At 65.9% G+C, this 57,671-nt stretch carries 48 protein-coding genes (1 of these 48 running past the window's edge); 25 read left to right on the plus strand and 23 right to left on the minus strand.

From position 1 onward, the window contains the following. Window positions 1-2,805 (plus strand): cadherin-like domain-containing protein (locus P1K30_RS21125; RefSeq protein WP_275634774.1); only part of this gene is annotated, 2,805 nt, incomplete at its 5' end. A gap of 92 nt (window positions 2,806-2,897) precedes the next feature. Here P1K30_RS21125 and P1K30_RS21130 read toward each other — a convergent pair. Further along, window positions 2,898-3,593 carry a sugar transferase gene (locus P1K30_RS21130; RefSeq protein ID WP_275634775.1) on the minus strand — a complete coding sequence of 232 codons (696 nt, stop codon included), beginning with the start codon at window positions 3,591-3,593 and terminating at the stop codon, window positions 2,898-2,900. 227 nt (window positions 3,594-3,820) lie between these two features. Between P1K30_RS21130 and P1K30_RS21135 the strand changes: the two genes are divergently transcribed. The 4 genes from P1K30_RS21135 (at window position 3,821) to P1K30_RS21150 (ending at window position 7,172) form a co-directional block, all read left to right on the plus strand. Next, window positions 3,821-4,774, plus strand: coding sequence for a glycosyltransferase family 2 protein (locus P1K30_RS21135; RefSeq protein WP_275634776.1), 954 nt, complete (start codon window positions 3,821-3,823; stop codon window positions 4,772-4,774). A 4-nt stretch (window positions 4,775-4,778) separates the two neighbouring features. Continuing rightward, entirely contained in the window at window positions 4,779-5,771 is a 993-nt protein-coding gene (locus P1K30_RS21140; protein WP_275634777.1) for a glycosyltransferase family 2 protein, read from the plus strand. Window positions 5,772-5,997: 226 nt separating this feature from the next. Next, window positions 5,998-6,405 (plus strand): hypothetical protein, encoded by a 408-nt coding sequence (locus P1K30_RS21145; protein ID WP_275634778.1) that lies wholly within the window; start codon window positions 5,998-6,000, stop codon window positions 6,403-6,405. Between the two features lie 86 nt (window positions 6,406-6,491). Further along, window positions 6,492-7,172 (plus strand): rhomboid family intramembrane serine protease, encoded by a 681-nt coding sequence (locus tag P1K30_RS21150; RefSeq protein WP_275634779.1) that lies wholly within the window; start codon window positions 6,492-6,494, stop codon window positions 7,170-7,172. 37 nt (window positions 7,173-7,209) lie between these two features. On the opposite strand, the gene P1K30_RS21155 is transcribed toward P1K30_RS21150, so the two are convergent. Genes P1K30_RS21155 through P1K30_RS21165 form a run of 3 tightly spaced genes read right to left on the minus strand, consistent with a single transcriptional unit; the run spans window position 7,210 to window position 10,519 of the window. Further along, a complete protein-coding gene (locus P1K30_RS21155; protein WP_275634780.1) occupies window positions 7,210-8,031 on the minus strand; it encodes a CpsD/CapB family tyrosine-protein kinase in 822 nt (273 codons plus the stop codon). Window positions 8,032-8,061: 30 nt separating this feature from the next. Next, window positions 8,062-9,624 (minus strand): GumC family protein, encoded by a 1,563-nt coding sequence (locus P1K30_RS21160; protein ID WP_275634781.1) that lies wholly within the window; start codon window positions 9,622-9,624, stop codon window positions 8,062-8,064. Beyond that, window positions 9,617-10,519, minus strand: coding sequence for an ExeA family protein (locus tag P1K30_RS21165; protein ID WP_275634782.1), 903 nt, complete (start codon window positions 10,517-10,519; stop codon window positions 9,617-9,619). Before P1K30_RS21165 ends, P1K30_RS21160 begins: the two co-directional genes overlap by 8 nt. A 922-nt stretch (window positions 10,520-11,441) precedes the next feature. Between P1K30_RS21165 and P1K30_RS21170 the strand changes: the two genes are divergently transcribed. The 4 genes from P1K30_RS21170 (at window position 11,442) to P1K30_RS21185 (ending at window position 16,400) form a co-directional block, all read left to right on the plus strand. After that, a complete protein-coding gene (locus P1K30_RS21170; RefSeq protein WP_275634783.1) occupies window positions 11,442-13,802 on the plus strand; it encodes a tetratricopeptide repeat protein in 2,361 nt (786 codons plus the stop codon). Between the two features lie 165 nt (window positions 13,803-13,967). Next, window positions 13,968-14,558: a polysaccharide biosynthesis/export family protein gene (locus P1K30_RS21175; protein WP_275634784.1), complete on the plus strand. Its 591-nt coding sequence runs from the start codon at window positions 13,968-13,970 to the stop codon at window positions 14,556-14,558. 12 nt (window positions 14,559-14,570) lie between these two features. Then, window positions 14,571-15,986: a hypothetical protein gene (locus P1K30_RS21180; RefSeq protein WP_275634785.1), complete on the plus strand. Its 1,416-nt coding sequence runs from the start codon at window positions 14,571-14,573 to the stop codon at window positions 15,984-15,986. Between the two features lie 204 nt (window positions 15,987-16,190). Continuing rightward, the gene (locus P1K30_RS21185) at window positions 16,191-16,400 is read left to right on the plus strand and encodes a hypothetical protein (protein ID WP_275634786.1); all 210 of its coding nucleotides are present in this window, start codon (window positions 16,191-16,193) and stop codon (window positions 16,398-16,400) included. 112 nt (window positions 16,401-16,512) lie between these two features. Here P1K30_RS21185 and P1K30_RS21190 read toward each other — a convergent pair whose 3' ends face one another. After that, the gene (locus P1K30_RS21190; protein WP_275634787.1) at window positions 16,513-18,801 is read right to left on the minus strand and encodes an adenosylcobalamin-dependent ribonucleoside-diphosphate reductase; all 2,289 of its coding nucleotides are present in this window, start codon (window positions 18,799-18,801) and stop codon (window positions 16,513-16,515) included. Window positions 18,802-18,909: 108 nt separating this feature from the next. Here P1K30_RS21190 and P1K30_RS21195 point away from each other — a divergent pair, with 108 nt between their 5' ends. Further along, window positions 18,910-19,341, plus strand: a complete 432-nt coding sequence (locus P1K30_RS21195; RefSeq protein WP_275634788.1) for a DUF1489 family protein — start codon at window positions 18,910-18,912, stop codon at window positions 19,339-19,341. A 30-nt stretch (window positions 19,342-19,371) separates the two neighbouring features. Here P1K30_RS21195 and P1K30_RS21200 read toward each other — a convergent pair whose 3' ends face one another. The 4 genes from P1K30_RS21200 to hisS all read right to left on the minus strand — a co-directional run bounded on the left by P1K30_RS21200 (window position 19,372) and on the right by hisS (window position 23,779). Next, window positions 19,372-20,310: an outer membrane beta-barrel protein gene (locus P1K30_RS21200; protein ID WP_275634789.1), complete on the minus strand. Its 939-nt coding sequence runs from the start codon at window positions 20,308-20,310 to the stop codon at window positions 19,372-19,374. Window positions 20,311-20,445: 135 nt separating this feature from the next. Beyond that, complete coding sequence (gene hisG / locus P1K30_RS21205) at window positions 20,446-21,144, minus strand: ATP phosphoribosyltransferase (protein WP_275634790.1); 699 nt, start codon at window positions 21,142-21,144, stop codon at window positions 20,446-20,448. After that, complete coding sequence (locus P1K30_RS21210; RefSeq protein ID WP_275634791.1) at window positions 21,141-22,241, minus strand: ATP phosphoribosyltransferase regulatory subunit; 1,101 nt, start codon at window positions 22,239-22,241, stop codon at window positions 21,141-21,143. The genes hisG and P1K30_RS21210 overlap by 4 nt, the downstream gene beginning before the upstream one ends. Continuing rightward, window positions 22,241-23,779 (minus strand): histidine--tRNA ligase, encoded by a 1,539-nt coding sequence (gene hisS, locus P1K30_RS21215; RefSeq protein ID WP_275634792.1) that lies wholly within the window; start codon window positions 23,777-23,779, stop codon window positions 22,241-22,243. Before hisS ends, P1K30_RS21210 begins: the two co-directional genes overlap by 1 nt. Before the next feature lie 112 nt (window positions 23,780-23,891). On the opposite strand from hisS, the gene P1K30_RS21220 reads away from it, so the two are divergent. Next, window positions 23,892-24,101, plus strand: coding sequence for a SlyX family protein (locus P1K30_RS21220; RefSeq protein WP_275634793.1), 210 nt, complete (start codon window positions 23,892-23,894; stop codon window positions 24,099-24,101). A gap of 114 nt (window positions 24,102-24,215) precedes the next feature. On the opposite strand, the gene dnaE is transcribed toward P1K30_RS21220, so the two are convergent. Both dnaE and P1K30_RS21230 read right to left on the minus strand, forming a co-directional pair. Beyond that, on the minus strand, window positions 24,216-27,746 hold the full coding sequence (gene dnaE / locus P1K30_RS21225) for a DNA polymerase III subunit alpha (protein WP_275634794.1): 3,531 nt from the start codon (window positions 27,744-27,746) through the stop codon (window positions 24,216-24,218). A gap of 238 nt (window positions 27,747-27,984) precedes the next feature. After that, window positions 27,985-28,800, minus strand: a complete 816-nt coding sequence (locus tag P1K30_RS21230; protein ID WP_275634795.1) for a DUF6544 family protein — start codon at window positions 28,798-28,800, stop codon at window positions 27,985-27,987. A 348-nt stretch (window positions 28,801-29,148) separates the two neighbouring features. On the opposite strand from P1K30_RS21230, the gene xdhA reads away from it, so the two are divergent. From xdhA to P1K30_RS21275, 9 genes are all read left to right on the plus strand, one after another. Beyond that, window positions 29,149-30,543 (plus strand): xanthine dehydrogenase small subunit, encoded by a 1,395-nt coding sequence (gene xdhA, locus P1K30_RS21235; protein ID WP_275634796.1) that lies wholly within the window; start codon window positions 29,149-29,151, stop codon window positions 30,541-30,543. Continuing rightward, entirely contained in the window at window positions 30,540-32,987 is a 2,448-nt protein-coding gene (gene xdhB / locus P1K30_RS21240) for a xanthine dehydrogenase molybdopterin binding subunit (RefSeq protein WP_275634797.1), read from the plus strand. Before xdhA ends, xdhB begins: the two co-directional genes overlap by 4 nt. Continuing rightward, complete coding sequence (xdhC, locus tag P1K30_RS21245; protein WP_275634798.1) at window positions 32,984-33,937, plus strand: xanthine dehydrogenase accessory protein XdhC; 954 nt, start codon at window positions 32,984-32,986, stop codon at window positions 33,935-33,937. Before xdhB ends, xdhC begins: the two co-directional genes overlap by 4 nt. Next, window positions 33,934-35,457, plus strand: coding sequence for an ABC transporter ATP-binding protein (locus P1K30_RS21250; RefSeq protein WP_275634799.1), 1,524 nt, complete (start codon window positions 33,934-33,936; stop codon window positions 35,455-35,457). The genes xdhC and P1K30_RS21250 overlap by 4 nt, the downstream gene beginning before the upstream one ends. 69 nt (window positions 35,458-35,526) lie before the next feature. Then, a complete protein-coding gene (locus P1K30_RS21255) occupies window positions 35,527-36,612 on the plus strand; it encodes an ABC transporter permease (RefSeq protein ID WP_275634864.1) in 1,086 nt (361 codons plus the stop codon). A gap of 43 nt (window positions 36,613-36,655) precedes the next feature. Beyond that, window positions 36,656-37,588, plus strand: coding sequence for an ABC transporter permease (locus P1K30_RS21260; protein ID WP_275634800.1), 933 nt, complete (start codon window positions 36,656-36,658; stop codon window positions 37,586-37,588). 52 nt (window positions 37,589-37,640) lie between these two features. Further along, on the plus strand, window positions 37,641-38,720 hold the full coding sequence (locus P1K30_RS21265) for a BMP family ABC transporter substrate-binding protein (protein ID WP_275634801.1): 1,080 nt from the start codon (window positions 37,641-37,643) through the stop codon (window positions 38,718-38,720). 181 nt (window positions 38,721-38,901) lie between these two features. Then, complete coding sequence (locus P1K30_RS21270; protein WP_275634802.1) at window positions 38,902-39,834, plus strand: aldo/keto reductase; 933 nt, start codon at window positions 38,902-38,904, stop codon at window positions 39,832-39,834. A 166-nt stretch (window positions 39,835-40,000) separates the two neighbouring features. Further along, entirely contained in the window at window positions 40,001-41,017 is a 1,017-nt protein-coding gene (locus P1K30_RS21275; protein ID WP_275634803.1) for an SH3 domain-containing protein, read from the plus strand. Window positions 41,018-41,020: 3 nt separating this feature from the next. On the opposite strand, the gene P1K30_RS21280 is transcribed toward P1K30_RS21275, so the two are convergent. The 3 genes from P1K30_RS21280 to P1K30_RS21290 form a co-directional block, all read right to left on the minus strand. Further along, window positions 41,021-41,941, minus strand: a complete 921-nt coding sequence (locus tag P1K30_RS21280) for a cation diffusion facilitator family transporter (protein ID WP_275634804.1) — start codon at window positions 41,939-41,941, stop codon at window positions 41,021-41,023. 87 nt (window positions 41,942-42,028) lie between these two features. Further along, a complete protein-coding gene (locus tag P1K30_RS21285) occupies window positions 42,029-43,015 on the minus strand; it encodes a capsular polysaccharide export protein, LipB/KpsS family (RefSeq protein WP_275634805.1) in 987 nt (328 codons plus the stop codon). A 2-nt stretch (window positions 43,016-43,017) separates the two neighbouring features. Next, window positions 43,018-43,539, minus strand: coding sequence for an SH3 domain-containing protein (locus P1K30_RS21290; RefSeq protein ID WP_379561930.1), 522 nt, complete (start codon window positions 43,537-43,539; stop codon window positions 43,018-43,020). 148 nt (window positions 43,540-43,687) lie between these two features. On the opposite strand from P1K30_RS21290, the gene P1K30_RS21295 reads away from it, so the two are divergent. The 4 genes from P1K30_RS21295 to P1K30_RS21310 all read left to right on the plus strand — a co-directional run bounded on the left by P1K30_RS21295 (window position 43,688) and on the right by P1K30_RS21310 (window position 48,942). Further along, window positions 43,688-44,674 carry a 2-hydroxyacid dehydrogenase gene (locus tag P1K30_RS21295; RefSeq protein ID WP_275634806.1) on the plus strand — a complete coding sequence of 329 codons (987 nt, stop codon included), beginning with the start codon at window positions 43,688-43,690 and terminating at the stop codon, window positions 44,672-44,674. Window positions 44,675-44,680: 6 nt separating this feature from the next. After that, window positions 44,681-45,502 carry a hypothetical protein gene (locus tag P1K30_RS21300; protein ID WP_275634807.1) on the plus strand — a complete coding sequence of 274 codons (822 nt, stop codon included), beginning with the start codon at window positions 44,681-44,683 and terminating at the stop codon, window positions 45,500-45,502. Window positions 45,503-45,680: 178 nt separating this feature from the next. Continuing rightward, window positions 45,681-46,301, plus strand: coding sequence for a hypothetical protein (locus P1K30_RS21305; protein ID WP_275634808.1), 621 nt, complete (start codon window positions 45,681-45,683; stop codon window positions 46,299-46,301). Window positions 46,302-46,443: 142 nt separating this feature from the next. Further along, window positions 46,444-48,942, plus strand: a complete 2,499-nt coding sequence (locus tag P1K30_RS21310) for a GcvT family protein (RefSeq protein ID WP_275634809.1) — start codon at window positions 46,444-46,446, stop codon at window positions 48,940-48,942. A 73-nt stretch (window positions 48,943-49,015) separates the two neighbouring features. Here the strand turns inward: P1K30_RS21310 and P1K30_RS21315 are convergent, their stop codons facing one another. The 6 genes from P1K30_RS21315 to def (P1K30_RS21340) form a co-directional block, all read right to left on the minus strand. After that, complete coding sequence (locus P1K30_RS21315; RefSeq protein WP_275634810.1) at window positions 49,016-50,293, minus strand: type IV secretory system conjugative DNA transfer family protein; 1,278 nt, start codon at window positions 50,291-50,293, stop codon at window positions 49,016-49,018. 269 nt (window positions 50,294-50,562) lie between these two features. Continuing rightward, on the minus strand, window positions 50,563-51,462 hold the full coding sequence (gene fmt / locus P1K30_RS21320) for a methionyl-tRNA formyltransferase (protein WP_275634811.1): 900 nt from the start codon (window positions 51,460-51,462) through the stop codon (window positions 50,563-50,565). Window positions 51,463-51,465: 3 nt separating this feature from the next. Further along, window positions 51,466-51,798: an ArsR/SmtB family transcription factor gene (locus tag P1K30_RS21325; RefSeq protein ID WP_275634812.1), complete on the minus strand. Its 333-nt coding sequence runs from the start codon at window positions 51,796-51,798 to the stop codon at window positions 51,466-51,468. A gap of 99 nt (window positions 51,799-51,897) precedes the next feature. Next, on the minus strand, window positions 51,898-52,392 hold the full coding sequence (gene def, locus P1K30_RS21330; RefSeq protein WP_275634813.1) for a peptide deformylase: 495 nt from the start codon (window positions 52,390-52,392) through the stop codon (window positions 51,898-51,900). Then, window positions 52,389-52,919, minus strand: a complete 531-nt coding sequence (gene def, locus P1K30_RS21335) for a peptide deformylase (RefSeq protein WP_275634814.1) — start codon at window positions 52,917-52,919, stop codon at window positions 52,389-52,391. The genes def (P1K30_RS21330) and def (P1K30_RS21335) overlap by 4 nt, the downstream gene beginning before the upstream one ends. After that, window positions 52,916-53,437, minus strand: a complete 522-nt coding sequence (def, locus tag P1K30_RS21340; RefSeq protein WP_275634815.1) for a peptide deformylase — start codon at window positions 53,435-53,437, stop codon at window positions 52,916-52,918. The genes def (P1K30_RS21335) and def (P1K30_RS21340) overlap by 4 nt, the downstream gene beginning before the upstream one ends. Window positions 53,438-53,536: 99 nt before the next feature. Here def (P1K30_RS21340) and P1K30_RS21345 point away from each other — a divergent pair, with 99 nt between their 5' ends. After that, the gene (locus P1K30_RS21345) at window positions 53,537-54,706 is read left to right on the plus strand and encodes a MalY/PatB family protein (protein WP_275634816.1); all 1,170 of its coding nucleotides are present in this window, start codon (window positions 53,537-53,539) and stop codon (window positions 54,704-54,706) included. Window positions 54,707-54,732: 26 nt separating this feature from the next. Here the strand turns inward: P1K30_RS21345 and P1K30_RS21350 are convergent, their stop codons facing one another. The 3 genes from P1K30_RS21350 to cobJ all read right to left on the minus strand — a co-directional run. Further along, the gene (locus P1K30_RS21350) at window positions 54,733-55,089 is read right to left on the minus strand and encodes a hypothetical protein (RefSeq protein WP_275634817.1); all 357 of its coding nucleotides are present in this window, start codon (window positions 55,087-55,089) and stop codon (window positions 54,733-54,735) included. Window positions 55,090-55,179: 90 nt separating this feature from the next. Then, window positions 55,180-55,950 (minus strand): precorrin-4 C(11)-methyltransferase, encoded by a 771-nt coding sequence (gene cobM, locus P1K30_RS21355; protein ID WP_275634818.1) that lies wholly within the window; start codon window positions 55,948-55,950, stop codon window positions 55,180-55,182. Window positions 55,951-56,052: 102 nt separating this feature from the next. Beyond that, on the minus strand, window positions 56,053-57,671 hold the 3' portion of the coding sequence (gene cobJ, locus P1K30_RS21360) for a precorrin-3B C(17)-methyltransferase (protein WP_275634819.1). The gene runs 199 nt beyond the window's last position; only the last 1,619 of its 1,818 coding nucleotides appear in the window; the start codon falls outside the window, past its right edge — the gene reads right to left on this strand; the stop codon is at window positions 56,053-56,055.

The following is a 57,671-nucleotide window of genomic DNA, read 5'->3' on the forward strand; positions in this document are numbered from 1 at the left end:
GCGCCCTACCTGCGCGTGACCCGCACCGGCGACAGCTGGACGTTCGAATACTCGACCAACGGCACCACTTGGACCACGGCGGGCACCGTGACCCATGCCATGACCGTGGACGCAGCCGGCCTGTTCTCGGGCAACCTTGGCCAGTCCAACGGCTTCGAGGCGCGCGTCGATTACTTCGAGGTGTCGCACGACCCGATCCTCGACGAAGACGGCACCCCGGTCGACCCGCCCGCCAATCAGGCGCCGGTCGCGGTTGATGACACCTTCGCGACCGGGTCGGACACTGCGCTGGACTTCTCGGAAGACCAGCTTTTGTCGAACGACAGCGACCCGGACGGCGACTCGCTGACCGTCACCGATGTCAGCCAGCCCGCCAACGGGACGGTGACCGACAACGAGAACGGCGACTGGACCTACACGCCGAACCCCGGATTCAGCGGATCCGACAGCTTTGAATACACCGTCAGCGACGGCGTCGATTCTGAGAACGCGACTGTTACGGTGATTGTCACCGACCCGGCCGAGAACCCGATGACGTCGGACGACTTCGCTTCGGGCGCGCTGGGATCGACCTGGCGGTATGAAGGCCCGGCGCAGGGCACCGTCGGCTTTGGCAGCAACGCCACCGACGCCTACCTGACGCTGGCGACCCCGGACGGCACGTTCGATGCGTGGCAGACCAACGGCACCGCCCGCATCATGCAGGACGCCGTCGATGAGGACTTCCAGATCGAAACGCGGTTCCTGTCGACGCCGCAAGGCAGCTACCAGATGCAGGGCATTCTGGTGGAACAGGACGCGCAGAACTGGATGCGGTTCGACACCTATTCCGCCGGCAACACCCTTTACGCCTATATCGGCCGCACCGTGAACGGGCAGACGTCCAGGCTGCTTGAGGTCGCGATCCCCGGCGGTACCGCGCCCTACGTTCGCGTGACGCGGGACGGTGACAACTGGACCTTCGAATACTCGACCGATGGCAACACTTGGACCTCGGCGGGAACCGTGACCCACGCCCTGACCGTGGACTCGGTCGGCCTGTTCTCGGGCAACCTTGGCCAATCCAACGGGTTCGAGGCGCGCGTGGACTACTTCGAAGTCTCGAACGATCCGCTGACCGATGAAGACGGAAACTTCGTTCCCCAGAACCAGGGTCCGACCGCCGTGGCCGACAGCTTCTCGACCGCGGACGGCACACCGGTCACCTTCTCTGCGGCTGACCTTCTCGCGAACGACAGCGATCCCGAGAACGACACCCTGACCGTCGCGTCGATCGGTCAGCCGTCCAACGGGTCGCTGGTCGACAATGGTAACGGCACCTGGACCTACACGCCCTTCTCGGGCTTTGGTGGTCTGGATACCTTCACCTACACCGTGACCGACGGCGACAAATCAAGCGTCGGCAACGTATCCGTCACCGTCGGCGACCCGATCGACGTTTGGTACGGCGACACGCAGACGTTCGGGGCGCAGGGCGAAACGCAGGTCTGGATCAACATCCTTGGCAACGTGTCCGGCGAGGTCGCATCGATGAGCTATTCGCTCAATGGCGGCCCGGCGCAGTACCTGTCTGTAGGCGCGGACACACGGCGTCTTCAGGATGCCGGCGACTTCAACGTCGAGATCGCCTATTCCGATCTGGATGGCTCTGCGACGGATGACGTTGTGACCATCACCGCAGTGATGACCAACGGCCAGACCTACACGCAGGATGTCATCGTCGATTACGAGGACGGCAGCGTCTGGGATGCGAACTACAGCATCGACTGGTCAAGCGTGAGCGACATCACCGATGTCGTGCAGGTCGTCGATGGCACATGGACCATCGGTCAGGACGGCGTGCGGCCCGTTGACCTTGGCTATGACCGGCTGCTGACGCTGGGCGACGAAAGCTGGGACAACTACCAGGTTTCGATGCAGATCACACCGCACGACCTGACCAACGTCGACCCGCGCGGCCGCGACGGCGGCGGGTTCGCGCTTGGCATGCTGTGGAACGGTCACACCGATACGCCCATCGCGAACGCCCAGCCGCATGTCGGCTGGGAGCCCGGCGCGGCATTCTTCTTCCATGACGAGAACGGCGACGGCAACGGCACGATCAAGCTGCACCCCTCGCTGAACTTCTTCAACACGCTGGGCACCACGGCGATCACGATCAACCAAGGCACGACCTACAACGTCGAAATGCAGGTCGAGATGGTCGGTCTGTACGACCGCCTGTACAGCCTGAAGATCTGGGAAGACGGCACCGCCGAGCCGCAGAACTGGACGCTGCAGGGGGTTCAGACCTTCAGCATCGACCAAGCGCCGTCGACCGGCAGCCTGTACCTGAACGCGCACTACAATGACGTGTCGTTCGGCGACCTCACGGTCACCGAGATCGAGGGTCGCGACATCGTTCAGGGCACCGATGGCGATGACGTGCAGGTTGCCGTGATCAACGGGTCGACCGACCCGGGCATGGGCGAAATCGACGTCTTCGTCGGTGGCGGCGGCGCGGACACCTTCGTGTTCGGCGATCAGTACGGCACCTACTATGACGACAACAACGCGTCGTCGGCGGGCACGGAAGACTATGGCTTCGTGTGGGACTTCACCTCTGGCACCGACAAGGTCCAGCTATGGGGCAGCGAGTCGGACTACGTCCTGACGCAAAACACGGCGGGCCTGCCGGCAGGCACGGCGATCTGGCTTAGCATCGACGGCGAAGAGGACGAACTGATCGGCGTGCTGAACCAGTCCTACAACCTGTCGCTTGCCAGCGACGACTTCGTCTTCACGGATCCGGGCCTGTTCGCCTGATCATGATGGACACAGAAAGGGCCGGAGCGCGGACTGCGCTTCGGCCCTCTTCATTTCAGGATCGCGGTGAAAGCAGACCGATGGCCCGCTTGTCAGTACCCGGTACCACGCAGAACCACGGCGACGGTCCGCGCCAGAATCGACAGGTCGCTGCGCAGCGACAGCCCGGCGTGGTAATCCCGGTCGTACTGGGCGCGCTCGGCGAACGACGTCTCGTTCCGGTCGGACACCTGCCACGACCCGGTGATGCCGGGGCGCAGGATGAAATAGGCACGGCCAGGATACATGTGCCGCTGCTGAACCATCATCGGGCGCGGCCCGATCAGCGACATGTCGCCCCGCAGCACGTTCCACAGCTGGGGCAACTCGTCCAGCGAGGTCTTGCGCAGGAACCGGCCCAGCGGGGTGATCCGGGGATCGTGCTTCAGCTTCTGCGTCCGGTCCCATTCTGCGCGGGCGTCGGCGTTTTCGGCCAGATGGGCCGCCAGAAGGTCGTCGGCATTCGGCACCATCGTGCGAATCTTCATCATGCGGAACGTATGCCCCGCGCGGCCGATCCGCTGTTGACCGTAGAACGGCGACTTGCCGTCCAGCGCCACCAGCGCAGCAAGAACCAGCACAATTGGAACAGTGAACGGAAGCGTCACCAAAACGACAAGGACGTCCAGAAGGCGCTTGAACAGCCTTTCGTAGGGGCGTTTCCGGGATCTCGGCCCATAGTATCTGCCAACCGTGGGGCGCGCGCCATACGAGGCCGAATTCGGCACGCTTTCCAAGGGAAACGTCATAAAATCACCCCAAGCCAAGACTAGGCAGCATTGCGACAAGAATTCTTCCGATGGCTCGGATATGTCAGAGGTTATTAGACACGGTCAACCATTTGTAGCGCGGTGCGGGCAGCAACTCACCGTGATGCAACTATAAGATGCTGAATTACACATATCGAACACCCTAAACAAGAAAAGCCGCCTCGAAGACTTGCAGACATGGCGGTGACGACGACAAGAAAGTGCACATGACCTTGGCATCCGAAAAACCGGGCACCCCAGATCTTGCCAGCCGACCAAGCGTCAAGGTCGTCATTCCGCATCTGAACGGACACGACGCGCTGGACCGATGTCTGGCGTCGCTAGAGGCCGACAGCCGAAGGTCGGGCGTCCCGATTTCCGTGATCGTCGTCGACAACGGGTCCACCCATTTGCCGTCCGAGACGTGCGCCCCCTATCCCTTCGTGCGGCTGGTCGAGGAACGCGAACCCGGCCCGGGTCCGGCCCGCAGCCACGGCGCGCGGCTGGCCGACACGCCACTGTTGGCGTTCATCGACGCGGACTGCACCGCGCAGCCCGGCTGGCTGGCGGCCATCCTTGCGCATTTCGAAAGCCACCCGGACACGGCGGTCATCGGCGGCGACGTCCGCATCGCGCGGGCCGATCCCGCACGCCCCACGGCGATCGAGGCCTACGAAAGCGTCTACGGATACCGCATGAAGCTGTATGTCGAGCGCGATCACTATACGGCCACCTGCAACATGGCGGTGCGGCGCGAGGTTTTTCTGCGTGTCGGCGACTTCGCCGGAATTCAACTGGCGGAAGATGTCGATTGGGGCCGGCGCGCCACCGCGATGGGGTATCGGATCGACTACGTGCCAGAGATGCGGATAGAAACCCCGGCGCGCGAAAGCTTTGCCGAACTGGCCCGCAAATGGGATCGGCATATCGGACACGACTTTTCCGAGGTCCGGTCGGGCAAGGACCGGCTGAAGTGGGTGGCGCGCGCCGTTGCGCTTGCCGCCTCACCGCTGGCCGAAACCGGGCGGATCATGCGCTCGGACAGACTGAACGGGCTGAACGAGCGATGGCTCGGATTGACCTGCCTGACCCGCATCCGGCTATATCGCTGCCGAAAGATGCTGGGGCTACTGGCGGGCTTCGGGCGCAGCAGCGCCTCGGCCTGGCGAAACGAAGGATGATGGAATGACGACGGACGCAACCGCGACGGCCCCCGAGATCGCGACCAAGACCGAAACCGGGCGCATGTCCGACCCGGCCACGCCGCCGACGGTTTCGATCATCGTGGTCAGCTACAACACGCGCGAGATGACGCTGGAATGCCTTCGGTCCGTCGTGGCGGAAACTCGAACGCCCTATGAGGTCATCGTGCTGGACAACGCGTCGTCCGACGGGTCCGCCGAAGCCATCGCAGCCGAGTTCCCGGACATGATGCTGATGGCCGAAACCGACAACCACGGCTTTGCAAAGGGCAACAACATCGCCATCCGCCACGCGCGGGGCGAGTACGTGCTGTTGCTGAACCCGGACACGATCGTCCTTGATGGCGCGATCGACCGGCTGATGGAATTCGCGGCAGCTCGTCCCGAAGCCGGGATCTGGGGCGGCCGGACGCTGTACGGCGACCGCAGCCTCAACCCGACCAGCTGCTATCGCAAGATGTCCCTGTGGAACGTCACCAGCCAAGCCTTGGGCCTAAGCAGCCTGTTCCGGCAAAGCCCGATCTTCAATTCGGAACGCTACGGCGGCTGGAAGCGCGACACGGAGCGCGAGGTAGACGTCATCACGGGCTGCTTCCTGCTGATCAAGCGGGCGTTCTGGGACGAGCTTGGCGGCTTCGATACGACCTATGTCATGTACGGCGAGGAAACCGACCTGTGCCTGCGGGCGCACGCGCTTGGCGCGAGGCCACGCATGACGCCGGACGCCACGATCGTTCACTACGCCGGTGCGTCCGAGAAGGTGCGGTCCGACAAGATGGTCCGCCTGCTTCGGGCGAAGGTCCTTCTGATCAAGCGCCACTTCCCCGCGTGGAAGCGGCCGCTTGGGCTGGCGATGTTCCGATTGTGGCCCTGGAGCCGCGCGTGGGGCACGCGTCTGCTGCGCAGAGGTGGCGCGGAAACATGGGCCGAAATCTGGGCGCGCCGCAGCGAGTGGAAGGACGGCTGGCCAGAGTGATGCCAGTATGATGCCGGAGTGAGTCCCGGCTGATCGGGCCATTCCGCGCTTATTTCCCACACCCCTAGGCGGACTTCTGCTGCTTGCCGCGACGGCGGTCTGCGGTTTCCGCACAGATCCTGCAGCGCCCGATTCGGCGCGCCTTGTTTCCGTTAAATTGACAAAATACCAAACTACACAAATCGAACCGAATTGGTGAACAACCGCGGAACGAGGCTGTGAGCAGATGAACGTCCGGTCAGATCTTGAGAACGCGCCGATAACGCCGGTCGAAATGCCCGAGGCGATTCGCGGCACGCGCGACGCGATCTTCTATCTTCTGCGTCAGCACCAAGGCGGCTTGGACGAGGACCAGCACAATCAGACGGTCCCCATCCCGGATCGCCCCCAGCCGTCCCCAGCGCCGCAAAGCACGACGCCACGTCCGATCCCCGAGGCAGTGCGAGAGACGTCGCCGCATGTCCGCGTGCAAGAGCAGGTGACGCAGTACCGGTTCCGGCTGGGCCGCATCCGCATCCCGGCCACTGCGCCGCGATCCGAAAACCACCTTCCGATGGACGAGTTCGTGTCCGACGACGACGACGGCTCTCCCGGCCACTTTCCCGGCACACCGGACCGCTGGACCTTCGGCTGAGGCCGCGACACCCAGCGCGCGCCCGAAAGCCCGACCTCGCACAGAGTTCTCTTGCCTTTCCGCCCGGCTGGCGGCACGCCAAACCAATGACCGATCCCGTAACGCGCGACATCTCCGGACCTACACCGTCCGCGTCCGGCACGACCGGCGGCGTCAGCCCGGTTCTGCTGATGATCGCAGCCGTCTGCATCCTGATCGAACTGGTCCTGCAAGGTGCCGACCTGAAGCTTTTCGGCTCGCCCGTGTGGCGCAGCCGTACCTACCAGTATGGCGCGTTCTGGCCCGGGCTGCTGCACGGGTGGCGGCCCAACTACGCGGCGCAGCCCTATGCGATGTTCCTGACCTACGCGATGCTGCACGGCGGCCTCGGCCACCTTGCGGGCAACATGTTCACCCTGTTGGCACTGGGCGAGACTGTGGTCCGCCGCGTTGGGCAGCGCGGCTTCGTGCTGATCTACTCGACCGCGGCCCTTGGCGGCGCGGCGCTGTTCGGCCTGACCGCAGATGGCCCCCGCCCGATGGTCGGCGCCTCGGGCGCGTTGTTCGGCTTGGCGGCGGCGCTGATCTACTGGAACTTCGTCATCCCCGAGCACACGGCCGGACGGATGCGGCGACTTGCGGCCGCCATCGGGTCGCTGATCGTGCTGAATGCGCTGCTATGGGTGCTTCTGGATGGGCTTCTGGCGTGGGAAACCCATCTTGGCGGGTTCCTCGCCGGGTGGCTTGCCGCTTGGCTGCTGGACCGCTGGGCCCGGCGGCGGGGTTAGGCCTGCGGCGCGCGAAGACCAGCGCGCCGCCTCGATCCTAGTAGTAGCCGTCTTCGTAGCCGTAGGCGCCGTTCACGTACCGGCACTTGTTCAGCACGACACCGGCAACGTTGGTCAGCTCGGCGACCTGCCGTTCGGCCACGTCGATCTGGGTCATGGTGGTCTGCTCGGCCTCGGCCACGATGATGGCCGCGTCGATCCGGTTCAGGAACCCGAAGTTGTCGTCGCTCGCCGACATCGGCGGCAGGTCGATCAGCATAAGGTCCGGCTGATACTCGGCCTCGATTTCTTCCAGAACCCGGCGGGTCTGGTCGCTTTGCAGGGTTTCGGCAGACCTATGCGACGTTCCGAAGCCAAGCCCGAACGCCAAGTTCGGGCCGTGGCGCATGGCGACATCTTTGAACGGCACCCGGCCGGACAGAACGTCTTCCATCGGGATCTCGCCCTTCTGACCAAGGATGCGGCCAAGGCCACTGCGGCGCAGGTCGAAGTCCAGCACGACGCTGCGCATCCCGGTCTGACGGCCAAGCCCGAAGGCAAGGTTGGCACAGGTCGTCGTCTTGCCGCACGCGCTGTGCGGCGACGTGATCGCGATCCGGCGCCAGCCGTTTGCCTGCGCCTGTTGGACCAGCCGCGTGCGCAGGATGTCGTAAGGCGTAGAGTCCTTGCTGCTGCGGAAGGTCATGATCCGGTTCTTCAGCATCTGCCGACGCTGCAGCTTGATCTCGGGCAGAGCGGCCCACGCCTCGTCGGCGGCGGACTTGTCCTGCACGGTGCCACGCGGCTGGGGCCGGGCTGTGGCCCCCCGCGTGTCACGCTGTTCGCGCGCGCGTTCGATCGCTGCCTGTAGACGTTCCATCAGACCAACTCTCTCATTGTCACAAACATCCTACCACCTGACTCCAAGCCGGTTCATCACCTTCTCGGCCAACAGGTCGATCGGCAGATAGAACACGTGAACCGCATAGATCGCGGCGGGCACCCCGATCAGGATGCCGACGATGATAAGAACCTTGAACCCGCGCTGGAAGAACAGCTGCCGGCGCGACCGGACATAGGGCACGGTCGCCAGCGGCGAGATACCGAACCGCTTCACAAGGTCCTCGGGGCGACGCACAGAACTGTTCAGCATTTCAAGCAGGACGATCAAAGCAATCCCCGCAGCGATCCCCAGCGCACCGCCGCCGCCGGCGATCAGGACGCGGTTGGGCTTGGTCGGCGCGTTTGGAGTGTTCGGCTGTTCGATGACCGAGATGCGCTGCCCCCGGGACCGGCTTTCGATCATGTCGCCCGTCTGGGCCTGCGAGAGCCGGGATTCCGCAAGATTGTACTGCGTCTCGATGATCGCGTAGCTGCGTTCCAGTTCGTCGAGCGAGATCGACACTTCGGGCGTCCGTTCGATCGTGTCGTTCAGCTTTTCAAGCTCGGCCAGAATCCGGGCTTTCTGTTCTTCCATGCCCGCGATCTCGCCGTCGATCTCCGCGATCTGCAGATCCATGATCGTCGGCGGCGCGTTTGCAGCGTCCTCGGCCGTGTCGTCGTTCTCTTCGACTCGCGTTGCGGCGGCCTCTTCGATCTCGACCTCAAGCCGATCGATACGGCGTTGCAGCAGGCGAACCTTTGGGTTCTGATCAGAGAACACCAGTCGCGCTTCAGCCAACTCGCCGCGCAGCTCGCGTAGCTGCTGTTCGGCCAGCGTGGGTGCGCTGTTCTCCGGGTCAAGCTCGGTCCGGCCGGTCGTCTCGTACAACTCGCGCAGGCGAAGACGCTGACGTTCCAGCCGCTCGATATCGCGGTCAAGCCCGGCGATGCTTTCCTGAAAATCGGCCCGCTTCGACATGCGGAAGTCCAGCGTGTCAGGCAGCGCGTCGCTGTTCTGCTGCTTGAACGAGATGATCCGGGCGCTTTGCGCGCTCAGCTCGCCGTCCAGGCGTTCGACTTCCTGTTCGAAGAACTCCAGCGTGTCGCCGGCCCGGCCACGGCGGAACTCGGCGTCCGCCTCTTGGATGATGTTCAGGTACTCGTTCAGGACACCCGAGGCCTTGTTGGGATCTCCGGCTTCGAACGACACCACCATCATGGTCGCGGCGTCACGGCCCGACTGGGTGTAGATCTGCGTGCGTGCGCGCATCGCGCGGACGATGTCGTCCGGGCTCATCTGGTCGAGGTCCGGCAGCACGTCCAGCCGACGCGAGATGTCCAGCAGGTTGGCACGGGTCAGCAGACGCTGTTCGATAATCTGCAGCTGTTCCAGCGCGGGCGTCCGCACGGTCGAGGCCGCCATTTCGTCGGGGATCTGCGGCGATTCCACGACAAGACGCATCTGGCTGACATAGGCCGGCGGCAACGAAATTGCGACGGACACCGCCACAGCGGTAATCACCGTTGCCAGGACAACGAACCAAGGCAGGCGTCGCAGGAAAATCGAGAAATAGAACTTCAGCTCATCCATCTCGGCCACCATTCTTCTTGAACTGGATCACTGGTTCCTCATCAACAGGTTCGTCATCGCGGGGCGCGGTGCCGCCAAGAAACACGCCGTCCGCCAGGACCTCTTCCACGGTGGTCGCGTCTATCACCGGCATGTCGCCGCCCCACGCGTACAGAAGCGCGAATTCGCACAGCTGGTTCACAAGACGCGGCACGCCGCCCGTGGCCTCGAAGATCTTCTGGCAGGCTTCGTCGGTAAATTCCTCGCCCGTGCCGCCGACCATCTGAAGCCGGTGCCGGATGTACTTCGGCACCGTCTCTGCGTCCATAGATTTCAGGTGGAAACTGGCCGCGATACGCTGGGTCAATTGCCGCATGTCCGGCGCTTGCACGATCTCGCGCAACTCGGGCTGGCCCACCAGCATCAACTGGATCAGAACGTCCTTGTTCGAATTGACGTTGGTCAGCATCCGCAGTTCTTCCAGCCCCTCGCGGGACAGGTTCTGCGCCTCGTCGATGATCAGGACGACACGCCGACCAGCCGCGTATTCCTCTAGCAGGAAATCCTGAAGGATCTGGAAGGTTTGCACGTAGCTGGTCGTCGGATCGTACTGCACGTCCAGTGCGTGAAGAATCCACTGCAAAAGCTCGCCCCGCCCTCCCTGGGCGTTCGAGATCAGGCCGATCCTGACATCGTCCCCGATCCGCGACAGCAATGCCTGAACCAGCGTCGTCTTGCCCGCGCCGACTTCGCCGGTGATCAGCGTGATCGGGGCGCTCGACATGATGCCGAACTCTAGGATCGCGAAGGCGCGCCGGTGTTGTTGGGACCAGTACAGGAACTCGGGGTCAGGAACGAGCGTGAAGGGCCGTTCGCGGAATCCGTAAAAATCGACATATAGTGCGTTGGGGGACATGACGGTCAGGCGCGCCCTAATTTACAAATACAATTGTCATTGTTTCCAATGCGGTAATGGCCACCAGCCATAGCCGCCGACCGGAAAGATGTCGTTTCGTGCACTGCCGCCTGCGTCGCGCCACGGGCGCGATCGGATTCAGTGATGGCAAAGTATGTTATTTTCATGGCGTAGCATCGGCCTGCTCAGGGCCTTTCCGGCAACCTCTTCGACCGGCCTTTCCTATCGTTCCGGCTCGTTCCCACAATAAAGACGACAAAACGCCGGGTCTGCACAAGGGTCACCGCACAAAGTTGATTGCAGCGAAATTGTGGCAGGCGGTCTGGAAGGTGCCGATGCGACAGGCAGGATGCCGCGCGACGGCGCCAAAACGATCCGCGCGCGAACAATCTTGCGTCTGCGGGGCCAAAGAAGCCCGCGCAAGCTGCACTGCAGCACACACCTGCATTCTAGGGCTGTGCAGGGATTGCACTTTCCCGCTTAACGTGTATCGGTATGCACGCGGCGTCAGGGTGCCAAAAGTGTCACGAATTGTTGCCGTATCGGAACCAGCCGCGGCGCCGACGGCCCCCTTAACGCGTGACCGGAAACGGCTATGCGCCCGCCGCGCGAATCAAAGACCGCCGGATCGTCGGTTTTCCGGCCGTTAACGGCGACAGTGGGTGGTTCTCGCAAAGAATTGCCCGGCTGGCGCGTCCTGTTGCCCCAGATCGGCCCCCGCCGCCCTTGTGAGAATGGCGTCATCTGGCGTAGGTTCCCACCTCGTTCGGACCCGGTGGCGACCGCCGCCGTGGCGAGCGTATGCGGTAACCAGATTTCGGGTTCAGGAATGTTTGCGCGTCTTCTTTTGATTATTTCCTTCGTTCTTCTCGCCGCCTGCGACTCGGCAGAGGAGCGTGCTGAAAAGCACTTCCAGGATGGCTTGGCCCTTTACGAAGAGGGCGATGTCGCCCGCGCCATCGTCGAGATGCGCAACGTGTTCCGCATCGACAGCACCCACCGGGAGGGCCGCCTTCTGATGGCCCGCATCGAGATGGAGCGCGACAATCCCCCCGGCGCCTACGGCCACTATCGCGCGCTGACGGAACAGTTTCCCGACGACTTCGAAGCCCAGCGTGCAGCGGCCGAGCTTGCAGCCGAACTGAACGACTGGGACGCCGCGTCGATGCACGCGAAGGCCGCGGCCGAACAGTTGGCAGAGGGTGAGACCGACCCGGTCATCCGCTCGGTCGAGCTTGGCGCAGCTTACCGCGCCGCCCGGCAAGAGAACGATCTGCCCGCCGCCCGCGAGATCGCCGAAGAGGCGGGCGAGCTTCTGCAGGACAACCCGGACATCGTGATGCTGCGCCGGATTCGCGTGGATGACCGGTTCGCCGCGCAGGACTGGGAGGGCGCGCTGACCGAGATCGACGGCGTCATCGCGGCCACGCCGGACGACCAGTCGTTCTATCTTCTGCGGCTGACCGCGCTGGACCAGCTTGGCCGGTCCGACGAGATCGAAGCGCAACTGCGCGACATGGTCGACCGTTTCCCCGAGGACGACATCCGCCGCGTGCTTGTGACGTGGTACATGGAACAGGACCGCGCCTCGGATGCCGAAGCCTACCTTCGCGAACAGATCGACCCCGAGAACCCCGACGCCATCGACCGGATGGTGCTTGTCACCTTCCTGTCGCAGCTGCGCGGCGCCGAGGCCGCCCGTTCCGAGATTGATACGATCCTTGCCGACACGCCCGACGACAGCCCGGACCGTCCGCTGTTCCGGTCTGTCGCAGCAAGTCTCGACTTCGATCTGGGCAACCGGGACGCCGCGCTGGCCGAGATGCAGGACATCATCGCCGGGTCCGAACCGTCGGACCAAACGCGCCGCATCAAGATCACCTACGCCAAGATGCTGGACTCCACCGGCAATTCGGTCGGCGCACGGGCCTTGGTCGAAGAGGTGCTGGAGGAAGATTCCAGCAACGTCGAGGCGCTGAAGATGCGCGCCAACTGGATGATCGCTGACGACAGTCCGGACGAGGCGCTTGTCGAACTGCGCCGTGCGCTTGATCAGGCGCCGCGCGATGCCGAGGTTCTGACGCTGATGGCGCAGGCGCAGGAACGTCTTGGAAGCCATGAACTGTCGGGCGAGATGCTGGCGCTGGCCGTCGAGGCGTCCGGCGCCGCGGCCGAGGAATCGCTGCGCTATGCGACCTTCCTTGTGCAGGACGATCGCCTTCTGCCCGCGGAATCGGTGCTGATCGACGCGCTTCGGCTGCAGCCCGAAAACCACATGATCCTTGCCGCGCTGGGGAACGTTTATGTCCGGCTGGAAGACTGGGGCCGCACGCAGGGCGTGATCGACGCGCTTCAGCGTCTGGACAGCGAAGAAGCCGCCCGCGTCGCGAACGAACTGACCGGACAGGTTCTGGCCGGCCAGAATCGGCAGTCCGAACTGCAAAGCTTCCTTGAACAGCTTGCCGGGGCGCAGGGGTCCGACGGTCAGGCCATTGCCGCTGCGATCCGCCTTCGTGTGGCGCAGGGCGACCTTGACGGCGCCATGGAGTATCTGAACGAGCGTCTTGCCGAGAACCCCGACAACCCGGGCCTGCGGCTGATCTCGGCGGCGCTGCTGTCGCGCGAGGACCGCCATGACGAGGCCCGCACCACCCTGCGCGAGCTGCTTCAGGAATTTCCCGACAACCAGCAGCTTTGGATGGCACTGTACAACGTCAACCTCGCCGCCGGCGAACCCGAAGCGGCCGAAGAGGTGCTTCAGGAAGGGCTGCAAGAGGTGCCCGACGGCGTCGTCCTGCGCTTCACCAGCGCGGTCGAGGCGGAACGCAACGGCGATATCGAAAACGCGATCGCCGTGTATGAAAGCCTGTACGAAAGCAATTCCGGGTCGCTGGTCGTCGCGAACAACCTAGCCAGCCTGATCTCGTCCTATCGCGAGGACGATGAAAGCCTGCAGCGTGCTTACGCGATCGCGCGTCGGCTGCGCGGGTCCGAAATTCCGCAGTTTCAGGACACCTACGGCTGGATCGCAGCCCGACTGGGCAACATCGACGAGGCGCTGGAATATCTCGAACCCTCGGCCGAGGGTCTGCAGGACGATGCGACGGCGCAGTACCACCTTGCCCGCACCTACGTGATGGCCGGGCGCGAAGAGGATGCGCTTGAGGTTTACCGGCGCACGCTGGCGATTCTCGACACCAACCGCAGGCAACTGCCGTTCCGTGAAGAGGTTGTCGCCGAAATTTCCCGTCTAGAGGCAGCAGAACCGTCTGTAGACAACTGATCGCCACAAAAACCGGCAAATCTGCCGCACCCTGCGGAAACCTTGCCTTGCCGGATTTTGTTCCTGATGCAAAAACTGCATAGTGCGTCCGAGAGGGCGGAGATACAAAGGTTTCCGATGTTTGCTAGATCTAAATTCCATCGCGCTGCCGCTGCCGTTTTCGGTGTGCTGCTGCTCATCGCCGGTACCGCTGCCACGGCACAAGGCGACTATCGCATTCGGTCGGGGGACACCCTGCAGATCGAAGTGATCGAGGATCCCAGCCTGAACCGTTCGGTTCTTGTGCTGCCTGACGGGTCCATCAGTTTTCCGTTCGTCGGTTCCGTGCGCGCCGGTGGCCTTGGCGTCGGCGACGTGCGCCGTTCGCTGACCTCGGGCCTTGCGCCGAACTTCGCGAACCAGCCGACGGTCGTCGTTTCGGTCGCTTCGGTCGCCGAAGAAACGCCGCCGGCCTACACCGGCCCGGTGAAGGCACGGACGATCGACGTGTACATCACGGGCGAGGTCGCCAACGCAGGCCGCGTCGAGGTGAAGCCCGGCACGACGATCCTGCAGTTCATCGCCGAAGCTGGCGGTCTGACCCCGTTCGCTGCCGAGACCCGGATCCAGCTGCACCGCACGGACCGCATGTCGGGCACGACGCGCGTCTACCTGTTCAGCTATTCCGGCAAAGGCAACGGCACCCGGATCAGCCCGGCCACGCGTCTCGCCCCCGGCGACGTCGTGATCGTGCCGTCCCGGCGCCTGTTCGAATAAAAGGACGTTCCGATGCTTTCCAGGCGGCGGACCCGGCTGAGACTGACGGTCGCAGCGGCTGCGGTGCTATCCGCATCCGCAGCCGGGCTGCCGTTGCTGGCCCAAGAGACCGAAGGCGGGCAAGTGTTCACTCTGGACCTGTCGACCTCGGTTCGGGCCAGCGACAACTTCGATCTCGACGCGGATTCGGCGGGTGACACAATCCTGTCCGAGACCTTTATCGGCCTCGGGTACGAAAGCGTCGGCCGCACGCAGACGTTCCGGTTCTACCTTTCGGACAGGTTCCGTTTCGGCGACGGCCCCGGAGCCCCGGCAGAGGCCGACTTCGAAGGCATCAACGCCAACCTGTATTACGAAAAGCTCTGGGTGAACTCGCGCCTCGTCTTCGACGCGCGGCTGCGGACCATCGACCTTAGCGACGATCTCGACGCAGAGGACATCGAAGACATCGTCGATGACGAAGAGCTTGATCCGCTGACGCTGGAACGCGGCACGCTGAGAACTAGCAACGTCAGCCTTGGATTCCAGACCGGGATCGAGGGGCCGATCGGCGCCGAGTTCTTCATATCGCACGCGCAGAACGACTATATCGACACCACCGACCCGGATCTGAACGACAACGAGACGCTGACGGGCGAGGTCGCCCTTCTCATGCGCCCCGATACCGTCACCGAGTTCCGGCTGGGCTATGCCGAATCCGAGTATGACGAGGAAGACGCCGAAGGCACCCTGCGCCGCACCCGGGTGCTGACCTTCGGCGCCGTGCGCCAGCTGAACCCCGTGGCCGTTCTGAGCGGCGAAATCGGCTGGAAGGAAATCGAGGAAGAGTGGCGGAACCTGCCAGCGGACCCCGACGACGAACGCGGCCTGACCGCGTCGCTGTCCTACCTGCGCGAACTTCCGTCCGGCAACTTCGGCATCGATCTGTCGCATGACGTCACCAACGCCGGCGACCGCACCGATCTTTGGGTTTCACGCGTCTACGACTACCCGCTGGGCTCCCTTGGGGTCTCTGTCGGCGTGGCCAAGCCCGAGAACGGCGATTACGAACCGGTCGGGCGCATCAGCTACGACCGCGCGATCGGCGATCAGGCCTTCGGGCTGTCGCTGGCCTCGGAAGTCGTCGTCACGTCGGACAGCGAGATCCAGCGGAACACGTCCGCGAACGTCTCTTACGACTACCAGATCAGCAACCTCGACAGCGTCGGTTTCTCTCTGGGCTATGTCTGGATCGATAGCATCGGCGGCGTCCCGGTCGACGAAAGCACCAGCGCCACGGCCACGGCCGTGTATCGCCGCGCCCTGACGCAGGACTGGTCGCTTGAGACCGGCTATTCCTACCGGCTGCGCCGCGAGGAAGGCGAGGGCGATGCCGAATCGAACACGCTGTTCCTGACGCTTCAAAGCAGCTTCAACTGGCGGCCGTAATCGCGCCGCCAGCCCGCGACTTCCCTTAAAAAATTCCGTGAACCGGCAGATTTCTGCGCTTTGCCACATTTTGCGCAGATTCTCGCCGACATTGGAACGCGACAATTGCCTAGGCTGAATTCACGGGCGGCACCTGCGTTGGGTTCATGCCGTCAACCGTGATACCAAGTTCGGCACGAACGGGAAGGCATACTGACGATGATCGTGGGAGCTCTGATAATCGGCGTTGGAACGGGGTTCGCCTCGCTTATCATGTCGCTCGTCTCTGGAACCGGGATCCTCGCCGCGCTGGGCGCCTACGCGCTGGGCGGGTGTGTCGGCACGCTGGGCACCTGCTTCATCGCACTGATGCTTCAGCGCCTCTTCTCCGAACGCACCGCCGAACGGACCGCTCGGATCAACGTCTCGGGCTGAAACGACCGCATCCCACCACTGACGGCCCAGACCCAGCCCGATTGACGAGGGCTATTCGAAGCCAAGTCGTGTTAAACCTGGCGTTTCTGTCGTTTCCCCTCCCCGCCTTCAGCTAGCCGCACTTCGAGAAGCCGCAGCTCAGGCAGGTCATGCACCCCTCCACCATCCGCGTCTCGTACGACCCGCAGGCCGTGCACGCCTTGGCTCGGGCGCCGTTGAAGTTCACCACATCCGCCTGAGGGTCGGACTTCAGGCCCAGCCCCTCGCCTTCGATGAACCCGATCGAAATCAGGTGCCGTTCGATGACGCCGCCGATGGCCGCGAGGATCGACGGGATGTACTTGCCCTGCATCCATGCGCCGCCGCGCGGGTCGAAGACGGCTTTCAGTTCCTCGACCACAAAGGACACGTCGCCGCCGCGCCGGAACACGGCAGAGATCATCCGGGTCAGTGCCACGGTCCACGCGAAGTGTTCCATGTTCTTCGAGTTGATGAAGATCTCGAACGGGCGGCGGTGGCCGTTCAGGACGATGTCGTTGATCGTCAGGTAGATCGCGTGATCGCTGTCGGGCCACTTCAGCTTGTAGGTCTGCCCTTCAAGCTGCTGCGGGCGGTCCAGCGGCTCGCTGATATAGACCACGTCGCCATGCGGGGTGCGGGGCTCGGCGCCCGTGGAACTGACTACCTCGGGCGCTTTCGGCTTCTCTTCCGCCACGGTCAGGACCGACCCGGTCACATCGTTCGGGCGGTAGGTCGTGCACCCTTTGCAGCCGGTCTCGTAGGCCTCCATGTAGACGTCCTTGAACGCCTCGAACCCGATATCCTCGGGGCAGTTGATGGTCTTGGATATCGACGAATCCACCCACTTCTGCGCCGCCGCCTGCATCTTCACATGGTCCATCGGCTGCAGTGTCTGCGCGTTCACGAAGTGGTCAGGCAACGCGGCATCGCCGAACCGGTCGCGCCACATCTGCACGGCATAGTCGACGACCTCTTCCTCGGTCTTGGTCCCGTCCTTCTGCAAGACCTTGCGGGTGTAGGCGAAGGCGAACACCGGCTCGATCCCCGAAGATACGTTGCCGGCGTACAGCGAGATCGTCCCGGTCGGCGCGATAGAGGTCAGGAGCGCGTTGCGGATGCCATGTTCCCGGATCGCGTCCTTCACGTCGTCGTCCATGTGCACCAGCGACCCGCTCGCCAGAAACTTGTCCGCGTCGTACAGCGGGAACGACCCCTTTTCGGACGCGATCCGCGCCGACGCCAGATAAGCGGCGCGGGCAATCCGGTGCAGCCAGCGTTCCGTCTGACGCGCCGCCTCGTCCGAGCCATAGCGCAGGCCGATCATCAAAAGCGCGTCCGCCAGCCCCGTCACGCCCAGACCGATCCGGCGCTTGGCGCGGGCCTCGGCCTCTTGTTGCGGCAGGGGAAAGCGCGAGGCGTCGACGACGTTGTCCATCATCCGCACCGCCGTCGCGACCAGGTCGTCCAGCTCTGCCTCGTCGATCCCGGCGCCGTCGGTGAAAGGTTCCGTCACCAGCCGGGCAAGGTTGATCGACCCCAGCAGGCAGGCGCCGTAGGGCGGCAGCGGCTGCTCTCCGCAGGGGTTGGTGGCGGCGATGGTCTCGCAATAGGCGAGGTTGTTCATCTGGTTGATGCGGTCGATGAAGATCACGCCGGGTTCGGCGTAGTCATAGGTCGACCGCATGATCCGGTTCCACAAGTCGCGCGCCCGGATCGTGCGATAGACCTTGTCGCCGAACACCAGTTCCCACGGGCCGTCGGCCTTGACCGCTTCCATGAACGCGTCGGTGACCAGAACCGAGACGTTGAAGTTCCGCAGACGAGCCTTGTCGGACTTGGCCGTGATGAAATCCTCGATGTCCGGGTGGTCGCAGCGCATCGTCGCCATCATCGCGCCCCGGCGGGACCCGGCGGACATGATCGTGCGGCACATCGAATCCCAGACGTCCATGAACGACAGCGGCCCCGAAGCATCGGCGGCCACGCCCTTCACACCCGCGCCCTTCGGCCGGATGGTTGAGAAATCATAGCCGATGCCACCGCCCTGCTGCATCGTCAGCGCGGCCTCTTTCAGACCGTCGAAGATGCCCGCCATCGTGTCGGGGATCGTCCCCATCACGAAGCAGTTGAACAGGGTCACGCTGCGGTCGGTGCCCGCCCCGGCGGTGATCCGTCCGGCGGGCAGGAACCGGAAATCCTCCAGCGCGGCGAAGAACCTGTCCTCCCACACTTCGGGGTCCGCCTCGACCGAGGCTGTCGCGCGCGCGATTCGCCGCCATGTATCTTCGATGCTGCGGTCGATGGGGGTGCCATCCGCCTCTTTCAGGCGGTATTTCATGTCCCAGATCTGTTCGGCGATGGGGGCAGCGAAGCGTGTCATGGGCTGATTCCTTTGACGCAAGGAAACCCGAATATAGCGGTTTTCCACAATCGGTTGAAGCCCAAGGCCCATGCGCTACGATATGCAGTGCCGAGTGGGGAAGATTCTGTGGATAAGTATACACACCTTGTGAAGCTGTCGGTCGGGACCGAATCCGTCGAGGATCTGGTCGCGTGGCAGCGTAGCGGACTGTCGGTCGCTCCGGACGGGCGGCCCCGCCACGTCACGCGCATGTGGCCCAAACGCGAGGCAGAAGTGCTGAACGGCGGGTCGATCTATTGGGTGATCAAGGGCGTCATCCAGTGCCGCCAGAAGATCCTGCGTCTGGACGAGGTCGTGCGCGAGGACGGCATCCGCCGCTGCGCCATCGTGCTGGACCCCGAGATGGTCCGCGTCGCGGCCACACGCAAGCGCGCGTTTCAGGGCTGGCGGTATCTGGCGCCGTCCGATGCGCCACCGGACCTGACCGGAAACCGTCAGGGGGAAGACCCCCTGCCCGCCGCGCTAAGTGCCGCGTTGGCCGAAATCGGGGTGTTGTAGGCGCGCCGCCCGAAAGCGGCGCCGCCCGGATCAGAACGTGCTCAGCACCGACGAGGTGATCGCGCTGTGGCGCCCGTTCTGCACCGCACCGGCGGTCGAGTTCAGCGGCAGCTTGCCGCCCGAGCCGCCAATCGGCAGCGTCAGGCCAAGGCGCACGGTGCTCATGTCGCCAGAGTAGCCGCCGTAATTGACCTCGGACTGCGCAAGCTCAAGGCTGACGGTCAGGGGCAGTTCGATGGTATTGCCAAGGTAATAGCTGCCGCCGATGCCGATGGTGTTCATATCCACGCTGTCGCCCGCCGAACTGATCGTCATGTGGCTGACACTGCCGAACAGGCCAAAGCCATTGCCGAACTGATAGGTGCTGGCGATCTCGAACAAGTCTGCGTTGACGGTCACGCCCGAGTCCTCGACCGACGTGCGGATCAGGTTTCCGGCGAAGGACAGGCGGTCACTGGACAGGACGCCAAGACTGATGCCGTAGTCCTGAATGTCCGTGTCCGGACCGATCTCTGGGTCGGTGTCGGTCAGGCCCCAGAAGACCTCGGTCCGCCAGTTGGTGCCCACGTAGCCGCCGGTCAGACCGTAAGACGTGGCATCAAGGCTGCCCGACAGTCCGGTATCGTCCAGCGACGCGTATTCGACATAGCCGCCGACCGTGTAGGGACGGTTGGCGAACCGATAACGCGGCGCGACGGCGAAAGAGGTGATCGACGCACTGCCCGAGATGTCGTCGGATTCAAGCCCCGTATATCCAAGGTCCAGCCCCATGCTGAAGCCGCTGTCAAAGCGCACCCGCCCGCTGGCGTCGATGGTGTAGCTGGTGAAACTGGTGTCCGTGTCGGACACCTCGCCAAAGCCAAGGCCGACGGTCGCCGTGGCCGTCCAGTCCTGAGCCTGCGCCTGCGCCGCCGGGATCGAAAGCGAAGCCGCGACGCAAAGCGCCGCCACGTGTGCCGGGTTGGTCATGAAACTGCTCGTTGTCGTTTTGTTATGTGCTTCACATAGCACCAAATCCGGCCCGTGCGTAACGTAATCGTACACCGTGCCACTTCGCCCGCGCATCGCGTTGCGACACAACCACAGCGGGAACCCCGGCGCGCGTCAGCCGTCGAGGTCCAGCATCCGCATCAACGCAAGGTACGCGTCCCGTTCGCCGTCGGCCCAAGGCGCGTTACGCGACTTGAACAGCGTGGCCTGACTGCGGTGCACGGGTTCGCCACCGATGATCTTCAGGTGGTTGGCCCGCAGCGTCTCGCCGGTCGAGGTGATGTCCGCGATGGCTTCGGCGGTCAGGTTCTTTACCGTGCCTTCCGTCGCGCCCTGGCTGTCGACCAGCAGATAGTCGGCCACGCCATGTTCGCGCAGGAACTCGCGGACCATGCGGTGGTACTTGGTCGCGATCCGCATCCGGTGTCCGTGCAGGCGGCGGAAGTTCGAGGCGACGGCATCCAGATCGTCCAGCGTCTCGACGTCGACCCAAGCGCGCGGCACGGCGATGATCAGGTCGGCATGGCCGAAGCCAAGCGGCGCAAGCTCTTTCACCGACTGGTCCCAATGGGCCAGCTTCTCACGCACCAGATCGGTGCCCGTGACGCCAAGGTGAATCCGCCCGCGGTGCAGTTCGCGCGGGATCTCTCCGGCCGACAACAGCACCAGTTCGATGCCCTCGACACCCTCGACGACACCGGAATATTCGCGTTCGGACCCGGCCTTGGACAGGGTCACGCCGCGCGATCCGAACCAGTCGAAGGTCTTCTCCATCAGCCGACCCTTGGACGGCACACCCAGCTTCACGGTCATCGGTCGGCCTCCGCCAGCAGCAGCGCCAGCGAGGGACGCACCACGCCCCCCACCGCCGGGATCGCGTCGCCGCCGCCCAGCGCGCGGGTCAGCGCGTCATAGCGCCCGCCCGTCGCCACCGGCGGCAGGTCGGGCCGCGCCATAGACGACAGGCCAAAGACGAAACCGTCGTAATATTCCATCGAGGTCCGGCCATAGCCGCCCTCGAACTCCAGCGCGTCCACGTCGACGCCCAGCTTGGCCATCGCGTCCAGCCGCGCCTCGACCTTCGCCACGGCAGGGGCGATGGCGGGCATGTCGACGGCGATGTCGCGCAGGCATTCCAGCGCCATCGGGGCGCTTTCGCGCAAGGTCACGATCTGGTCCAACAGGTCGGTTTCGGCAGCCGACAAAGGCGGTTCATCCGCATCGGCGACCAGCACCTTCAGCCGCGCTTCGATCTCGTCCTGCGACCGCAGGCCGATCAGCGGCCCGGCTTCGGCCAGCACGTCCTTGCCCGCGGTGTAGGCCGCCAGAAGCTCTGCCCGCCCGGCGGGTTTCGCCGCGCGGCCGGAATAGCGGTCGACCAGCGCCCGGAACCGGCGCGGGCGCCAGACATGGCGCAACAGCGCGCCCTTGCGGAAATCCGGCGTCGACAGCCCGCGCACGGCGGCCAGCAGGATGCCGATGTCGCCGATCACGGCCCGCAGGTTCATATGCGCCAGCGCGCCCGAGAACAGCGCGAACACCTCGGCGTCGGCAGCGGCCGGGTCGGCGCCATCGAACAGTTCGAACCCGACCTGATCGTATTCCGGGGGCCGGTCGCTATCCAGTTCCTGAATCCGGAACACCTTGCCGGCATAGGCATAGCGCGCGGGCGTCGGCCCGCCCTGCATGTGCATCTGGACCACCGGCACGGTGAAGTCGGGCCGCAACATCATCTCGCCCGCCAGCGGGTCGGTGGTGACGTAAGCCCGGGCGCGGATATCCTCGCCATAAAGATCCAGCAGCGTTTCCGCTGGCTGCAACACCGGAAGATCGACAAGCTGTCCGCCCGCCTGCCGGAACAGGTCGGTCAGCCGAGCGATCTCGGCGTCCAGCGCCATGTTGCCGCTCATCAGCCCAGCTTCTCTTGGACGTAGGCCAGAAGGTTGCCGCGCGCGATTTCTTCCTGCGCGGGCTGTTCCTTCCATTCCTCGTGGCTCATGCCCTCGGCCAGCGCCTTGCCCAGCACAAGGTCCTTGACGGTCACGACGCCGCGCGCCTTCTCGTCCTCGCCCTCGATGATCGCGAGGGGGCAGTCGCGCTTGTCCGCGTATTTCAGCTGATTGCCGAAGTTCTTGGGGTTGCCCAGATATACCTCGGCGCGGATGCCCGCGCCACGCAATTCGGCGGCCATCTTCTGATAATCGCCCATCCGGTCGCGATCCATCACGGTGATCAGCACCGGGCCTTGCGCGGTGCCGCCGACGCGGCCCTTGGCGCGCAGCGCGGCCAGCAGGCGGTCGACCCCGATCGAGATGCCGGTCGCCGGCACTTCCTGCCCGGTGAACCGCTTGACCAGATCGTCATACCGCCCGCCACCGGCAACCGAGCCGAACTGACGCGGGCGGCCCTTTTCGTCGAGGATCTCGAAGGTGAGTTCCGCCTCGAACACCGGCCCGGTGTAATAGCCAAGGCCACGCACGACCGACGGGTCGATGATGATCTGTTCCGGGCCGTAGCCTTGGCGCGCTAGAAGTGTAGCAATCTCTTCCAGTTCATTGACGCCTTGTAAACCTTCCTGAGAGTACCGCACCACTTCGCGAAGCCGCTGAAGTGTAACCTCATTGGTCTCACCTTTCGCATGGAGAAAGGCCAGAAAGCCATCCGCGACATATTCCGGCAATCCTAGTCCATCGATGAATGCGCCAGAAGCATCCTTGCGGCCCGTACCGAGGAGTTCCCGCACGCCGCGATCACCGATCTTGTCGAATTTATCCAGTGTACGCATCACATTATCAGTTGATGCAATTAGCCGCGTTCTGAGGGTCTCGAACTCACGCTGACCTCGCTCCGATAGACCTTCCGGGAAAGTCATCTGCTTCTGTAGTTCAGCGACGCTTTCTATGATTCCGTTCAGGACCTTCCGGTTGTTGACCCGGATGATGTAGTCGCCGCGCGGAATGCCCACGGTTTCCAGCGCGTCGGCCAGCATGCCGCAGATCTCGGCATCCGCGGCGACGTTGGGCGCACCCACGGTGTCGGCGTCGCACTGGTAGAACTGGCGGAACCGCCCCGGCCCCGGCTTCTCGTTGCGCCAGACCGGGCCCATCGCGTAGCGGCGATAGGGTGTCGGCAGGTCGTTGCGGTGCTGGGCATAGACGCGGGCCAGCGGTGCGGTAAGGTCATAGCGCAGCGCCAGCCACGTCTTGTCGTCGTCTTCCTGCCACGCGAACACGCCCTCGTTCGGGCGGTCGACGTCGGGAAGGAACTTGCCCAGCGCCTCGACCGTCTCGACGCCCGAGCTTTCCAGCGCGTCGAAGCCATAGCGGCGATAGACCTCGGCGATCCGGTTCAGCATTTCCTGCCGCTCGGTGACCTCATGGCCGAAATAGTCGCGGAATCCTTTGGGCGTCTCTGCCTTGGGGCGCGGCTGTTTCTTCTGCTTGGCCATCGTGCTGTCCATCCGGTTGGGTTCGCGGCGCGGTCTAGCGGAAGGCCGCATTGGGGGCAAGGACGCCTGCGGCGGCTCGACAGCGCGGCCCCGGCAGGAGTATGGGGGTCGCATGAGCGATACACACCTGCACGCCCTTGAGGAAAAGCTGTCCCACCTGCAACGGGTGGCGGACGAACTGTCGGACATCGTCGCCGGACAGGCCCGCGACATCGAGCGCCTGCAGCGCCGCGTCGGCCTGCTGATGGAGCGCGAGGCCGAACGCGAGGCAGAGGGTGGCGGCACGGTTCCCCTTGCGGACCAGCGGCCGCCGCACTGGTAGGTTGGAATGGCGTAAGGGGGCTCTGCCCCCGTCGCTTCGCGACTCCCCCGAGGTATTTCGGAAGAGAAGAAGCAGGGGCGCGCTGCCGCCGGCCGGATAGGCGGTTGGTCGTGGTCAGGCGTCCTCGACCGTGACCACGCCGCCAAGCGATTTCAGGGCGCCCTTGATCTGCGGATTGATGTGGAACCTGTCGCCCAACGAGATCTCGACCTCGCCCGGCAGGTCGGGCGCCATCAGGCAAAGCTGCACGGGTCCGCGCGCGCGGGTTTTGGCCTCGGCCGTTGCCTTTTCAAGAAGCTCGGCAACCGCCGCCACCGCGGCCGCTTCGTCGACGAAGACCTTCAGCCCCATGCCGCCCGCGCCCGCCGCGACCGCGTCCACCGGCTGTGCGCCGCGCGCCAGCAGCTTCAGCTGGTCGGATTCCATCGTCGCCTCGACCGTCAGCACCACGTTGTTGCCGGTTTCGAGGTGTTCGCGCGCCGCTTCCAGCGTGTCCGAGAACACCGTGACCTCGTAGAGGCCCGTCGGGTCCGACAGCTGCACGAAGGCGAAGCGGTTGCCACGAGCCGACTTGCGTTCCTGCCGCCCCGCCACCGCGCCCGCCAGCTTTGCGACATGCGGGCCGCGTTCCGCCTTCGCGGCGACCTCGGCCAGTGTCATCACGCCCTGCCGTTTCAGCGGGCCCATGTAATCGTCCAGCGGGTGGCCCGACAGGTAGAAGCCGATCGCCTTGTGCTCTTCGGCCAGCCGTTCGTTGGGCAGCCAGTCGGTGACCGGCGACAGCCGCGGTTCCGGCAGGTCGTCGCCCGCCTCGCCGAACAGCGACACCTGGTTCGAGTTCTTCTGTTCGTGCACCGCCGCCGAGTAGGCCACCAGCCCGTCGAGCGATTCGAAGACACGCCGGCGGTTGGGGTCCAGTTCGTCGAAGGCACCGGCGCGGGCCAGCATCTCCATCGGGCGCTTGCCGATCCGCTTGAGGTCGACGCGGCGGGCCACGTCGTACAGGTTCACGAAAGGCTTTTCGCCCTTCTCGGGCGCGTCGGGGTCCACGCGGCGTGCGTCGACGATCATCTGCATGGCATCGGCGCCGACGTTCTTCAGCGCGCCCAGCCCATAGACCACGCGGCCTTCCGACACGCTGAACGTCGCCAGCGAGCGGTTCACGCAGGGCGGCACGATCTCGATCTGCAGGTTGCGGCGCACCTCTTCGGCGTAAACCGCAAGCTTATCCGTCAGGTGGATATCGCAGTTCATCACGCCGGCCATGAACTCGACCGGGTGGTTCGCCTTCAGCCACGCCGTCTGGTAGCTGACCACCGCATAGGCGGCGGCGTGCGATTTGTTGAAACCGTAGTTGGCGAACTTCTCGAGAAGGTCGAAGACCTCGCTCGCCTTCTTCTTGTCGACACCGTTGGCCGCCGCGCCCTTTTCGAACTTGGGCCGCTCGGCGTCCATTGCCTCTTTGATCTTCTTGCCCATCGCGCGGCGCAGCAGGTCGGCGCCGCCAAGCGAATACCCCGCCATGACCTGCGCGATCTGCATCACCTGTTCTTGATAGACGATGATGCCCTGCGTCTCGGCAAGGATGTGGTCGATCGACGGGTGCACCGAGGTGATCTCGCGCAGGCCGTTCTTGACCTCGCAATAGACCGGGATGTTCTCCATCGGGCCGGGACGGTACAACGCCACGAGGGCGACGATGTCCTCGATACAGGTGGGTTTCATGCGCCGCAGCGCGTCCATCATGCCCGAGCTTTCCACCTGGAACACGGCGACCGTCTTGGCGCTGGAATACAGCTCGTAGGTCTTGGCATCGTCCAGCGGGATCGCGTTGATCTGGTTCTCGGCGCCCTCGAAGGGTTCGTAGATCTGCGATCCGTCCGGCCCGGTGTGCAGGTCGCGGCCCTGCCCGTGGATCAGGTCGATGGCGTTCTGAATCACCGTCAGCGTCTTCAGGCCGAGGAAGTCGAACTTGACCAGCCCCGCCTGTTCCACCCATTTCATGTTGAACTGGGTGGCCGGCATGTCGGACCGCGGATCCTGATACAGCGGCACCAGCGCGTCCAGCGGCCTGTCGCCGATCACGACCCCTGCCGCGTGGGTCGAGGCGTTGCGAAGCAATCCTTCGATCTGCTGGCCATAGGTCAGCAGCCGGTCGACGACCTCTTCCTCGCGCGCCGCCTCGCGCAGGCGCGGCTCGTCGATCAGCGCCTTCTCGATCGAGACCGGCTTCACGCCCTCGACCGGGATCATCTTAGACAGGCGATCCACCTGGAAGTAGGGCAGCTGCAAAACGCGGCCGACGTCGCGCACCGCCGCCTTGGACAGAAGCGCACCGAAGGTGATGATCTGGCCCACCTTGTCGCGGCCGTATTTCTCTTGCACGTAGCGGATCGTTTCTTCCCGCCGGTCCATGCAGAAGTCGATGTCGAAGTCCGGCATCGACACCCGTTCCGGGTTCAGGAAGCGTTCGAACAGCAGCGAATAGCGCAGCGGATCAAGGTCGGTGATGGTCAGCGCGTAAGCCACAAGCGAGCCCGCGCCCGACCCCCGGCCGGGGCCGATGGGGATGCCGTTGTCCTTGGACCACTTGATGAAGTCGGCCACGATCAGGAAGTAGCCGGGGAACCCCATGCCCTCGATGATGCCCAGCTCGAAATCCAGCCGCTCTTGGTATTCCTCGGGCGTGACCGCGTGCGGGATGACGGCAAGCCGCGCCTGCAGCCCCTCGTTCGCCTGCCGCCGCAGTTCCTCGACCTCGTCGTCGGCGAACTTCGGCAGGATCGGCGCGCGCTTCTCGGCCTTGTAGGCGCAGCGTTTCGCGATCTCGACGGTGTTCTGCAGCGCCTCGGGCAGGTCCGCGAACAGCGCGGCCATCTCCGACGGGCTTTTGAAATAATGCTGCGGCGTCAGCCTGCGGCGCGGGTCCTGCTGGTCGACATAGGCGCCTTCCGAGATACAGATCAGCGCGTCGTGCGCCTCGTACATCTTCGACTTCGGGAAATAGACGTCGTTCGTCGCCACCAGCGGCAGCCCCAACGCATAGGCCATCTCGACATGGCCGCGCTCGGTCGCGCGCTCGGCCTCGGTCAGCGCGCCGTTCTCGCCCGGATGCCGCTGCAACTCGATATACAGCCGGTCCCCAAACGCGCCCGCCAGCTTTTTCACCAGCGCCTCGGCCTTCGGCATCTGGCCGGCAGAGATCAATTTCCCCAGCGCCCCCTCGGGCCCGCCGGTCAGGCAGATGACCCCCTCGGAATGGGTGCATAGCTCCTCGACCGACACCTTCGGCAATTCGCCGTGGCTGTCGAGATACAGGCACGAGTTCAGCTTCATGAGGTTCATGTAGCCGGCCTCGTTCTGGGCCAGCAGGACCACCGGCGCGGGCGGGCGCGGCTTCTCTCCCGGCTGCACCGGGTCGTAGTCCACGTCGACCTGGCATCCAAGGATCGGCTGCACCCCGGCACCGCTGGCCATCACCGAAAATTCCAGCGCACAGAACATGTTGTTCGTGTCGGTCACGGCGACGGCGGGCATCCCCGCATCGGCGCACAGACCGGCCAGCTTCTTCACGGGCACGGCGCCCTCCAGAAGCGAATACTCGGTGTGCAGGCGAAGATGGACGAAGCTGGGGGACTGGGTCATGCGGCCACGCTATCCTACAGATGGGCGGGGTGGAATCGTGAAATCGCATCCCCGCGCGAACCGGTCAACGGTGCCGCAGCGGCCCTGCTTCTTCTCTTTCAAAATACCTCGGGGGAGTCGCGGCACGCGACGGGGGCAGAGCCCCCTTACGCTGCTGCCTCAGGCGCACCTGCGGTGCGACGGGGGCAGAGCCTCTCTTTTCACCGCGCGGGCAACGCAGACCCGAACGCCCCCACCGTCAGTGGTCGATCTCGTAGCTGGTGACCCGGCCTTGAAAATAGGCGTCGTACACACCGCCTTCGACATAGCCGACCTCCCCTTCGGACGGGATTCGCCGGGTGCCGATCATGCGGTAGTTCCGAAAGTATCCGCGCCAGTCGCACAGGACAACGCCACCGCCCGGCTGCAGCTTGGGGCGGTCTTTCGCGAAGAACTCGACGATGTCGCCCGCGCCGTCGAACCGGAAGCGCACCGAAACCGGACCGCCAGCGGCCTCCAGCGTGGCCACCGCGTGGTCCTCGTCCTCCATCCGCCACGAGACCGACGGATTGCCAAGGATCGCATCCGGCGCCCACGGCAGCTCGGCCAGGTAGCGCATCGCTTCGCCCCGGTCCACGTCGGCGCCTTTCGCCTCGATGATCCGCACAAGGCCAAGGATCTGGACCCGCAGCCGCCCGGCCCCGTTCACGAAACTGTCCACCACGCGCACCTTGGTGGTGCCGCAGAACGGTCGCCAGCCTTCCCACACGAACCCCGGTTCGCCCGTCGCGATGGTCTGCCGCGCTTCAAGCCAGTACCACGGCCCGCCCGGTTCGCGCTGTAGTTCCGCCAACTGGGTCAGGTGAACGCGCGCCGCGATGTCGTCGGCCGAGGCGTCGCATCGCTGGGCGAATTCGCGGACCCGAGGCGGCAGACGGTCGGTCACCGGAACCGGGCGCGTGCGGCCCAGCTTCGCCTCGAAACCGGCGACGAAGGCTCCGAAGCGCGCCCGCGCGACAAGCAGGGCAAGCAAAAGCGCCGCTGCGCCGATGCCGACGATGGTAAGGACGCCCATTCTGCCCGGTCTCTCCTGCTAGCCCCTGCCTGCCTGTCGTCGCGTGCGGGCGGGGCCGACACAAGGCAACCTGCACGCGTGGGCAACTTCTCGCGCAACCCCGGGTAATACAAGCCCGTCCAGGCAGGCTTCGTGCCCCTACCTCCGCCCATTTGCGCGGCAAATGCGCCGTTTAACGTCGTTATTGGCAGCCCCGTGACGTCATAATCCTGCGCAAGTGCTTGCCATTTGGGCAATCGACCGCTTTGCTGGCCAATGATCAGGGGGCGCCCGGCTTTCCGCCGCATCGGGTCTGGCGCTACGCGGGGCAACGACCTCGCGCGAACAGAAAGCGGTCACGGTACACGCATGGGCCAGCAGACGGGCCAGATCACGTTTCTCCTGAACGGAGACCCGGTCATTGCCGACGACATCTCTGCAACGACGACTTTGCTTGACTGGCTGCGCGAAGGACGCGGGCTGAAGGGCACCAAGGAAGGCTGCAACGAAGGCGACTGCGGCGCCTGCACGGTGATGGTCACCGATTCGGACGGCGCGCGGGCGGTGAATGCCTGCATCCTGTTCCTGCCGCAGCTTCACGGGAAGGCCGTGCGCACGGTCGAAGGCATCGCCGGACCCGACGGCGCATTGCATCCGGTGCAGCAGGCGATGGTCGACCACCACGGCAGCCAGTGCGGGTTCTGCACGCCCGGGTTCATCGTCTCGATGGCCTGCGCGCACCTGAACGGGCGCACCGACCACGACGACGTGCTGGCTGGCAACCTGTGTCGCTGCACCGGCTATGCCCCCATCGTCCGCGCCGCCGAAGCCGCCGCGTCAGAGCCGGTTCCAGACTGGATGACCGAGGACCTGTCGAAGCTTGGCGCGCTGGCCGCGCCCGGCGGCGGCGTTGCGCTGCCCGCCTCGTCAGACGACCTTGCCACGTGGTACGCCGCGCACCCGGACGCGACGCTGGTGGGCGGCGCGACCGACGTGGGGCTGTGGGTGACCAAGGCGCTGCGCGATCTGGACGAGGTGGCGTTCCTGAACGGCGTGTCGGATCTGAAGTTCATCGACATCGGGGCGGACGAGGTGAAGATCGGCGCCGTCACCTCCCTGACCGACGTGGGCGGAGCGATGGCCGACCTGCACCCGTCCTTCGCCGAGATGATCCGCCGCTATGGATCCACGCAGGTGCGCAACGCTGCGACCATCGGCGGCAACATCGCCAACGGCTCGCCCATCGGCGACAGCCCGCCCGCGCTGATCGCGCTTGGCGCAACGCTGCATCTGCGCAAGGGCGATACCCGCCGCAGCCTGCCGCTGGAAGATTTCTTCATCGAGTACGGCAAGCAGGACCGCGCGAAGGGCGAGTTCGTCGAAGCCGTCAGCATCCCGCGCCAGCCGGACCGGCTGAAATGCTACAAGCTTTCGAAACGGTTCGATCAGGACATTTCCGCCGTCTGCGGCTGTTTCAACATCACCGTCGAGGATGGAACCGTGACCGGCACGCGCATCGCCTTCGGCGGCATGGCCGGCACACCGAAACGCGCCACCGCCGTCGAAGCGGCGATTACCGGCCAGCCCTGGACGCAGGAAACCCTGGATGCCGCCGCCGACGCGTGGGCGCGGGATTTTACGCCGATGTCGGACATGCGCGCCTCGGCCGCGTACCGGCTGGAGACCGCGCGCAACATGCTGACGCGCTACTTCCTTGAAGACACCGGCGCGGGCGCCACCAGCGTGCTGGAGGTGTCGGCATGAGCGTCGCGAAACCGCTTCCGCACGATGCCGCCCGCCTGCACGTCACCGGCGCCGCGCGCTATGTCGACGACATCCCGGTGCCCGCCGGGTGCCTGTCGCTTGCGTTCGGCCTGTCCTCGGTCGCGCGGGGGCGGATCGTGGCGATGGACCTTGACCCCGTCCGCGCCGCACCCGGCGTCGTCGCCGTGCTGACCGCCGAGGACATTCCCGGCGACAACGACGTTTCCCCTTCGATCCACGACGAGCCGCTGCTGGCCGAGGGCGAGGTGTTCTATATCGGTCAGCCGGTCTTTGCCGTGGTCGCCGAAACGCATCTTGCGGCGCGAAAGGCCGCCCGGCTGGCGAAGATCGAGTATCAGGAACTGCCCCCCCTGCTGACCGTGGACGACGCGCTGGAGGCCGAAAGCTATTTCGAGGGCGGGCCGGTCACCTGGGCCATCGGCGACGTGGCGGCGGCGCTGGACGGCGCGGCGCATGTCATCGACGGCACGCTCGAGATGGGCGGGCAGGAACATTTCTACCTCGAAGGACAGGCCGCGCTGGCATTGCCGCAGGAAGGCGGCGACATGGTCGTGCACAGCTCGACCCAGCACCCGACCGAGATCCAGCACAAGGTGGCCGAAACGCTGGGCGTCCCGATGCACGCCGTGCGGGTCGAGACGCGGCGGATGGGCGGCGGGTTCGGCGGCAAGGAAAGCCAGGGCAACGCGCTGGCCTGCATCTGCGCCGTGGCGGCCGCCGCGACGGGCAAGCCCTGCAAGATGCGCTATGACCGCGACGACGACATGACGATCACCGGCAAGCGGCACGACTTCCGCATCGCCTATCGCGTGGGCTTCGACGGGGACGGGCGCATCGCCGGGGTGGATTTCACCCATTACGTCCGCTGCGGCTGGTCGATGGACCTGTCGCTGCCGGTGGCCGACCGGGCGATGCTGCATTCGGACAACGCCTATCACCTGCCCGCCTGTCGGATCGAGAGCCACCGGCTGAAGACCAACACCCAGTCCGCCACCGCCTATCGCGGGTTCGGCGGGCCGCAGGGGATGCTGGGGATCGAGCGGGTGGTCGACCACGTCGCGCACGCCCTGGGCAAGGACCCTTTGGAGGTGCGCCGCGTCAACTATTACCGCGAGATGGCCGGTGTCGATGGGGGCTCTGCCCCCGCGCCTGCGGCGCACCCCCGGGATATTTCCGGACAGAAGAAGGGGCCGGAACTGGACGGGGCCGATCCGCATCGCGACATGGCCTCGCGCGGGTCGGCGGGCGCGGTGGACGAGGCGCCGGGCGGTCTTGCGGCGGACCCCGACGGGGTGCAGGTGACGCCCTATCACATGCCGGTCGAGGACTTCATCCTGCACGAGATGACCGACGCGCTGGTTACGGCGTCGGACTATCACGCGCGGCGCGCGGCGGTGGCCGAGTGGAACGCGACGAACCCGGTGCTGAAGCGCGGCATCGCGTTTGCGCCGGTGAAGTTCGGGATCTCCTTCACGCTGACCCATCTGAACCAGGCCGGCGCGCTGGTTCATGTGTATCAGGACGGTTCGATCCACATGAACCACGGCGGCACCGAGATGGGACAGGGCCTGTTCCAGAAGGTGGCGCAGGTCGCGGCGGCGCGGTTCGGCGTGCCGCTGGAGATGGTGAAGATCACCGCGACGGACACCGGGAAGGTTCCGAACACCTCGGCCACCGCGGCGTCCTCGGGATCGGACCTGAACGGGATGGCGGTGAAGATCGCCTGCGATACGATCCGCGACCGGATGGCGGAGTTTCTGGCCGAGGAGCATCAGGCCGCGGCGGCGGACGTCGTGTTCGCCGACGGGCAGGTCAGCGTCGGCGGCGCAAGCTACACCTTCGCTGAGGCGGCGCAGAAGTGTTACGCCGGGCGGGTCGGGCTGTCGGCCACCGGGTTCTACAAGACGCCCAAGGTCACGTGGGACCGGTCGCAGGGGCGCGGGCGGCCGTTTTTCTATTTCGCCTACGGTGCCGCCGTGACCGAGGTGGTGATCGACACGCTGACCGGCGAGAACCGCATCCTGCGCGCGGATATCCTGCACGACGCCGGGACGTCGCTGAACCCGGCGCTGGACATCGGACAGATCGAGGGCGGCTACGTGCAGGGCGCGGGCTGGCTGACCACCGAGGAACTGGTGTGGAACGACAAGGGGCTGCTGACCACGCATGCGCCGTCGACCTACAAGATCCCCGCCTGTTCGGACCGGCCCGGCGTGTTCAACGTGGCACTGTGGGACGGCGCGAACCGCGAGGAGACGATTTATCGGTCGAAAGCGGTGGGCGAGCCCCCGTTCATGCTTGGGATCTCGGCACTGATGGCGCTGTCGGACGCGGTGGCGTCGTGCGGTGCGGACTATCCGGCGCTGGACGCCCCGGCCACGGCCGAGCGGGTGCTGGCCGCCGTGAACCGGGTGCGCGGATGAGCTTCGACCGGGCCTCTGTCACGGCTGCGGTCGCGCGGCATGGCCGTGTGGCGCGGGTCGTGGTGGCTGGGATCGAGGGATCCGCCCCGCGCGAGCCCGGGGCGGCGATGCTGGTCTGGGACAGCGGGCAGTCGGGCACCATCGGCGGCGGCGCGCTGGAATACGAGGCGGCGGCCGAGGCACGGGCGGCGCTGGCGGCGGGCCGCGATGCGGTGGCGCGCAAGCCGTTGGGGCCGGCGCTGGGGCAATGTTGCGGCGGCGCGGTCGTGCTGGTCTGCGAGTGCTGGGACGCGGCGCGGCTGGAGACCGTCTTCGGCGCGGTCGTGCTGCGGCGGGTCGAGGGCGCGGCGGACGCACCGCTGCCGCTGAAACGCGCCGCGGTGAAGGCGCGGAACGCGGGCGCGCCGGTCGGCACGGAGTTTCGCAACGGCTGGCTGTTGGAGCCGGTGGCGCGGGCGTCGCGGGCGATCTGGATTTACGGCGCGGGCCACGTGGGCCGCGCGCTGGTCAGCGTGCTGACGCCGCTGCCGGACGTGTCGGTGACTTGGGTTGACACCGGGCCAGACCGGTTCCCCGATGACGTGCCGCAGGACGTCACCGTCCTGCCCGCCGCGAACCCCGCCGACGCGGTGCGGCTGGCGCCGGCAGAGGCCGAGCACCTTGTCCTGACCTATTCGCACGCGCTGGACCTGGAGATCTGTCACCGCCTGCTGAGCCACGGGTTCCGCGCGGCGGGGCTGATCGGATCGGCGACGAAATGGGCGCGGTTCCGGTCGCGGCTGGCGGCGCTGGGACACGCGCCGGAGCAGGTCGCGCGTATCCGCTGCCCGATCGGCGACCCGGCGCTGGGCAAGCATCCGCAGGCGATCGCGGTGGGCGTCGCGGCAGAGATCCTGAGCGCCGGCGTTTCGGCGCTGGACAGGCCGCACTACAGGGAGGACACCGCGTGACGGACCCGCTTCTGAAGCTTGACGGCCTGACCAAGGCCTATCCCGGCGTGGTCGCGAACGACGGCGTGTCGTTCCAGATCATGCCCGGCGAGGTGCACGCCCTGCTGGGCGAGAACGGCGCGGGCAAGTCCACGCTGGTCAAGATGATCTACGGTCTGGTGAAGCCCGACGCCGGGCAGATGTCGATGAACGGTCAGCCGTTCGAACCCGCGACGCCCCATGCCGCGCGCGCCTCTGGCGTTGCGATGGTGTTCCAGCATTTCTCATTGTTCGACGCGCTGAACGTGGCCGAGAACGTGGCGCTGGGGATGGAGAACCCGCCGAAGCCGCGCCAGCTGGCGCGCCGCATCCGCGAGGTGTCCGAGACATATGGCCTGCCGCTGGATCCCGACCGGCTGGTCGGCGACCTGTCGGCGGGCGAACGGCAGCGGGTCGAGATCATCCGTTGTCTGCTGCAGGACCCGAAGCTGCTGATCATGGACGAACCGACAAGCGTGCTGACGCCACAAGAGGTCGACATCCTGTTCGACACCCTGCGCCAGTTGCAGTCCGAGGGCACCTCGATCCTGTATATCAGCCACAAGCTGGAGGAGATCCGCGCGCTGTGCGACGAGGCGACGATCCTGCGGCTGGGCAAGGTGGTGGGCACTTGCGATCCCAAGGCGACCTCGGCCCGCGAGATGGCAGAGCTGATGGTGGGCACGGCGCTGCACACCCCGTCGCGCGAGGTGAAAGAGCCGGGCGCGGTGGTGCTGGACCTGACCGACCTGTCGGTGAAATCCGCCAACCCGTTCGGGACATCGCTGAAGGGCGTGAACCTGACCGTGCGCGCGGGCGAGGTCGTGGGCATCGGCGGTGTTGCGGGCAACGGGCAGGACGAACTGCTGGCGGCGCTGTCGGGCGAGGCGCGGGTCGCGGACGCGGCGGTGACGCTGAACGGCCAGCCGATCGGCGGGCTGGGTCCGAACGCGCGGCGCAAGCTGGGCCTTCTGGCGGCGCCCGAGGAACGGCTGGGCCATGCCGCCGCGCCGGACATGTCGCTGACCGAGAACGCGCTGCTGACCGGGGCGGTGCGCGAGGGGCTGGTGTCGAACGGGTTCCTGAAATGGGCCGACGCGAAAAGCTTTGCCGAAACGATCATTGCGCAGTTCGACGTGCGGACGCCGGGGCCGGAGAACGCGGCGCGGTCGCTGTCGGGCGGCAACCTGCAGAAATTCGTCATCGGGCGCGAGATTTTGCAACGGCCCGTGTGCCTTGTGGTGAACCAGCCGACATGGGGCGTCGACGCCAGCGCGGCTGCGGCGATCCGGCAGGCGCTGTTGGACCTTGCCGAGAACGGTGCGGCGCTGGTGGTGATCAGTCAGGACCTGGACGAGTTGATGGAGATCTCGGACCGCTTCGCGGCGCTGAACGAAGGCCGCCTGTCCGAGCCGCGGTCGGCGAAGGGGCTGACGGTGGACGAGATCGGGCTGATGATGGGCGGCGCCCATGACCTGGAGGTGGGACATGCACATGGATGAAGCCACGCCGGGGGCTCTGCCCCCGGGCCCCCGGGATATTTGCGGACCAAAGATGCAGGGGTGTCGCGCGTGATCCGGCTGGAGAAAAGACCGCAGCCGTCGAAAGCGTGGAGCTATGCGACCCCGCTTCTGGCGGTGCTGCTGACGATGGTGGCGGGGGGCGTGCTGTTTGCGATCCTCGGGAAGGATCCCCTGCTGGCGATCCGCACGATCTTCTGGGAACCGCTGTTCGGTGAATTCGGCTGGTACTATCGCGGCCAGTTGCTGATCAAGGCGGGGCCGCTGGTGCTGATCGCCATCGGGCTGTCGCTGGGATTCCGGGCCGGGATCTGGAACATCGGCGCCGAGGGCCAGTACATCATGGGCGCGATCTTCGGCGCCGCCGTCGGGCTGGCGTTCTACCCGATGGAGGCGCGCTGGCTGATCTTTCCGCTGATGATCCTTGCCGGGGCCTTCGGCGGGTTCGTCTGGGCGATGATCCCGGCGCTTCTGAAGAGCAAGTTCAACACCAACGAGATCCTCGTGTCGCTGCTGCTGGTCTACGTGGCCGAGCAGTTCCTTGCCTCGATGGCGCTGGGGCTGCTCAGGAACCCGGAAGGGTCCGGCTTTCCGGGCAGCCGCAACCTGCAACAGTATGCCTCTGCCGCGAACGGCGAGCTGATCGCGGGGTCCGGGCTGCACTGGGGCGGGGTCGCGGCGCTGATCGCGGTGATCCTTGCCTATATCCTGCTGAACCGGCACATGCTGGGATTCCAGATCCGGGTCACCGGAGAAAGTCCCCGCGCCGCACGGTTCGCCGGCGTGAAGCCGAACCTGCTGGTGGTGGTCTGCATGGGCATCTCGGGCGGGCTGGCAGGGCTGGCCGGCATGTTCGAGGTGGCAGGCCCGGCCGGGCAGATTTCGATCGACTTCAACTCGGGCTACGGCTTCACCGCGATCATCGTCGCCTTCCTCGGGCGGCTGCATCCGGTGGGCATCCTGCTGGCGGGGCTGCTGCTGGCGCTGACCTATATTGGCGGCGAGGCGGCGCAGGCGAACCTTGGCCTGCCCGCGGCGGCGATCCAGGCGTTCCAGGGGATGCTGCTGTTCTTCCTGTTGGCGGTGGACGTGCTGACGAACTTCCGGGTGCGGATCGGCAAGGGAGAGATGGCGTGATGGCACATGTCGATTTGCATATTGCGGCAGAGGGGGGCGTCTGATGGATCTGTCCACGATCAACCCCGCGATCCTGCTGGCGTCGCTGATGATCGCCTCGACCCCGATCCTGCTGGCCGCCATCGGCGAACTGGTTACCGAGAAGTCGGGGGTTCTGAACCTTGGCGTCGAGGGCATGATGATCACCGGTGCGATCTGCGGCTTCATCGCGGCGGTCGAGACCGGATCGCCCGCGTTGGGGTTCCTTGCCGCCGCCGCAGGGGGCGCGCTGCTGTCGATGACCTTCGGCGTGCTGACGCAGCTGTTCCTGTCGAACCAGGTCGCGACGGGCCTTGCGCTGACGCTGTTCGGGCTGGGGCTGTCGTCGTTGATGGGGCAAAGCTATGTCGGGCTGAAGCCGCCGCCGGTCGGCGACATCAACTTCGGCCCGCTGGCCGATATCCCGTTCCTTGGCCGCGTGCTGTTCCAGCATGACGCGATGGTCTACGTCTCGATCCTGATCGTCGCCGCCGTGTGGGCCTTTCTGAAGTTCACGCGCGGCGGGCTGATCCTGCGCGCTGTCGGCGAAAGCCACGGCGCCGCCCACGCGCTGGGCTACAAGGTGGTCGCCGTGCGGCTGGCCGCCATCGCCTTTGGCGGCGCCTGCGCCGGGCTGGGCGGCGCCTATCTGTCGCTGGTGCGCGTGCCGCAATGGACAGAGGGCATGACCGCCGGCGCCGGCTGGATCGCGCTGGCGATCGTGGTGTTCGGCAGCTGGAAACCGTGGCGCGTCCTGATCGGTGCCTACCTGTTCGGCGGCGTCACCGTGCTGCAGCTGAACCTGCAGGCCGCAGGGGTCGAGGTGCCGGTCGAATACTTGTCGATGTCGCCATATCTGATAACGATTCTGGTGCTTGTCATCATGTCCTCGGGACGCGGCCGCGCGGCACTCAACGCGCCCGCGTCGCTGGGGCGCACATTCCACGCCTCGAGCTAGGGGCCTTAACGGCGGGCCGCAACAGGCCCGCAGACGACAGGGGAGAATATCCATGAAACGCAGAACGCTTCTGGCCAGCGGTGCCGCTGCCGCCACGCTGGGCCTTGTTCGGCCCGGCTTTGCCCAGGGCAGCCCGCTGAAGGTCGGCTTCATCTATGTCGGCCCGATCAACGACGGCGGCTGGACCCAGCACCATCACACCTCGGCGATGGAGATGAAGGAACACTTCGGCGACGCCATTGAACTGGTCTACCAAGAAAACGTGCCCGAGGGCGCCGATGCCGAACGCGCGATGACGCAGATGGCGCTGGGCGGCGCGGACATCATCTTTACCACCTCTTTCGGCTTCATGGACCCGACCGTGAACGTCGCCGCCAAGTTCCCGGACGTGAAGTTCGAGCACTGCACCGGCTACAAGACCGCCGACAACGTGGGCGTCTACTCGGCCCGGTTCTACGAGGGTCGTGCGGTGACCGGCTACCTTGCCGGCGCGATGACCAAGACCAACAAGATCGGCTACATCGGGTCCTTCCCGATCCCCGAGGTGATCCGCGGCATCAACTCGTCGTTCATCCATGCCCGCAAGGCCAACCCCGAGGTCGAGATGAACGTCGTCTGGGTCTCGACCTGGTTCGACCCGGCGAAAGAAGCCGACGCGACGCAGGCGCTGCTGGACCAAGGCGTCGACGTGGTTCTGGCGCACACCGACTCGACCGCGCCGCTGGCCGTTCTGGAGAAAGCCGGCGCGCTGGGCTTCGGTCAGGCCGCCGACATGTACGAATACGCGCCCGAGCCGCGCATCTCGTCGATCATCGACAACTGGGCGCCCTACTATATCGAGCGCGTGCAGGCCGTCATGGACGAAGCATGGGAAAGCCAGAACAACTGGTGGGGTATCGGTGACGGCATGGTCGGCATCGGCGAGATCACCGGCCCGGTTCCGGATGACGTGAAGGCCGAGGCCGAAAAGATCCGCGACGACATCGCCGCCGGGTCCTATCACCCGTTCACCGGCCCGCTGAACAAGCAGGACGGGTCCGCGTGGCTGGCCGATGGCGAGGTTGCCGACGACGGCACGCTGGCCGGCATGAACTTCTATGTCGAGGGCATCACCGGCTCGATCCCCAGCTGATCCGGCCCCAGCTGATCCGGCCCCGGCGGCTCCGGTCCGCCGGGTGCTGTGACGCATGAAAACCGAAGGCGCCTTCGCACGGGTTGCGGAGGCGCCTTTGCTTTGGCGGGTCCGGGGCACCACGCCCCGCGCTTGCCGCCTGCCCTGCCGCGCGGTACCCCTTGGTCAAAGGGAGGACATGATGACACAACTCGCGACCGCCAACGGCGCACCGCTATCGAAATTCTGCTTTGGCACCATGCAGTTCGGCGGAAAGGCCGACGAGGCGCAGTCGGCCGAGATGTTCGCCGCCTGCCGCGAGGCCGGGATCAACTTCTTCGACACGGCCTTTGGCTATACCGACGGGAAATCCGAACGTTACCTTGGCAAACTGGCCGCGTCGGAACGCGAAAGCCTGTTCCTTGCCACCAAGTGCGCGCACCCGGCCCCGTCGACCCCGGCCAATATCATGGCCCAGTTCGAGGAAAGCATGGACCGGCTGGACATGGGCTATGTCGACCTTCTGTACCTGCACCGCTGGGACGACGGCACCCCGCTGGAGGACACGTTCGAGACGCTCGCGGCGCTGACCGAAAGCGGCCGCGTGCGCGAGATCGGGATATCGAACTTCTCGGCGTGGCAGACGATGAAGGCACAGGCGGTGGCCCGCAGCTTCAGCCTGTCGATCGCGGCGCTGCAGCCGATGTACAACCTCGTGAAGCGGCAGGCCGAGGTCGAAATCCTGCCGATGGCCCTGTCCGAGGGCTTCTCGGTCTTCCCCTACTCGCCTTTGGGCGGCGGGCTGTTGACCGGCAAGTACGGCAAGGGCGACGGCGGGCGGCTGGTCGATGACGCCATGTACAAGGCGCGCTACGCGCAGGACTGGATGCACGACGCGGCCATTGCCCTGCAGGATCTGGGCGCCGAGCTGGGCGTGTCACCGATCACGCTGGCCGTCGCATGGGTCGCGCGCAATCCGGGCATCACCGCCCCGATCGTGTCCGGCCGCACGGTCGAGCAACTGCGCCCGTCGCTGGACGCGATGACCTTCGACATGGACGACGCGCTGTATGCCCGCATGTCCGCGCTGACCCCGACGCCGCCGCCCGCCACCGACCGGCTGGAAGAGGCCTGATCGCAAACCCGGGCCGCGCCCTGCGCGCAGTGCCAGCGTTGCAGCAACATCACCCGGCCCAATACCCTTGGGCTGGTTGCTTGCCCGTGCGCCGTTTCTCCGGCACACCTTTGCGCAACGCATTTCTAACGGGCGCCCAGACGCCCGCCGTACCGGGAGCAATTGCATGAAAGCGACCAGAATTTCGGTCCTGACCTTCGCCGCCGCGCTTGTCGGGGCGCAGATCCCGGCACCGGCCGCCTTCGCCGGTCAGGGGACCTCGACCACCTATCTGAATGTCCGGTCCGGACCCGGTTCGGGCAACGCTGTCGTCGGCGGGCTGAACCCCGGCGACGTCGTCGAGATCCTGCGCTGCGATGCCGACGCATGGTGCCAGATCGCCGGGGTCGGAATGGAAGGCTGGGTCGCCTCACGCTATCTGACGGCCGGGCCGGAGTATCCCGCCGTGAACCCGGGTTGCACGTGGTCGCTGGACGTCACCCTGCCCGAGCCGCAGTTCCGCGCCACCTGCCCGCCGGGCGTCGAACCGCCGCCCCCGCCGCCGCCACCGGGAGACATTGCCTGCTTCTTCGCCGAGCCCAGCTTCGGCGGGACCCGCACCTGCCTGGACGTCGGCGACTTTGCCCGTCTGGACCCGGACCTGTCGGGCACCTTCAGTTCCGTCCAGATTTCGGGCGAGGCACGGGTGCGCCTGTGTACCGAACCCGACCTTGGCGGCGTCTGCATGGACTGGATGGAAAGCACGCTGGCGCTGGATCCCCGGCTGGACGACAGCGCCATGTCGGCCAAGGTGTACGTGGGCTACCTGCCCCCGCCCCCGCCCCCGCCGCCGGTCGTGCATTCGGAAGGGTCGGTAGAACTGACGCTGAATGGCCGGGCTGACCTTGATCAGGGCGACTCGGGCGCCGCCGGGGCCGACATCTGGTGGCGGCCGCAGGGCGGTGACAGCCAGGTCATCGTTCCGGTCAACGGCGCGCAGATGTCGCTGGCCGACGGCAGCGACCGCAGCCTGCATGACTGCCGGGCCGAAAGGTTCGACGCCACGCCGATCGACGCGGCTTCGCTGACGGATGGGGCGGTGGTCTGCCTTAAGACCAACCTCGGGCGCGTCGCGCGGTTCTTGGTCGCGACCGAGGGCGGGTCCGCCCTGACGCTCGATTACGTGACCTGGGCGGAACAGTAGACCCTAGCGTTGTGCAGCCTTGCCCGGATCGTCCGGGTGAGGCTCTACCCCGACCGGGTCCTTGTGGATCATCACGTCGGCCCGCGGATAGGCCGCGATGATGTCCCTGCGCAGGGAGGCCCCGATGGCATGGGCCGCGTCCAGCGTCTGGTTGCCGTCCAGTTCGATATGCAAATTGACGAAGACCACCGACCCGGCGGTGCGTGTCTTCAGGTCATGGTAGCCGCGCACGCCGGGGTGACGGCTGGCGATCTCTTCGATGCCGGCCACCATCGACGGGTCCGCCGACCGGTCCATCAGCGCGTCCCACGCCCCTTTGCCGATACGCGCCGCGCCGATGGCCAGCATCGCCGCCGCGCCCAGCGCGACCACGCTGTCGACCTGCCCAAGGCCGAACCACTTCGAGGCCAGCAGCGCAAGGATCGCTCCGATCCCGGGAATAAGGTCGCCCAGATAGTGCAGGCTGTCCGCCGCCACCACGCGGTTCCCGGTCTTGCGGATCACCCAGCGCTGCCACGCCACCAAAAGCAGGGTCAGCACGATGGACAACACCATGACGGCCATGCCCCAGCCTTCCTGCTCGATCGGACCCGGAGGGCCTGCCAGCAGGCGACCGATCGCGGTCCACGCGATCAGCGCGGCTGAGGCAAGGATCACAACGGACTGGCCCAACGCGGCCAGATCCTCGGCCGAGCTGTGGCCGAACGCATGGTCGTCGTCCGCCGGTCGCGCGGCATAGGCGATGGCCGCCAGCCCGCCCAGCGACACCATCAGGTCCAGCGCGCTGTCGGCAAGGCTTGCCGCGATCGCCAGCGAAGACGTGGCCCCCAGCGCCCACAGCTTTGCCAGCACCAGCACGAAGGCCACAGACGACGACATAAGTCCCGCCGACAGGTTCAGCTTGAGATCGGTCTTGTCGGTCATCGCCGCGCCCGGATTCGGAATGTGAGGACCCTGAATGTCAGAACCGGACCGCTGCGCCAAGCCAAGATCCGCCCGGATAGGCCGGTTTCAGAGCATCGCCTTGTCGCGGATGCGGGCCCACGCGCGCGCTGCAAAGTCCGGCTTTTCCGGTTCAAGGCACATCCGGTCGAGATGCCAGTACAGGTACTTCTCGAACGGAAACGCTGCCATCGTCTCGCGACCGTGCAGCAGCGCGTCGCGCAGGTCGTCTTCGGTCTTCAGCGTCAACGTCGCGTGCCAGAAATCTGATTTGCCGCAGGTCACGACGCATTTTTTCTGCATCAGCGCCTCGAACCCCGCGGACGAATTCTGCGTCACCACCACATCGCTTGCCCCGGCAAGGTCGTGCACAGACGCGTCGCTGACGACGACGTTGCGATAGCCCGCCGCCATATCCTCTAGCCCCCGGCGAAGCGCCCTTGGGGTGTCGGGATGCGGTTTGACATACACGCGACGGCTGCCCGCCGTCGTAGCGGCAACGCGCACCATCTGTTCGGTCGTCAGGTGATGCAGCCGGTCGCTGGTGCGCTCGATCAACTGGCAGAACACGACTGCCGCCGCCGGGTCCGGCAAGGTTGCGCCGCGCGCCGGCTGGGGCCGCTTCGACACGTTCTCGCGCAGCATGTAGCCGGTGACACCGTTGAAGAAGTACTCGGCCTTCTCGCCATCCACCTCGTCTGCCGAGAAGCGCGCGAACCGGATCGAGGAATGCGCCCCGCTGCCCACTTCGTCGAGATACCAAAAGCCCCAAAGATGCCCCGGCGCCGCGTGCAAACGGTTCGGCCCATAGCCCGGCGCACCGCCGACCATGATGTGAACGTGTTCCTGCCCCAGCAGCAATTGCGACGTCGCGCCGCCCGCGCTGACCACCCGGGTGGTGAAACCGCGCGCGGTCGCTTGTCGCATCAGCTTGGTGAAGAACACATGCGCCCCGGCTTCAATAGACCGCGCCCAGTCGCCTTCGGCGTGGATCACCAGCGTATGCGGCCCGTCCGATCCAAGACGCGCGAACCCGGCGGTGCGGAACGCCTCCACCGTCAGTCCCCGAGGTCTTCCGCGTAAACGCCCCACAGCGAGGCCGCCTCGACCCAGCCGCGATATCCACCAGCGTTGATCCGGCACCAGCCCGCCGCGCATTCGTCCAGCCGCGCGACCACGCCCAGTTCCAACTGCGCGTTCATCGGCGCGTTGGGGTCGGGCTTCATCAACAGGGGCAGCATGTCGCGTTCGACCAGCACGGTACGCGTGCCGGACAACAGCGAGTAATGCACCCAGCCACCCGCGCCGTCCCGGTCGACGACCCGGCGCCAGTGGCCGAATTCGGCCACCACCTGCAACGGCATATGGCGGCGTTTCAGAACCCAGTCGATCCGGTGGCTAAGCGACGGACCGCGCCGCACGTTGCCCTCGCTTGCCTTCAGCGAAACGAACCGCGGCATCGGCAGGTTCGTCACCGGCCCCCGCTCTTGCGCGGTGGCGGTCATCGCCGAGATGACCAACGCGCACGTCATCGCAACGGCAAACGCCGCTGCGGTCACACCTGTTCTGATGCGTTTCATCGGTGCCCTACCCGAAACCATGTCCTGCTCGTGGGCGCGTGTCGCCCAATCCGTCGCGGGCCGTTCTTGTTCAAGCGGTTGTGCCCTGCGCCGGTTGCTGTAACTCTGATCCCAGCGCAGTTCAAAGGAAAGTACGGGAGGCACGCCGATGGTCCGAGAGCGCCTGAGTGTTGTCGTTACGCGACGGTTGCCCGAGGTGGTGGAAACCCGGATGACAGAGCTGTTCGACGTCGAGCTACGGGACGACGACAGGCCCTTCACCCGCGAGGAACTGGCCGATGCCATGCGGCGCAGCGACGTTTTGGTGCCGACGATCACCGACAACATCGATCAGGCGCTGCTGGCGCAGGCGGGCGACAAACTGAAGCTGATCGCCAACTTCGGCGCGGGGGTCGATCACATCGACGTGCAGACGGCCCGGCAGCGCGGCATCCTCGTGTCGAACACCCCCGGCGTCCTGACCGAGGACACGGCCGACATGACGATGGCGCTGATTCTCGCCGTCACCCGCCGGATACCCGAAGGGTTGGCCGTGATGCAGGCGGGCACGTGGGGCGGCTGGTCGCCCACCGCCTTTCTGGGCGGGCGGGTCGGTGGCCGACGGCTGGGTATCCTTGGGATGGGCCGGATCGGGCAGGCCGTGGCGCGGCGCGCCCGCGCGTTCGGGATGCAGATCCACTATCACAACCGCCGCCGTCTTCACGACGACATCGAGGAAGAGCTGGAAGCGACCTACTGGGACAGCCTCGACCAGATGGTCAGCCGGATGGACGTGATCTCGGTCAACTGCCCGCACACGCCGTCCACCTTCCACCTGATGAACGCGCGGCGGCTGAAGCTGATGAAACCCGGCGCGGTGATCGTGAACACGTCGCGCGGCGAGGTGATCGACGAAAACGCCCTGACACGAATGCTGCGCGCCGGCGAACTGGCGGGCGCCGGGCTGGACGTGTTCCAGCGCGGGGTCGAGGTGAACCCGCGACTGCGCGAGCTGAGCAATGTCGTGCTGCTGCCGCACATGGGCTCTGCCACGCGCGAGGGGCGCGCCGAAACCGGCGAGAAGGTGATCATCAACATCAAGACTTTCGCCGACGGACACCGGCCACCGGATCTTGTCCTGCCGTCGATGGTCTGACCCGGCGTGGCGCGCTTTGCCCGCATCATCCTGTTCCTGCTGGCGGGACTTCTGTGTCTTGGGCTTGCGACCACGCCCCGTGTGAACCCCGCCATCGGCGTGACCGAACGGTTCAACCGTGACGTGGCACTGGCCAGCAGCGCGACGTACATCTCGCTGCGCGCGATCAACGCCGCGCTTTCGGCGGTGCAAGAGGTCGAGGTTGGCGCGTCGTTCGGCGCGTCCGGCAGCCTTCAGCCGCTGAAGTGGCTTGAACCGGTGGACGACACGGTCGAGCGGGTGTCCGACCTGATTTTCGTCGTCGCACTGGTGAACGGCGTGCTGTCTTTGGCGATCGGTCCCCTTGCCTCGATCGGGTTCTTCCTGCTGGCGGTGGGCCTGATCGGCCGGTGCGGATGCGAGACCCGGCGCGCCGGGTGGGCCGCCGTCCCCGGCAGCATGAGACGCACGCTTGCCGGCTGCGGCACGCTGGGCTTCGCGCTGGCGGTGGCGCTGCCGCTCGCGGTCGCGTTGGGCGCTTGGGCGGGCGAGGTGCTGACCGCCGCCGACTGGGCCGAGGCCAGCGCCACCATCGCGGCGATTGCCGACGACGCGCGCGCGATGATCGGCGAGCCAGACGCTGCGGGCGACGACCGAGGATGGCGTGAGACGTTGGGCGCCTACATGAACGCGGGCGCAACCTTCTGGGAAGAGGCGGATTCGCTGCTGCTGGCGTCGCTGACGCTGGGCGGGATTTTCCTGTTGCGGATGGTCGTGTTGCCCGCGGTGATCTTCGTCGCGTTCCTGTACCTTCTGCGACAGTGGCGGCCAGCGGGCGGGCCGTTCTAGCGACGCGCGCCCCCCTGCGCGACCCGGCAGGGTGGACAGCCGCGACGTCCCGCGCCACTCTGACCCCAGAGTTTCAGGATTTTCGTTCGCGCCCATGCCATTGCCCTCCGCCTTGCCAGCTTTCGCACCAGTCCGGGACCGCCCCTGAACGATGCGGCGTCTTCCACTCCTTCTTCTGTTGCTTGCGCTCGCCGCCTGCACACGCCCGCTGGCCCCGGGCGAGAAGGCGCTGGCCGAGGACATGTTCGGGCCAACGATCGACACCTCGCGCATCCGCGTGACGGAAGGTCTGGGGCTGAAGCCGCTGCCGCGTCCGAAACCGCTGCCCCCCACGGGCGGCAAGATCGAACGGCGCCCGGGCCTGTGCGACCGCACCGCGCCCGACACCGGCCCGCCCGAGCCGCCACCGGCCTTTGCCGTCTACGACCGCATTCACATGATGCCAGAGTTCTACCACGCCGAGATCATGCCCGGCTGGCCCAAGCGCCTGCGCATCCCCGAGGTCCTGATCTTCTCGCACGAGCTGGTCCACGTCTGGCAATGGCAGAACCGCAAGCGCACGGGCTACTTTCCCGCGCGCGCGGCGCTGGAAAGCCTGACCAACAAGGATCCGTATTTTTACGTTCCCGACAACGAAAGCCAGTTCCTGGCCTACGGGTTCGAGCAGCAGGCCGCGCTGTTCGAAGACTACATGTGCTACCTGATCTTCGACCCCGAAGCCCCGCGCCGGGCCGAGATCCGGAAGATCCTTGCGCCCTATTTCACGCTCGACCGGCTTGAGACGGCGATGGGCCGCTGACGGCTAAAAGCCGGTCGAAACAGGTACGTTTTCGACCTGCCGGACGGGCATGTCGCTTTTCTTCCTCCATCGGTCGGCTCCCCCTGCCACGGCGGACGTAAATTCTGCAAATTGTGCCGGAATCACAGCGGAGCCCTGCCAGATGAAAACCCATGTCAAAGCCCTCGTGGTCGGCGGCGGCGCCGTTGGCGCCGGAATTGCCTATCACCTTGCCCGCGCCGGCTGGTCCGACGTGATGCTGCTGGAACGGGACGAGCTGACGGCAGGCTCGACCTGGCACGCGGCCGGCCTGCTGCCGCTGTTCAACATGAGCTACGCGACCAGCCACATCCACGACTACTCGGTCAAGTTCTACAAGACGCTTGAAGAGGAAACCGGCCTGAACGCTGGCTTCTCGGTGGTGGGTAACCTGCGCATGGCGCAGACGCAGGCCCGCATGGACGAGTACATGCTGTACGCCTCGACCGCCGAGACGGTGGGCATTCCCTATGAATGGCTGACCCCGGCGCAGATCAAGGAACGGTGGCCGCTGGTCCACACCGACGACCTGCAGGGCGCGATCTTTCACCCCACCGACGGCTACATCAACCCCGCCGACGTGACGCAGGCGATGGCCAAGGGCGCCCGCCAGCGTGGTGTCGAGATCGTGCGCAAGTGGCAGGTCGACGGCTATGAATGGACCGGGTCCGAGTGGAAGGTGACGATCACCAAGATGGTCGAAAAGGGCGGCAACCTTGTCCCGTCCGAGGAACAGCAGGTGATCACGGCCGAACACGTCGTGACCGCGACGGGCAACCATGCCCAGCGCACCGCGAAGCTGCTGGGCATCAAGATGCCGGCGATCCCGGTCGAGCATCAGTTCATCGTGACCGAACCCGACCCCGCGCTGGTCGAGTACCGCAAGACCTATGGCGAGCACCCGGTGCTGCGCGATGCCGACGCCAAGTGGTACGTCCGCGAAGAACGCGGCGGCTGGATTCTTGGCCCGTATGAGGAAGGCGCGCCCGCGCGGTTCGAATACGGCGTTCCCGACAGCTTCCGCGCCGACCTGTTCCCGCTCGACCTCGAACGGATCGAGGAAGAGTACATGTCGATGATCCACCGGATTCCGACGACCGAGCCGCTGGGCCTGAAGGACGATTTCAACGGCCCGATCTGCTACACCCCCGACGGCAACCCGCTGGTCGGCCCGGCGCCGGGCCTGCGCAACATGTGGCTGGCCGAAGGTTTCTCGTTCGGCATCACCGCCGCCGGCGGTACCGGGTACTACCTTGCGCAGATGATGGTCGAGGGCGAAGCCGAGATCGACATGGCGTCGCTGGACCCCAAGCGGTTCGGCAGCTGGATGACGACCGAGTACGCGGCCCGCAAGAACGAGGAAAGCTACGCCCACGTCTTCATCCTGCACCACCCGGACGAGGAACGCGAAGCCTGCCGCCCGCTGCGCACCGGCCCCGCCTATGACCGGCAGAAGGCCGAGGGCGCGCAGTTCGGCGTGGTCAACGGGTTCGAGCGGCCGAACTACTACGGCCCAAAGGACGCACCGTCGAACTTCGACCACGACGCCCGCAGCTTCCGGCGCGGCGGCTGGTGGCAGTTCGCGAAGGACGAGGCGCAGGCGATCCGCGAGACCGCGGGCCTGATCGACGCGACGGCCTTTGCCAAGCACGTCATCACCGGACCGGGCGCCGAAGCGTTTCTTGACTGGTTCACCACCAACAAGCTGCCGAAGCCCGGCCGCATCAACCTGACCTACGCGCTGACCGAGGCCGGCACGACCCGGGCAGAATACACCATCGTGCGCGAGACGCCGGATCACTGGGTGCTGATCTCGTCCGGGGCGCAGCACGCCTATGACCGCGACTTTCTGCTGAAAGCGATCGAGGACAAGGAACCCGAGTTCGGCCGCATCAACGTCGAGGACTGGACCACCCGTTATGGCGCCTTCGCGCTGGCCGGACCCAAGGCGCGCGACATTCTGAAAGAGATCATCAAGGACGCCGACCCCGACACCGCGCTGTCGAACAAGCGGTTCCCGTGGCTGTCGTGCCGCAACATCGAACTTGGCATGTGTCCCGTCGTCGCCGTGCGCGTCGCCTATACCGGCGAGCTTGGCTGGGAACTGCACCACCCGATCGAGTTCCAGAACTATCTGTGGGACCTGCTGGTGGAAGCGGGCGCGAAGCACGGCATGAAGCTGGTCGGCGCACGCGCGCAGAACTGGCTGCGGCAGGAAAAATCCTATCGCGCCTTCGGCAACGAACTGGGCCGCGACGCCACCCCGCTCGAAGCCGGGCTGGACCGCTTCGTGGACCTGTCGAAGGACTTCCACGGCAAGCAGGCGATGACCGACAAGGGCATCCGGTCGAAATGCGTCACCGTGCTGATCGACGGGCCCGAGGACGCGGACCCGTGGGGCCGCGAGGCGCTGTACGATGGCGATACCAAGGTGGGCCGCCTGACCTCGGGCGGCTACTCGGTCGCGTTCGGCAAATCGGTGGGCATGGGCTATGTCCGGCCCGATCTGGCCCAGCCGGGGCAGAAGCTGAAGGTGAAGATGTTCGACAAGCTCTGGGACGTCGAGGTCACCGAGGACAGCCCGTTCGATCCCAAGAACGAGCGTATCCGCGTCGACGGCTGACGCGCGGCCTGTCTGCCGCGACGACCAAGATGCAGCGGGCCCGCCACCACGGCGGGCCCGGTTGCTTTCCGGGCTAGCAGGCCCGCTCGTACAGCGGATTGTCGTCGTACTTGCCCGCGAACAGGCTGTCCGCCCGATAATCCAGCTTGCGCAGGCGGCGGGTCTCCTGACCGTTGGCCCGGATCATCGTCTCGGTCTCTGACAATCCGTAGATACACTCTGGGGTGACATCGCCGAACCCGCTGGTCGACAAATGTTCGGCCATCGCAAAGCCCGTCCTGCCGCCCATCGTAAGCAGCGAACAATTCTCGGCGATGGCTTGGTAATCCCGCCCGTAGGCGCCGCTTAGCTGCGACAGGCTTTGAACCAATAGCGCCGCGCGAATGCCGAAGCCCCGGCCCAGCGTGATCGCCGAGGTCAGCGCGGGCATCCGCCCCAATTGCGCCGCCTCGTCCACCAGCAAAAGCGTCGGCCGCTCTGGCTTGTTCTTGCGGCGCAGCATCCGCCGCAGCATGGCGGTCAGCAGGATGCGCACCAGCGTCGCATGAGACGCCAGCCGGTCCGGCGGGATGACAAGATAGATCGTCACGGGCCGCCCGTCGGCAAGGTGGCGGGGCGGGATGGTGTCGCCGCTGACGCACCGACGCACGCCCTCGCCCGCCAGCATCCGAAGCTGCTGCCCCGCGACCGCCTCGATCCCGGTGCGCGTGGTCTCGGCCAGCCGGAGATAGGCGCCGATCTTCTGTTCGACGAAAGGGTGCACGCCGGAATCCAGCATCCGCCAGAAGAATTGCAACTGGTCCGGCATCGAGAAGCTCTCGTAGACCCCGGCAAGCGACCGGTCGGACGGCTCGTGTTCGTGCAGGGCCTGCACGATCAGCGCGGCGATGATGTCCTGCCCGGCCTCGTCCCAGAACGGGTCCTTTTGCGCGCTGTCCCGCGACAGGTTCGAGAACAGCTCGGCAATCGTGTAGGCGTCATCGACCACTTCGGGGCTACCCACCGAGATATGCGCCAGCGGATTGAACTGACCGCTGCCATCCGACACCTGCCGGAACGGATCGAGGATCAGAACCTCGCCCAGCGTGCGGCGGTAGCGGGCCGTGACGTTCGCAAGCTCGCCCTTCACGTCGACCACCACGATGGCGCCCGGATAGCTAAGCAGTTGCGGGATCGCGAAAGAGGCGGACTTGCCCGCCCCCGTCGGCGCGACGACCAGCCAGTGGCCCTCTTCGTACGGGTCCCGGACGGGATCGGGAACCGGGCCGGGATCAGACACGACGACGGAGGGCGTGAAGCCAAAGGCGGCCTTCGGGCTGGTGCGGCGAGGCCAGCCAAGAAGCAGGGACATAGGCAGACTCCTGGACGGACTCCGACATGTCCCGGGCGAGGTCCCGGTGCCGGAGCAGGTGAACGCGAAGCAGGTTTTGAGTGTCTGGCCAGAATGGTCGGCGACCGGGTTCGTGGCCAGAAAACTTTGCCCGCGCCCGTCGGATTTTGCGCTTGACCGGAACGACCCTTCGGATTCGCCTGACAGAATTCCGGCGCCTGTTTTTCAGGCGTCGCATCGGGCGCTGTGACACGCCCCGAATTTTGCGCTGACCGGCCCGTACCGGTGCGTCAGTCCAGCCGGTCCGGCATCTGGACACCGCGCAGAAACTCCGCCGATTCCATCGCGCGCTTGCCGGGACGCTGCGCCGACAGGATCTCGACCGCGCCGTCGCCACAGGCGATGGTCAGGCCGTCCAGCACCTGCCCCGGCGCGCCGTCACCGGGGACGACCCGCGACAGCAGCAGCTTGACCCGTTCGCCGTCCATCTCGCACCACGCGCCGGGGAAAGGCGACAACCCCCTGATTTGACGGTCGATCTCGTCGGCGGGGCGCGTCCAGTCGATCCGCGCCTCGGCCTTGTCGATCTTCTCTGCGTAGGTCACGCCTTGGTCCGGTTGAACCTCGGGCCGCAGCGTATCGAGCCGTGCCAGCGCGTCGACGATCAACCGCGCGCCCATGTCCGCAAGGCGGTCGTGCAGCGTCGCTGCGGTCTCGTCCGGTGCGATATCCAGCGCCTCGCGCAGCAGGACGGGGCCGGTGTCCAGACCGGCCTCCATCTGCATGATGCACACCCCGGTCTGCGCGTCGCCCGACATGATCGCCCGCTGGATCGGTGCCGCCCCCCGCCAGCGCGGCAGCAGCGAAGCGTGGATATTCAGGCAGCCATGCGTCGGCGCGTCGAGGATCGGCTGCGGCAGGATCAAACCGTAGGCGACGACGACCGCGATGTCCGCATCCAGCGCGGCGAACTCGGCCTGCGCGTCCGCGTCTCGCAGGGTGCGCGGATGGCGCACCGTCAGGCCCAGCGTCTCGGCCCGGGCATGAACCGGCGTCGGCCGGTCTTTCTTGCCGCGCCCGGCGGGGCGGGGCGGCTGGCAGTAGACGCAAACGATCTCGTGCCCGGCCTCGACCAGCGCGTCCAGCACGGACACCGAGAAATCGGGCGTTCCCATGAACACGATACGCATCTGTCAGGTCTCTCCGTCGCTGGTGGGCCGAAGGCGGTCCCGAACCTTCGGGTGGCCGCCGCAGCAATCTTCGATCAGGTCCCCCATAAGCCTGCCCAGCGCGTCAAAGTCCACCCGGTAGATCACCTGCCGCGACACGCGCGTGGGCGTCACCAGCCCGGCCTGCGCCAAGACCGCTAGATGGAAGGACAGCCGGGACGGCTGCGCCCCGACCTCGGCCCCGATCACGCCAGCGGCCGCGCCATCGGCCCCTGCCGCCGCAAGGAACCGCACGACGCGCAACCGGGTCGCATCGGACAGGGCGGCAAGCGCCTGTAGGGTCCGGCTTTCATCCATATCTCAACAGTTGTTGAAATAAGTCCGAAGTCAACATCACGCGGACCCACAGGATTTTCTAGAAAATCCTGCACGGCACATTCTTCTAGAAGAATGTGGTCAACGCAGCTTCGCAGCCTTCTTCAGCAGCATCTGCCGTTTCAGGCCACTGAGATTGTCGAAATACATGCGCCCGTTCAGATGGTCGATCTGGTGCTGGACGCTGGTCGACCACAGGTGGACAAGATCGCGATCTTCGACCTCGCCGCGCTCGTTCAGGAACCGCACCGTCACCGCGCGGGGCCGGGTGATCTTGGCAGAGACGCCGGGAAGGCAGGGGCTGGCTTCCTCGTGGTCGCGCGGCTGGGCCGAGGCGTGCAGGATCTCGGGGTTCGCCATCCGGATCGCCTGCCCCCGCTCTTCCGAGGCATCGACGACCGCAAGACGCAGCATCACGCCGATCTGCGGAGCGGCAAGGCCGACGCCCGGCATCGCCTCCATCGTGTCGATCATGTCGTCCCACGTCGCGCGGATGTCGTCGGTGATCGTCTCGACCGGCGCGGCGGCCGTCCGCAGGCGCTTGTCCGGCCATTGCAGGATGGCGCGCGCGGTCATTCCGTCTGCCCCTGTGCGGCGCGGTCCGCAAGTGCGGCCAGCACCGCATCCGCTTCGGCCCGCGTATCGGGGTCCAGAACATCCGGGATCAGCTTGCCGTCCAGATGGTCGAACTCGTGCTGCGCGCAGATCGCTTCCATGCCGCTCAGGCGCTGCTCGGTCGGCACACCGTCCAGCCCGCGCCAGCGCAGGGTGATTTCCGCAGGGCGCGTCACCGAGACCGGAACATCCGGGATCGACAGGCAGCCTTCCTCGTGCGTCGCCGTCTCGTCCGAGGCATCAAGGATCTCGGGGTCGATCACCACGACCGGATCGCGTTCGCCGTCGTCCTTCCAATGGCAGTCCATCACGAACATCCGCAGCGGCACGCCGACCTGCGGCGCGGCTAGCCCACGGCCCGGCGCATCGTACATCGTCTCGGCCATGTCGGCGGCCAGCGTGCGGATCTCGTCGGTGATCTCTCCGACCGGACGCGCGATGCCGCGCAGCACGGGATCGCCCCAAAGACGGATCGGCAGCCGGCTCACGCCCGCGCCCGCTCGCGTTTCAGCTTTTGCATCTTGCGCGTGATCATCTGGCGTTTCAGCGGCTTGAGATAGTCGATGAACAGCTTGCCATCGAGATGGTCGATCTCGTGCTGCACGCAGGTCGCCCAAAGCCCGGTGAAGTGTTCTTCCTGCGCCGCGCCATCGACGTCCAGCCAAGACACCTTCACCTCGGCCGGTCGTTCCACATCGGCGTATTGCTCGGGGATCGACAGGCAGCCTTCCTCGTAGACGCTGGTCTCTTCGGAAGACCATGTGATCTCGGGGTTGATCAGCACCAGCGGCCGGGGTTCCTCGCCCTCTTCCTTCACGCAGTCCATCGTGATCATGCGCACCATCTCGCCGACCTGCGGCGCGGCCAGCCCGATGCCGGGGGCATCGTACATGGTCTGCAGCATGTCATCGGCCAGCACCCGGATATCGGGCGTGATCTCTGCCAGCGGCGGAACGACCTTTTTCAGGCGCGGGTCGGGATGGATAAGGATGGATCGGATCGTCATGCCGCTGATTTAGGGGATGCCTGCCATGCGCGCAATGTCCCTTGCGGCCACGGGTACAGCGGATAGCCTGCGGCAAACCGAAAACGAAGGCACCTTTCCATGAATTTCGACGAGACAAAGGATCGCGTTGGCACGTTCAGCGCCAAGTTCGACGCCATGCAGACTTTTGCCGGGGTTCCAGCCGAGGACGGCATCGCCATGTGGGTCGCCGACATGGACTTCAGCGCCGCGGACTGCGTTCTGGATATTCTGCGCGAACAGGCGGATCACGGCTATCTGGGCTATCCCGGCCCGGCGGCGTCGGTGTCGGATGCCATCGCCGGATGGATGAAGGCGGCCCATGACTGGGACGTGGACCCGGACTGGATCAGCTACAGCCACGGCGTGGTCGCGGGTTTCGGCATGGCGCTCGAGGCGTTCTCGGACCCCGGCGACGACATCATCCTGTTCACGCCGGTCTACCACGCCTTCTTCAAGAAAGCCGCCGCCAAGCGCCGTGGCGTGGTGCAGTCCGAGATGGTGCTGAAAGACGGTCGCTATTTCATGGACTTCGACACGCTGGAAACGCAGCTGACCGGGCGCGAGAAGATCGCGGTGCTATGTTCGCCGCACAACCCCGGCGGGCGGCTTTGGAGCGCGGAAGAGATCCGCGAACTGGCCGCCTTCTGCCAGAAGCACGACCTGCTTCTGCTGTCGGACGAAATTCACATGGATCTTGCCTTCCCGGATGCAAAGCACGTCCCCACCGCCATCGCGGCGCCCGATGCCATCGACCGCCTGGTGGTGATCACGGCGGCGTCGAAAGGGTTCAACCTTGCAGGCGGCGAGACCGGGTTCATGATCGTACCCGACCCCGCCCTGCGCGAGAAGCTGGCGCCGGTACAGCTTGAATACGGTGGCACCCCCAACCGGTTCGGGATGCTGATGACCCGCGCGGCCTTCACCGGCGGCCAAGACTGGAGCGAGGCGGTCCGCGCCTACCTTGCCGACAATTTCGCGCTCTGGCGCGACCGGATCAGCGCGATTCCGGGGATCAGCGTGATGGATATGCCGTCGACCTATCTGACGTGGGTCGATTTCGCTGGCACCGGCATGTCCCCCGAGGAGACCGAGCGCCGCATCCGGCAGGACGCCCGCATCGCGCAAAGCCCCGGCGCCGATTTCGGCAAGGGCGGCGAGAACTTCCACCGGTTCAACATCGCCATGCCCCGTCCCCGCCTGATCGAAGCGATCGAGCGGATGGAAAAGGCCTTCGGCGACCTTCAGTAAATAGAGATGACTCGGTCCCGGCGCGTTCAGGCGTCGGGACGTTCCAGCAGCCCGGCGGGCGCGTTTTCGTCACGGACGAAATCCAGCGGGGCGCGGTCCACGGCGGCTGTGTTGCGCTTGAACTCGTACAGCATCTGTCCGTCTTCCTCGGCGGTGGCGACGATCAGGCACTGATACAGATGTGCGCCGCCGTTATACAGATCGACAAGTCCCCGAAGGTTGGGCGCGTTCTCGGCATCCAGCGCGAACCCGCCATCCCAGAAGCGCAACACGCGGTACATGTCTTCACCGACACGCACGCGCAGGCGGCTTTTCTTCTTCAGATCCGCCTTACGGGCTGCTTCCAGCCCCTCTAGCACTTCTTTCGGCAGGTAATCGGTCATGTCAGCAACTCCCCTAAAGACAGAAAATGTCCTGCGCCCAGATTCGGTCAAGTGAACTTTCGGAAAATCCGAACGTCTTTCGGCTTTCGTTCAACGGGCGGTTGCGCGCGGTCGCAGCACGTGCGGCCTATCCGGGTCGTACAGCGCAGAGTCGCGGAAATCGCGGACACGCCCAAGCGCAGGGCCCACAAGGATAAGCGCGGTACGGGTGATCTTTTCGTCCCTCACTTTCTCGCGCAGGTCCGACAACGTGCCCCGGATCAGTTTTTGGTCCGGCCACCCGACACGATAGGCCACGACGGCGGGACAATCGCTGCCGTAGTATGGGATCAGTTGCCGTTCGATCTCGCGCATCGCCCGGACGCCGAGGTGGATCGCCAGCGTCGCACCGGTGCGGGCGAAGTTTTCCAGCGTCTCGCCATCGGGCATCGAGGTCGACTTCATCGACATCCGGGTCAACACCACCGACTGCGCGATCTCGGGGATCGTCAGTTCCTGCCCCAGCGCGGCGGCGGCGGCGGCATAGGCGGGGACACCGGGAATGATCTCGTAGGGGATGCCGTCGGCCTCTAGCCGCCGGACCTGTTCCGCGATGGCGCCGTACAGCGACGGGTCGCCGGAATGCACCCGCGCGACGTCATATCCTTGCGCGTGGGCCGCAAGGATTTCAGCGTGCGTGTCGTCCAGCGTCATCGGCGCGGTGTCCATCACCCGCGCCCCCTCGGGCGCGCGGGCCACGACCTCGGCAGGCACCAACGATCCGGCATACAGGCAGACGGGGCAGGCCTCGATCACCTTGGCGGCCTTGATCGTCAGCAGGTCCGGATCGCCCGGCCCCGCGCCCACGAAAAATACGGTCATGCAAACACCCCCCTCACCAAAAGTGCAACAAATCCTCTCCCCCGTCCCGGGGGAGGGTTAGGGAGGGGGGGAGGGTTAGGTTGGGGGGATACCGCCCCGCACTCAAGACACATCCGACAAATCCCCATCGATCTTCCGCGCATATCCACGCGGCGTGTACATGCGCGGCCCCTCGCCCGACTGCCACAGCCGCGACTGCGACGACCCCACCAACACCACGGTCAGCATGTCGACCTCGTCGACCTGCAGGTCTTCCAAGCGGCGATAGCGCAACTCTTCCTCGGGCCGGCCCAGCGAGGTCGCCAGCAGGACCGGACAATCGGCGGGCCGATGCTGCAGCAGCGTGTCCCGTGCCAGCGCCAGCAGGTCGCGACGCCGCTTTGACACCGGGTTGTAGAAGGCGATCACGAAATCGCCCTCGGCAGCCGCCCGCACCCGGCGCAGGATATCCTCGCGCGGGGTCAGGAGGTCCGACAGTGAGATCGCACAAAAATCGTGACCCAAGGGCGCACCGGCCCGCGCCGCCGCCCCCTGAAGCGCCGAAACGCCGGGGGCCGACATCACCTCGACCCGCCGCGCGGCGTCGGACACGCCATGCTCTGTCCGGTCCAGCAGTTCGAACACCAGCGCGCCCATCGCGTAGATCCCGGCGTCGCCCGAGCAAATCAGCGCCACGTCCAGCCCTTCGGCGGCACGCTCCAGCGCAAAACGGCACCGCGCCTCTTCGCCGCCCAGTGGGAAATCGTGGCGCGGCTTGCCCGCCGCCAGCGGTCCCAACAGGTCGATGTACAGGCCGTAGCCCACCAGTTCGTCCGCCTCGGCCACCAGCCGCGATGCCTCGGGCGTGCGCCACGCGGCCTGTCCCGGACCGATCCCGACCAGCGACAGCCGCCCACGCGTCCGGCCCAGCGGCACCACCGGCTCTGGCGCGACGGTCAGCGCGGCGGTGCACATTGCGGACTTGCGCTTTGGATACCAGATCGACGCGGTCGGCCCGCCACAGGCGAGTGCCGCATTCTCGGCGACGCCGTGGGTGCCGATCTCTGCAAAGACCACGTCCGACGGCGTTTCGCTGCGCGGCGTCTCGGCCTCTAGCTCTTCGGCGGAGAACAGGCGCAGCGGCACGTCCAGACGGCGCGCAAGGTCCAGCACGGCGGGTTCGTCGGCCTTGATCCCGGCGGTCGCGATCGCGGCCAGCGCGCCGGGGGCCAGTTCAGCGTCGGCCAGCAGCCCGTCGACCAGCGCGGCAAGTTCGTCCGGCGGACAATTGCGCGAGGCGCCGACGCCCAGCACGGCCCGGCGCGGGTGATAGACCAGCGTCTCAGACGTTGCGGGCGTCACGGGTTCCATCGTGCAGACGATCTGTACCGCGTCGCCCTCGGGCAGGTCCGCCAGCCAGTCCGCGCGGGCCGCTTCGTCGCCCGTCACCCGGACGCCGCCGCCGGACAGCAGCGCGGCCATCGCGGGTTTCGCCGCGTCGGGGTTGGCCAGCACCCAGCCCTCGAGCGGCTCGTCCAGCGCGACGCCCAGCGCGACATCGCCCGCCGTCGTGACGGCGGCGGTGGCGTCCAGCGCTTGTGCGATGGTCCGCGCCAGCCGGTTCGCGCCGCGATGGCCGCCAAGCAATGGCACCACGACCGCGCCGTCGTCCGAAACCGACAGCACCGGCGGCTCGGCGCGCTTGTCCGACAGAAGCGGCGCGACGGCACGGACCAGTATGC

The organism is Psychromarinibacter halotolerans, from assembly GCF_029168315.1.
In the GTDB taxonomy this organism is placed as follows: Bacteria; Pseudomonadota; Alphaproteobacteria; order Rhodobacterales; family Rhodobacteraceae; genus Psychromarinibacter; species Psychromarinibacter halotolerans.

Excerpts from the sequence above, each read along its gene's own strand:
- P1K30_RS21315 (WP_275634810.1), bottom strand. The coding sequence starts at position 50,293 with ATGTCCCTGCTTCTTGGCTGGCCTCGCCGCACCAGCCCGAAGGCCGCC.
- P1K30_RS21260 (WP_275634800.1), top strand. The coding sequence starts at position 36,656 with ATGGATCTGTCCACGATCAACCCCGCGATCCTGCTGGCGTCGCTGATG.
- fmt (WP_275634811.1), bottom strand. The coding sequence starts at position 51,462 with ATGCGTATCGTGTTCATGGGAACGCCCGATTTCTCGGTGTCCGTGCTG.
- P1K30_RS21145 (WP_275634778.1), top strand. The coding sequence starts at position 5,998 with ATGAACGTCCGGTCAGATCTTGAGAACGCGCCGATAACGCCGGTCGAA.
- P1K30_RS21350 (WP_275634817.1), bottom strand. The coding sequence starts at position 55,089 with ATGACCGATTACCTGCCGAAAGAAGTGCTAGAGGGGCTGGAAGCAGCC.
- def (WP_275634815.1), bottom strand. The coding sequence starts at position 53,437 with ATGACGATCCGATCCATCCTTATCCATCCCGACCCGCGCCTGAAAAAG.
- P1K30_RS21155 (WP_275634780.1), bottom strand. The coding sequence starts at position 8,031 with ATGGAACGTCTACAGGCAGCGATCGAACGCGCGCGCGAACAGCGTGAC.
- P1K30_RS21230 (WP_275634795.1), bottom strand. The coding sequence starts at position 28,800 with ATGGGCGTCCTTACCATCGTCGGCATCGGCGCAGCGGCGCTTTTGCTT.
- dnaE (WP_275634794.1), bottom strand. The coding sequence starts at position 27,746 with ATGACCCAGTCCCCCAGCTTCGTCCATCTTCGCCTGCACACCGAGTAT.
- P1K30_RS21160 (WP_275634781.1), bottom strand. The coding sequence starts at position 9,624 with ATGGATGAGCTGAAGTTCTATTTCTCGATTTTCCTGCGACGCCTGCCT.
- P1K30_RS21345 (WP_275634816.1), top strand. The coding sequence starts at position 53,537 with ATGAATTTCGACGAGACAAAGGATCGCGTTGGCACGTTCAGCGCCAAG.
- P1K30_RS21220 (WP_275634793.1), top strand. The coding sequence starts at position 23,892 with ATGAGCGATACACACCTGCACGCCCTTGAGGAAAAGCTGTCCCACCTG.
- P1K30_RS21290 (WP_379561930.1), bottom strand. The coding sequence starts at position 43,539 with ATGAAACGCATCAGAACAGGTGTGACCGCAGCGGCGTTTGCCGTTGCG.
- xdhB (WP_275634797.1), top strand. The coding sequence starts at position 30,540 with ATGAGCGTCGCGAAACCGCTTCCGCACGATGCCGCCCGCCTGCACGTC.
- P1K30_RS21180 (WP_275634785.1), top strand. The coding sequence starts at position 14,571 with ATGCTTTCCAGGCGGCGGACCCGGCTGAGACTGACGGTCGCAGCGGCT.
- hisS (WP_275634792.1), bottom strand. The coding sequence starts at position 23,779 with ATGGCCAAGCAGAAGAAACAGCCGCGCCCCAAGGCAGAGACGCCCAAA.
- cobM (WP_275634818.1), bottom strand. The coding sequence starts at position 55,950 with ATGACCGTATTTTTCGTGGGCGCGGGGCCGGGCGATCCGGACCTGCTG.
- P1K30_RS21200 (WP_275634789.1), bottom strand. The coding sequence starts at position 20,310 with ATGACCAACCCGGCACACGTGGCGGCGCTTTGCGTCGCGGCTTCGCTT.
- P1K30_RS21280 (WP_275634804.1), bottom strand. The coding sequence starts at position 41,941 with ATGACCGACAAGACCGATCTCAAGCTGAACCTGTCGGCGGGACTTATG.
- P1K30_RS21270 (WP_275634802.1), top strand. The coding sequence starts at position 38,902 with ATGACACAACTCGCGACCGCCAACGGCGCACCGCTATCGAAATTCTGC.
- xdhA (WP_275634796.1), top strand. The coding sequence starts at position 29,149 with ATGGGCCAGCAGACGGGCCAGATCACGTTTCTCCTGAACGGAGACCCG.
- P1K30_RS21130 (WP_275634775.1), bottom strand. The coding sequence starts at position 3,593 with ATGACGTTTCCCTTGGAAAGCGTGCCGAATTCGGCCTCGTATGGCGCG.
- def (WP_275634813.1), bottom strand. The coding sequence starts at position 52,392 with ATGACCGCGCGCGCCATCCTGCAATGGCCGGACAAGCGCCTGCGGACG.
- P1K30_RS21295 (WP_275634806.1), top strand. The coding sequence starts at position 43,688 with ATGGTCCGAGAGCGCCTGAGTGTTGTCGTTACGCGACGGTTGCCCGAG.
- P1K30_RS21265 (WP_275634801.1), top strand. The coding sequence starts at position 37,641 with ATGAAACGCAGAACGCTTCTGGCCAGCGGTGCCGCTGCCGCCACGCTG.
- P1K30_RS21150 (WP_275634779.1), top strand. The coding sequence starts at position 6,492 with ATGACCGATCCCGTAACGCGCGACATCTCCGGACCTACACCGTCCGCG.
- hisG (WP_275634790.1), bottom strand. The coding sequence starts at position 21,144 with ATGACCGTGAAGCTGGGTGTGCCGTCCAAGGGTCGGCTGATGGAGAAG.
- P1K30_RS21325 (WP_275634812.1), bottom strand. The coding sequence starts at position 51,798 with ATGGATGAAAGCCGGACCCTACAGGCGCTTGCCGCCCTGTCCGATGCG.
- P1K30_RS21135 (WP_275634776.1), top strand. The coding sequence starts at position 3,821 with ATGACCTTGGCATCCGAAAAACCGGGCACCCCAGATCTTGCCAGCCGA.
- P1K30_RS21310 (WP_275634809.1), top strand. The coding sequence starts at position 46,444 with ATGAAAACCCATGTCAAAGCCCTCGTGGTCGGCGGCGGCGCCGTTGGC.
- P1K30_RS21190 (WP_275634787.1), bottom strand. The coding sequence starts at position 18,801 with ATGACACGCTTCGCTGCCCCCATCGCCGAACAGATCTGGGACATGAAA.
- P1K30_RS21210 (WP_275634791.1), bottom strand. The coding sequence starts at position 22,241 with ATGAGCGGCAACATGGCGCTGGACGCCGAGATCGCTCGGCTGACCGAC.
- P1K30_RS21165 (WP_275634782.1), bottom strand. The coding sequence starts at position 10,519 with ATGTCCCCCAACGCACTATATGTCGATTTTTACGGATTCCGCGAACGG.
- xdhC (WP_275634798.1), top strand. The coding sequence starts at position 32,984 with ATGAGCTTCGACCGGGCCTCTGTCACGGCTGCGGTCGCGCGGCATGGC.
- P1K30_RS21275 (WP_275634803.1), top strand. The coding sequence starts at position 40,001 with ATGAAAGCGACCAGAATTTCGGTCCTGACCTTCGCCGCCGCGCTTGTC.
- P1K30_RS21140 (WP_275634777.1), top strand. The coding sequence starts at position 4,779 with ATGACGACGGACGCAACCGCGACGGCCCCCGAGATCGCGACCAAGACC.